This window comes from Caballeronia sp. AZ10_KS36, assembly GCF_023631105.1.
Classification (GTDB): domain Bacteria; phylum Pseudomonadota; class Gammaproteobacteria; order Burkholderiales; family Burkholderiaceae; genus Caballeronia.
Map to the genome: position 1 here is coordinate 1 of NZ_JALQDQ010000010.1, position 57,671 is coordinate 57,671.

Below are 57,671 nucleotides of genomic sequence, written 5' to 3' on the forward strand. Positions count from 1 at the left end.
CACACCCCGCCCCCACCCCCACCTACGCGGAGCCCCCCCCCCCCACGCCCCCCCCCCCCCCCCCCCGCCCCCCCCCCCCCCCCCCCCCCCCCCCCCCCCCCCCCCCCCCCGCCCCGGCGTCTTACCTTCACAGCGATGCGCAGTCCATCGACGATGACAAAAAAAATAGCGGTCAGGGCGGTCACGGTTTCGTTGCTGAGCGTGTGCGCGATAAGTCCCTTCGCCGCGCACGCCGACGAAGGGCAATGCGATTTCAAGCGCGACTGGATGTCGTCGGCGTGCGAGCGCGTGATGCGCGTCGCGCACGAGGGCACGTGGGACCTTTACGTTACCGGCTACGGCTGGCACATCGACGGTTACACGAATCGCAGCGAGCTGAATCCGTGGTCGTGGGGCGGCGGCGCGGGCAAGCACTGGACCGACGCGAACGGCGACGAGGACATCCTGTTCGCGTTCGGGTTCTCGGACTCGCATCACAACTTCCAGCCGATAGGCGGCTATGCGCGGCAGTGGTTCACGAAGCCGGTGCTGGGCGGCTTGCAGGCCGGCGGCGGCTTCTTCGCGGGCTTCACCGCGCGCTCGGACGTCGCGCACTATTTGCCGTTGCCGCTCGCGTTGCCGATCGGCTCGATCCGCTACAAGCGCGCGTCGCTCATGGGCACGTTCATTCCGCGCCTGCCCGGCCTGAACGACGGCGACGTCGCCTTCTTCTGGGGACGCTACGAGTTCTAGTACGATGGCCGCGCGGCCCGCTTCATGCGGGCGTGAAGTCGCATCGTATCGGGAATCGAAAGGTGTCCCGATCAATTCGTAAGGTAACAGCAGGGAAGCAACATTGGATACGACCCGTACGCAGGACCCGGCCGAGCGCGCGCGCGCCGGTCACGACCAGCCGGCGCCGCCGGGATTCATCAGCGCGTTCGACTTCGCGGGCGGCGACGCGTTGCGGCTCTCGTGGGACGAGGCGCGCCGGGCCGTGGCGGGCGACGGCTTCACGTGGCTGCATCTTTCGGCCAACGACGACACCGTCGAAAGCTGGCTCGAAGGCGTCACGTCGATGCCGGACGTCGCGCGTGAATTCCTCAACGGCGAGGACAAGCGGCCGCGCGTGCACATGGGCGCGAACTTCGTGTACGGCGTGGTCGCGGACCTCGAACTCGTCGCGGCAGCGCCCGATGCGGCCTCGCCGGGCGTGCGCGAGGCGAATCGCGCGACGAGCGCGCTGCGCTTTTACGTGGACCGCCACCGCATGATCACCGTGCGGGCGCGGCCGCTGCAATCGACCGACCGTCTGCGCCACGCCGTGCTCGAAGGCGCGACGTTCCGCGATACCGTCGACCTCTTCGCGGGCCTGATTCGCGCGCTGAACGAGACCTTCGTCGATCGCATCGACGACATCGGCGACCGGCTCGACGACGTGGAAGAGGGCGTGCTCGAAAACCGTCAGGCGAACTGGCGCGCGCATCTCGGCGACGTGCGGCGCAGGCTGGTGGAGGTGAAGCGCTTCATCGATCCGGAGCGCAACGCGCTGACGCAGCTCGTCACGCGCCGTCTGGAATGGGCCGAGCCGCGTTCCATGGAGGCGCTCGTGCAGGCCATTCAGGTGCTGAACGGCCTGGGCGCGGGGCTGGAAGGACTCTACGAACGCGCGAAACTCTTGCAGGACGAGATCGCGGCGCTGCTCTCCGAGGACATCAACCGCAAGCTGCTGTGGCTCGCGATCATGTCCGCGCTCTTGATGCCCGCGACGCTTCTCACCGGCATCTTCGGCATGAACGTCGCAGGCTTGCCGGGCACGCATAATCCGGCGTCGTTTTGGATGGTCATCGGCGTGATGGCGGGCTGCGCCGCCATCACGATCTTCCTGCTGCGCAAGCTGCGCGTCTGGTGAGGCGCCGAGCTGAGGCTCAGTCCGCCGGGCCGGGCGGCGCGAGCACTTCGCGGTTGCCGTTGCTGCCCATCGGCGAGACGAGCCCGGCCGATTCCATCTGCTCGACGAGACGCGCGGCGCGGTTATAGCCGATGCGCAACTGCCGTTGCACCGACGAAATCGATGCGCGCCGCGTGCGCACGACGAACGCGACGGCTTCGTCGTAGAGGGGATCGGCTTCCGCATCGGGCGCTTCGCCGAAGAGATCCTGCGAGCCGCCTTCCGGCGTCGGACCGGAGAGGATGCCTTCTTCGTACTCCGGCTCGCCGAACTGCTTCAGATACTCGACCACGCGATGCACTTCGTCGTCCGCGACGAACGCGCCGTGCACGCGCTGCGGATAGCCGGTGCCGGGCGGCAGGAACAGCATGTCGCCCGCGCCGAGCAGCGATTCGGCGCCCATCTGGTCGAGAATCGTGCGCGAATCGATTTTCGAGGACACCTGAAACGCGACGCGCGTCGGAATGTTCGCCTTGATGAGCCCGGTGATGACATCCACCGACGGCCGCTGCGTGGCGAGAATCAGGTGAATGCCGGCGGCGCGCGCCTTCTGCGCGAGACGGGCGATCAACTGCTCGATCTGCTTGCCGGCAACCATCATCAGATCCGCGAGTTCGTCGATCACGACGACGATCAGCGGCAGCGTCGAGAGCGGCTCCGGCGCGTCCGGCGTCAACGAGAACGGGTTCGTGAGCTTCTTGCCCGCGGCTTCGGTGTTGCGCACCTTCTGGTTGAAGCCTTGCAGATTGCGCACGCCGACGGCCGACATCAGCCGATAACGCTTTTCCATTTCGCCGACGCACCAGTTGAGCGCGTTCGACGCGAGCTTCATGTCCGTCACGACCGGCGCGAGCAGATGCGGAATGCCCTCGTAGACGGACAGTTCGAGCATCTTCGGGTCGATCATGATGAGGCGCACGTCCTCGGGCTTCGCCTTGAAGAGCAGCGAAAGGATCATCGCGTTGATGGCGACGGACTTGCCCGAGCCGGTGGTGCCCGCGACGAGCATATGCGGCGCTTTCGCGAGATCGGTCACGACCGGATTGCCGACGATGTCCTTGCCCATCGCGATGGTCAGGTTCGACTTCGACGTGCGATACACGTCGTCTTCGAGAATCTCGGAGAGGCGGATCATCTGCCGCCGGGCGTTCGGCAATTCCAGGCCCATGCAGGTCTTGCCGGGAATCGTCTCGACCACGCGGATCGACGTCAGCCCGAGCCCGCGCGACAGATCCTTCATCAGCCCGACGATCTGGCTGCCGCGCACGCCGAGCGCCGGTTCCACTTCGAAGCGCGTGATGACCGGGCCCGCGGACGCGCCGACGACCGTCACCGGCACCTTGAACTCCTGGAGGCGCTGCTCTATCAGTTGGCCGGTATCGGCGAGGCGTTCCTCGGACACGGGCTCGACTTCGTCGGAGGCGGGTTCGAGCAGATCCAGCGTTGGCAACTCGACGGCCGACGCCTGCGGCGCGTGGAATTCGAACTCGGTCGGCGCGAAGCCGCGCAGCGGCTGACGCGGCTCGGGAGCGGCGGCGGGGCGCGTTTCGTCGATGCTTGCGCGCGTGGATGGGGCGTCGAATGCGGGCGGCGCGGGCGGCACGGACAACGACTGCGGCTCGTGATCGAGCCACGGCGGTGCTTCGTCGAACGACGGCTGCGGCTCACCAGGCCCGGACAGCGCGCGGGGCAGCGGCGGGGGCAGGATGGGCGCCGAATCGAACGGATAGTCCGGTCGGTCCGGGACAGTGTCTGGTTCGATGGGCGATGCTTCGCGCTTTTCTAGCGGTGGCGTGTTGGCAGGCGTGGGCCGGTCGTCTCGCGAGACGTCGATGCGGGAAGAGGGCGCGATGTCCTGTGCGCGTGCGTGTCGCACGGCGGCCGAGTCCATGCCCAAACGCGTCGGCTCGTCCGCCAGCGGTTCGCTCATCATCCATGACGGCGCGTGCGGCTCGCGTTCGGCATCGGAGCGTGCTTCGAGCGAGGTCGGTGCGTCGGGGACGATTTGCGCTGGCAATGTTGCCGCCGGTTCCCTGCTCGGCGCGTCGGCGGGTGGTTCTGCGCCATGCCCGACCGCGGTCGCCGTGGACACTTTCCATGACGGCGCGTGCGGCTCGCGTTCAGCATCGGAGCCTGCTTGGTGCGTGGCCGGTGGCTCAGGGACGATGTGCGCCGGCAATGTCGCCGCCGGTCCCATGCTTGGCGCGTCGGCGGGTGGTTCTGCGCCATGCCCGACCGCGGTCGCCGTGGACACTTTCCATGAGGGCGCGTGCGGCTCACGTTCGGCATCGGAGCTTGTTTGGAGAGTGGCTGGTGCGTCGGGGACGATGTGCGCCGCCGATGTTGCCGCCGGTTCCATGCCTGGCACTCCGGCGGGTAGTTCTGCACCACGCCCGACCGCGGTCGCCGTGGACATTTTCCATGACGGCGCGTGCGGCTCACGTTCGGCATCGGAGCTTGTTTGGAGAGTGGCCGGTGCGTCAGGGATGATGTGCGCCGGCGATGTTGCCGCCGGTTCCATGCTTGGCGCGTCGGCGCGTGGTTCTGCCTCATGCCCGACCGCGGTCGCCGTGAACACTTGCGCGAGAGGCGTCGGCGACGGCGATGCCGTCAAAGTCGCCGGCTCGGTCGGCGCACGTCGCTCGCCGAGGATTTCAGTCGCTTTGAGCGCACTGTCGAACGCGTGCACGACTTCGTGCGATCCGGCCGCTCGATGGAGCGCATCGGCCGGAGCCTCGCCGACCGGTGATGCGTGCTCGTCGGTCAGGCGTCGGCTATCGGCGGCTGGCTTGGAAGCGGCGGGCGTGTCGACGACTGCGGATGGCGGAATGGTTGCGGGCGCGCCCGCCGACGGCTTCTCGGGCGTTTCCGCGATGGCGGGCGATTCTTTGCCAGCGTCCGAGATCGCCAGCGGCGCTTCGTGCGTGCCGATGGGTTCGATCGACGGCTCCTCGGGGATCGGCGACGGCGTCGCAGGCGTTGTTGCGCTCATTTCTTCATGAGCGCGCGCACCGGCGTCCAGCGTTGCCGGCGACACTTCCACCTCGCTCGCGGACGCGCGCTGCGGCGTTCGGAATGCGGTTGATCGCAATTCATCGGCTGTTGGCGCAACGGGCGCTTCCGCACTCGCTTCACCCTGAGCGGGCAAACTGAACGAGACTGCTTCTTCAATCGGTGCAGCCGTGGCGCGCGTGTCAGACGAAGAATCCGGCGAAGCACGCAGACCGACCGGCGCACGATCGCCCGATCCGCCGTCCCCCAACGCGCTCGCGGCCACCGCGCGCTCCGGCATCAGCGACGCCGCATCGGTCGACGGCGACGCCTGCGCCTCGTGATGACGAGCGAGACTCGCTCCTGCCAGCGACGTCCAGAGCGCCGCTTTCTCCTCGATGGAGCGCAGCGTCGCCTGAATGGCGTCGGGCGCGGGCGGCGGCACAGGCGGCGAAGGCGGGCGCGAGAACGCGGGCGGCGCGAAAGCCGACGAGCGCCCATCGCCTGTCATCTCCGTCGGCAGGGGGCGTCTTACCGGCCCACGCGATACCTGAGTCGGCGTCGCGGCGGACGCCGGAGCCGGGTTGCGCGCCGGCACGCCGTTCCTCGGCGCGGGAGCCGGGCCGCTCGTAAGCCCGGCGGCGCGTGCCGGCGTGGTCTGCGTGGACGTCGGCCGCTGCCGCGCCCCGGGCGACGCAAAAGATGCAGACCCTGTGGAAGAAGCTGCGGAACGCGTCGAAGCCGCCGCGCCGGTCTCATTGCGGCCAGCCGAGCCCGACGGCAAATTGGCCCGCGAAGCTGTCGAGCCGAGCGCCGCCGCTGCCGTCGACAGGGAATTGAGCCATCCGTCAGGCGCGACCGGCTCGACGAACGTGGACACCGGCGTGCCGGCGCGCTCGAAAGCAGGGCGGCGCGAATACGCCTCCGCCGTCGCCGCGATGCTTGCCGCCGATGCCTCCGCGCCCTTCACGACGCGTCCGGCCGTCGCGGGTGGACGCCACGGCGTCGGCCGCTGATAACGTCCGCTGCGTTGCCCGGTGGGCATGCCGAGCGTCGGCTCGTCGGGCGAAGGGCGAGAGGCCATGGCATCGAAACGCTCGCCGCCGATGCCTCGCAACGGCGCATCGGCAGTCGTCGTCTCACGCGTGCGGCGTTCGCGCCAACGCATGCCGGTGGGCTGCTCGCTTGCCGGCGCGCTGCGCTTCGACCTCGACTTGGCACGCTCGGGCTCGCGGGCGCGCGACTCGCGGTCGGACGGCTCGCGCGGCGTCAGCCAGCTTTGCGGAAGGCCGAAGCCGAATGCTTCGTCGGCCCAGGCGAGCACCGAACGCCAGCTGAATTCGAGGAGCCACGGCAAACTGATTGCAAGCACCGCAGCCGCGATGGCGATGGCCCCCGGCGCATGCGCGAGGCCGGCGAGCGCCCCCGCGAGCGCGCGGCCGGCGCGATTGACGTTCTGCTGTGCTTCGAGTGCGCCGGCGAGCGCGCCTTCCAGCGCCGCGCTCGACAGGAGAACGGTGAAAAAGCCGAGCCACAGGCGGATCGTGCCGGGACCGCGCAGCCCCGCGCCGCCCGGAAGCACCGATTTGACGACGCGCCAGAAGAGAGCGAGAAACCAGACGACTGATGCACCGAACCAGCCGAGAACTACCGTGTGCATGCTAAGGATCGAACCAAGGTTGGATGAGACGGATGAGAGACGGCTGCCCGGTCGCGTAGTCGGCGCAACGTGCGTATGTCGCGCACGGGCCGGGCGTATCGACCGTGCAGTTTAACGGTTGCGGGCTAAACCGGACGCGCATGGCGCAAGCGCGCAACACTCGGCGGCACTCAGCGGCACTCAGCGGCACGCACTCGTCATGCTCCGAGCGAGCACGGCGCGGCGGCGTGTCATTCAGCGCGTTGCGCGAAAGTCAGCACGGCGCCGTTGTCGAGCGTCAACTGAAGCGACTGCGGCGGATTCATCTGCACGCCGCTCTTCGCGACATGAGAGAGCGCGTCCAGATAAGCTTGCTCCGCCGCGCCGCCGACGCTCGATGGACACGCCATGCGCGTGCCGGCGAGCGGGCCGAAGCTCAGCTTGCCGTCCTTGAGCGCGTACGGGCCGGTGTAGCGATTGCAGCCCGAAAAGCCGCTCGCCCGGCGACGGCCGCTCTCCGTGGAAAGATCGAGGGTGATCGGCTGACCGCCCGCCGCGCGAGTCGGCACGGCGCGCGGCTGGCCGTTCGGCTCGGTCCAGCTCGTCAGTTCCCAATGCGTGTCGTCGAGCAATTGCGTCGCGGCGGGGTTATAAGGATCGGTGGGCGGCGCGCTCGCGTCCGAATGCTTCGGCATGGCGCAGCCGCTCACGAGGCTTGCCATCAAAACAGCGACGCCAGCGCACGGCGCAAGGATGGCCAGCGGACGCGGCATCGAGCGTGAAGATAAAGCGCGGCGAAAATGCGAAGACATCGAAAATCCCAGGACTGGCGAAAGCCGTAAGGGTACCGCACGCGTCGTATCGTTTGTCCAGCATTCAGATGCAAGAAATGGATTTGTCGCGCAGCGGACCATCGACGCGCGCGGGAATTCCCGGCGCGAACGCGAGTCCATATGCGTTGTCAATAGGCCGAACGGCATAGCAGTCGGCGGCTGCGCTGCGTGTTAACATCGCCGCCGAATCGTGACAATCGGCGTTCGAGTCATCGAAGAGACTCATTGCCGACGCACAACCGAAACGCTTCCGGAGCACGCATGCAGACCGACTCAGCCGACAAGAACGCACCGCACGATATCGCCGTGCGCATCGGCACGCCGCTTTCTCCGAGCGCCACGCGCGTCATGCTTCTCGGCGCGGGCGAGCTAGGCAAGGAAGTGATCATTGCGCTACAGCGCCTCGGCGTCGAAGTCATCGCGGTCGATCGTTACGCGAACGCGCCGGGGCATCAGGTCGCGCACCGCGCGCATGTCATCGACATGACCGATCCCGCCGCGCTGCGCGCGCTCGTGGAACACGAGAAGCCGCATCTGATCGTGCCAGAGATCGAGGCCATCGCCACGGACGCGCTCGCGGACATCGAGACGTCGGGCAGCGCGACCGTCATTCCGACCGCGCGGGCCACGCAGCTCACGATGAACCGCGAAGGCATTCGCCGGCTGGCCGCCGAAACGCTCGGCTTGCCGACTTCGCCCTATGCGTTCGCGCAATCGCTCGACGAGATGAAAGCCGCGATCGCGACCATCGGCTTTCCGTGCGTCGTGAAGCCGGTCATGTCGTCGTCGGGCAAAGGGCAGTCGGTGCTGCGCAGCGAGGCCGACGTGGAGCCGGCGTGGCAGTACGCAATGGCCGGCGGGCGCGTCAATCACGGCCGCGTGATTGTGGAAGGCTTCATCGACTTCGAATACGAGATCACGCAGCTCACCGTGCGCGCGGCGGACCCGGCGAGCGGCGAAACGCGGACTTACTTCTGCGAGCCGATCGGGCACGTTCAGGTGGCGGGCGATTACGTGGAATCCTGGCAGCCGCAGCCGATGAGCGCGGCGGCGCTGAAAAAAGCCCGCGACGTCGCCGAAAAAGTGACGACGGCGCTCGGCGGGCGCGGCCTTTTCGGCGTGGAGCTGTTCGTGCGCGGTGACGACGTGTGGTTCTCCGAGGTGAGCCCGCGTCCGCACGACACCGGGCTCGTCACGCTCGCGACGCAGCGTTTCTCCGAGTTCGAGCTGCATGCTCGCGCGATTCTCGGGCTGCCCGTGGACCCGTCGTTGAGCACGCCGGGCGCGTCGGCGGTCATTTACGGCGGTCTGGACGAAGCGGGCATCGCCTTCGAAGGCGTGCGCGAGGCGCTCGCCGTGCCGGGCGCGGACTTGCGGCTCTTCGGCAAGCCCGAGAGCTTCGTGAAGCGGCGCATGGGCGTCGCGGTGGCAACCGGCGTCGATACGGACGAGGCGCGCGAGCGCGCGAAGCTCGCGGCATCGAAGGTGCGTCCGGTTTCCACCAAGTGACGGCAGCCGTGCGACAGACAGGAGCATTCCAGTGAAACGCTTGTTTCTCGCCGCGCTCGTCGCGGCATGCGTCGGGCTGTCGGGCTGCGGCCTTGCCGCCGCTCCGTGCCGGATCGCATCGGCGGGCCTCAAGATCGTGCCGGTCGTCGGTCATGTCGCGGCCGCGCCCACCGATGCGTGCGCCGACGTGATCGATCCCTGACCGGCGTGCGGTCTTCTCAACACCGAATAACAGGACGATGAACAAGTTTCTCGCACTCTCGATCGCCTTGCCGACGGCGCTGGCCGTGCAATCGGCGCAGGCCATGCCGCTGACGGTTCCGCAGATCCAGACGGCATCGACGCAATCCACGCATTACGATTGCCGCGACGGCAAGAGCGTCACCGTGCAGTACACGACCACGCGCAACCGCCAGAGCTTCGCGGCGTTGACCGTCGACGGGCGCAAGCTCCTGTTCGTGAACGTGATCGCCGGTTCGGGCGCGAAATACGCCGCCGATCAATATGTCTGGTGGACCAAGGGCCCGCAGGCCAACCTGTACGACGAGATGGCCGCCAAGGATTCCCCGCCGTTGCTTGCGGACTGTCAGGCGCGCACGAAGTAGCCGGATGCGAGCGCGCGGCCCCGGCCGCGTGCGTCCGAACGCTTCGAGAGGCGGTGCTACAATGTGCGGCTTTCCCGCAGTAAGAGGGCGGCGGTCGCCAGCGGACCTTCCCAGCGCCCGAGCAACCGCTGCGCAGCGGGCGGTACGCGCGGCATCAGCGCCCGGTGTCGCCAAAGCGTCATCGAAGCCGTGTTCCATTCGGGTGTGCGTCGAAGGAAGGTGCGAAACAAGTCTCGCCGCCGATGCCCGATGTCCGGCAGCCTGTCCAGTCGCGCGCCAAGGCACGCAACATGCGCACGACAAGCGTGCACCCCTAACAGATTGCGTCGCGGTTCGTTCCGCGCCATCGAAACTTACGCGTGAAACGCCGAGTCGGATTCAACGATCGTTCACGCGCGCCGCATCCGCGGTTTTATAGCGAAAGCCACCATAGTCACCATGTCTGATTCCGTCGCCCCGAACACGTCCACCGAAGAAGCCACGGCCGCACCGACGTTCGACCAGTTCGGCTTGTCCCCCGAGATCCTCAAGGCGGTGCGCGAGTCCGGCTACACGACGCCTACGCCGATTCAGGCGAAAGCCATCCCCGTCGTGCTCTCGGGCCGCGACGTAATGGGCGCGGCGCAAACCGGCACCGGCAAGACGGCGAGCTTCTCTCTGCCGATCATCCAGCGCCTGCTGCCGAACGCCAACACCAGCGCATCGCCTGCGCGGCATCCGGTGCGCGCGCTCATGCTCACGCCGACGCGCGAACTTGCCGATCAGGTCGCCGCGAACGTACAGACGTATTCGAAGCACACGCCGCTGCGCAGCACGGTCGTCTTCGGCGGCGTCGACATGAATCCGCAGTCCGAGGCACTGCGCCGCGGCGTCGAGATTCTCATCGCCACGCCGGGCCGCCTGCTCGATCACGTGCAGCAAAAGACGCTCAACCTGGGCCAGGTGCAGATGCTCGTGCTGGACGAAGCCGACCGCATGCTGGACATGGGCTTCCTGCCCGACCTGCAACGCATCCTGAATCTGCTGCCGAAAGAACGCCAGACGCTGCTTTTTTCGGCCACGTTTTCGCCGGAAATCAAGAAGCTCGCGGCGACGTACCTGCGTAATCCGCAGACCATCGAAGTCGCGCGCAGCAACTCGACCGCGACCAACGTGCGCCAGATCGTCTACGAGGTCCACGAGAGCGACAAGTCGGGCGCCGTCGCCCAGATCATTCGCGAGCGCGGACTGAAGCAGGTGATCGTGTTCTGCAACAGCAAGATCGGCGCGAGCCGGCTCGCGCGCGTGCTGGAGCGCGACGGCATCGTGGCGACCGCGATTCACGGCGACCGTTCGCAGAGCGAGCGCATGCAGGCGCTCGACGCGTTCAAGCGCGGCGAGATCGAGGCGCTCGTGGCCACGGACGTCGCGGCGCGCGGTCTCGACATCGCCGAACTGCCGGCGGTCATCAACTTCGACCTGCCGTTCAACGCGGAAGATTACGTGCACCGCATCGGCCGGACGGGGCGTGCGGGCGCTTCGGGCGACGCGCTGTCGCTGTGCAGCCCGAACGAGCGCAAGCAGCTGGCCGACATCGAAAAGCTGATCAAGCGTCCGCTGGAAGTCGAGACGCTGCAGGTTGCCACGCCCATGCGGCGCGACGCAGCCCGCCGCGACGAGCGGCCGGCGCGCGGCGAGCGCACCGAGCATCGGCATGGCGCGCGGGAAGAGTCGGGTTCGCGCCGCCGCACGTCGAGCGCATACGACCGGCCGCGCGGGCGTCAGCAGCCGGTGGACGAATTCTTCCTGAAGCCGTATGAACCGTCGCCCTCGGCGATGAAGCGTCAAGAGGAAACCGTCGAACCCGAGCGCAAGAGTGTCTCGAAGCAGCCGCTGGCGGCGCTCCTGGGCGGACTCGGCATGCCGCGCAAGACGTCCTGAGCCTGCGCGCGTTCATCGGAACGGCAGCCCTTCGCGGCTGCCGTTTTTCGTTTTACGGCACGAATCGCTTCGCCCAATCGGCGATGGCCCGAGCGTAGAACGCATCCAGCGAGCACGCGCTCGCGGCATCGATTCCGAGATGCCGCGCTGCCTGTATGAGCGCGTCGAGCGGAGCGGTGGTGTCGAGCGGCGTCGCGCCGGTCTGCTTGCTGAGTTTCTCGCCGATGTCATTGTTGACGACCGGCACGTGCAGATAGGCGGGCGTCGGCATGCCGAGACACCGCTGAAGATAGATTTGCCGGGCGGTCGAATCGAGCAGATCCGCGCCGCGCACGATGTGCGTGATGCCCGCGTCGGCGTCATCGACGACGACTGCCAGTTGATACGCCCACAAGCCGTCCGCGCGCTTCAGGGCGAAATCGCCGACTTCGGTGGCGAGATCTTGCGACTGCGGCCCTTGCCAGCGATCAACAAACGTAACGCGCGCCGCGTCGCCGTCCGGCACGCGCAGCCGCCACGCGCGCGCCGGGCGGCCGTTCAGCCCGCTGCGGCACGTGCCGGGATACGCGAGCGTCGCATGACGCGCGTGCGCATGCACGAGGGAATCGGCGATCTCGCGCCGCGTGCATCCGCATGGATACACGAGGCCGTCCGCTTGCAACTGCTCGAAGGCCCGAGCGTACGCGTCGTCGCGCCGGCTCTGCCAGACGGGCGGCTCGTCGGAATGCATGCCGAAGCGGGCGAGCGTCGCGAGAATGTCGTCGGCCGCGCCGGGGACCGTGCGCGGCGAATCGACGTCCTCGATGCGCACGATCCACGTTCCGCCGTGCGCGCGGGCATCCAGAAAACTCGCGAGCGCGCTGACGAGCGATCCCGCGTGCAGCGGGCCTGTCGGTGAAGGCGCGAAGCGGCCGCGATAGATCATTACCGAGGCTTAAGCCGCCTGGCCGACTTTCGCGTCCGGGTGACACGCGGGGCACGTCTCGCCCGGCTTGTAATACGGCGATTGCTGGTCTTCGACGCTCACCACCGCGCGGCAGCCGAAGCACTGCGCGGTCGCCGTCGGCTGGAGGTTCGGATCGAGCGCGGTGCGGTAGTCGAACACGAAGCAGTCGCCGGTGTAATGCGCGCCGCCCACTTGCTCGAAGTATTTCAGAATGCCGCCTTCGAGCTGATAAACATGCTCGATGCCGACTTCCTTCATGTGAATCGCGGCTTTCTCGCAGCGAATCCCGCCCGTGCAGAACGACACCACGGTCTTGCCTTCGAGGTCCGCGCGGTTCTGCTCGATCACCTCGGGGAACTCGCTGAACTTCGTGATGCGATAGTCGAGCGCGTTCTCGAACGTGCCGACGTCCACTTCGAACGCATTGCGCGTGTCGAGCATCACGACAGGGCGGCCGGCGTCGTCGTGACCGCGGTCGAGCCAGGCCTTGAGCGTGGGCGCATCCACGGACGGCGCGCGGCCCAGTTCCGGCTTGATCGCGGGCTTTTTCATCGTGATGATTTCGCGCTTGAGCCTCACCAGCATGCGGCGAAACGGCTGCGTCTCGGAGAAGCTCTCCTTGAACTGCAGATCGGCGAAACGGCCGCCGAAGAGGGCGTCCGTCCGAATGTAGTCGATGAACTCGCGCACTTGCGCGACCGGCCCCGCGATGAACAGATTGATGCCCTCCGGCGCAAGCAGGATCGTGCCCTTGAGGCCGAGCGCATTGCAGCGTTCGGTGACGAGCGGCCGCCACGCGGCGCCGTCCTCGATGGTGACGAATTTGTAGGCGGAGAGATTCAGTATGCTCATGATCGGATACGGGTGAAACATGTCGAAACGGGACCAGGCGCGGCACGCATGCGTCGCGCGAAACCGCTATTATCCCGCAAACGGCGGGCGCGTCCGGCGCGGCGCGCGGCCCCGCTCGGCGATTCCCTGCGCGTGCCCGATTTCGAGAGCGGCGGGCGCCTTATCCGTTCGGCCAACGCGGCCCTCGCGGGCAATTTCGCGACAGCCCGCATGTACAATATCGGCATGTCAGATCCCCGCTTCGTTCATCTCCGCGTCCACTCCGAATTCTCGATTGCCGACGGCATCGTGCGGCTGGACGACGTCGTCAAATCGGCCGCCGAAGACGGTCAGGGCGCGCTCGCGCTGACCGATCTCGCCAATGCTTTCGGCCTCGTGCGCTTCTACAAGGAAGCGCGCGGCAGGGGCGTGAAGCCCATTGCGGGCTGCGATGTCTGGATCACGAATCCCGCCGACCGCGACAAGCCTTCGCGCCTGTTGCTGCTCGTGCGCGACAAGACCGGCTATCTGAATCTGTGCGAACTGCTGAGCCGCGCGTGGCTCACGAATCAGTATCGCGGCCGCGCGGAAGTGATGGTCGAATGGCTCGAAGAAGGGCTCGCTGAAGGGCTGCTGGCGCTCTCCGGCGCGCAGACCGGCGACATCGGCATGGCGTTCGCGGCGGGCAACACCGCGAGCGCGGAGCGCCACGCCGAGCGCTGGGCGAAGCTCTTTCCGAACGCGTTTTACATCGAATTGCAGCGCGCCGGCCAGCCCGGCGAGCAGGCGTACATTCTGGAGGCCGTCGCGCTCGCCGCGAAGCTGCGCCTGCCGGTGGTCGCCACGCATCCGCTGCAGTTCATGACCCCGGACGACTACACTGCGCACGAAGCGCGCGTGTGCATTTCCGAGGGCGACATTCTCGCCAATCCGCGCCGCCAGAAGCGTTTCACGACCGAGCAGTACTTCCGCACGCAGGACGAGATGTGCGCGCTTTTCGCGGACATTCCGTCGGCGCTCGCGAATACGGTCGAAATCGCCAAGCGCTGCAATCTCACGCTCGAACTCGGCAAGCCGAAGCTGCCGCTTTTCCCGACGCCCGACGGCATGTCGCTCGACGACTACCTCGTGCAGTTGTCGAAGGAAGGCCTCGAAGTGCGGCTCGCGCAGCTTTACCCGGACGAGGCCGAGCGCGACGCGCAGCGCGACACGTATTACAAGCGGCTCGACTTCGAGTGCGGGACCATCATCAAGATGGGCTTTCCGGGCTACTTCCTGATCGTCGCCGACTTCATCATGTGGGCGAAGAACAATGGCGTGCCGGTCGGCCCGGGGCGCGGCTCGGGCGCGGGTTCGCTCGTCGCGTATGCGCTCGGCATCACGGATCTCGATCCGCTGCGCTACAACCTGCTCTTCGAACGCTTCCTGAATCCGGAACGCGTGTCGATGCCCGACTTCGATATCGACTTCTGTCAGGAAGGGCGCGACCGCGTCATCCAGTACGTGAAGGGCAAGTACGGCGCGGACGCCGTCTCGCAGATCGCGACCTTCGGCACGATGGCGGCGAAGGCGGCGGTGCGCGACATCGGCCGCGTGCTCGATCTCGGGTACATGTTCACGGACGGCATCGCGAAGCTCATTCCGTTCAAGCCGGGCAAGCACGTGACTATCGCGGATGCGATGAAGGAAGAGCCGGCGCTTCAGGAGCGTTTCGACTCCGAAGACGAAGTACATCAGTTGCTGGAGCTCGCGCAGCGCGTCGAGGGCTTGACGCGTAACGTCGGCATGCACGCGGGCGGCGTGCTGATCGCGCCCGGCAAGCTCACCGATTTCTGCCCGCTCTACACGCAGGGCGAGGACGGCGGCGTCGTCAGCCAGTACGACAAGGACGACGTGGAAGCCGTCGGCCTCGTGAAGTTCGACTTCCTGGGCCTGACCACGCTCACGATTCTCGACTGGGCCGAACGGTATATCCGCCGGCTCGATCCGAGCAAGCGCGACTGGAGTCTCGCGCAAGTGCCGCTGGACGATCCGGCTTCGTTCACCATCCTCAAGAAGGCGAACACCGTCGCCGTGTTCCAGCTGGAAAGCCGCGGCATGCAGGGCATGCTGAAGGACGCGCAGCCGGACCGCTTCGAGGACATCATCGCGCTGGTGGCGCTGTATCGCCCTGGCCCGATGGACCTGATTCCGAGCTTCTGCGCGCGCAAGCATGGGCGCGAGATCGTCGAGTATCCGGACCCGCGCGTCGAACCTGTTCTGAAAGAGACCTACGGCATCATGGTCTATCAGGAGCAGGTGATGCAGATGGCGCAGATCATCGGCGGCTACTCGCTCGGCGGCGCGGACTTGCTGCGTCGCGCGATGGGCAAGAAAAAGCCCGAGGAAATGGCCAAGCACCGCGAGATTTTCGCGGAAGGCGCGGCCAGGAACGGCCTCACGCGCGAGAAGTCCGACGAGATCTTCGACTTGATGGAGAAGTTCGCGGGCTACGGCTTCAACAAGTCGCACGCGGCGGCGTATGCGCTGCTCGCGTACTACACGGCGTGGCTCAAGGCGCATCATCCGGCGGAATTCATGGCGGCCAACATGTCGCTCGCCATGGACGACACCGACAAGGTGAAGATCCTCTTCGAGGATTGCATCGCCAACGGCATGACGGTGCTGCCGCCGGACATCAATCAGTCGGCGTATCGCTTCGAACCGGTCGCGGAGGCGGACGGCAAGCGTTCGAAGACCATCCGCTACGGTCTGGGCGCGGTGAAGGGCAGCGGGCAGAACGCGATCGAAGAGATCTTGCGGGCGCGCGAGGACGGCGCATTCACCGACCTCTTCGACTTCTGCGAGCGCATCGACCGGCGCGTCGTCAACCGGCGCACGGTCGAGGCGCTGATTCGTGCCGGCGCGTTCGACGCGCTGCACGCCAATCGCGCGCAACTGCTCGCTTCGGTCCCGCTCGCGATGGAGGCCGCCGAACAGGCCGCCGCGAACGCGATGCAAGCGGGCCTCTTCGACATGGGCGACACGCCGCTGCAGAAGCACGAACTCGTCGACGAGCCCGCGTGGTCGGACAAGAAGCGTCTGCAGGAAGAAAAGACGGCGCTCGGCTTCTATCTGTCGGGGCATCTTTTCGACGCCTACAAGGGCGAAGTGCGCCGCTTCGTGCGCCAGAAGATCGGCGAGCTGAAGGAAGGCCGCGACAAGCTCGTCGCGGGCGTGATTTCGTCGATGCGTACGCAGATGACCCAGCGCGGCAAGATGCTGATCGTCAATCTCGACGACGGCACCGGTCAGTGCGAAGTGACCGTGTTCAACGAGCAGTTCGAAGCGAACAAGGCGCTTTTCAAGGAAGACGAACTGCTGGTGGTGCAGGGGCAGGCGCGCAACGACGCGTTCACGGGCGGCATCCGCTTCACCGTCGATACGGCGATGGATCTCGAACGCGCGCGTAGCCGCTACGCGCAAGCCGTGAAGGTGGAGATGAACGGCAATGCCGACGCGTTGCGGCTGCGTCGTGTGCTGGAAGCGCATGCGGCAGGCGAACAGGCCGCGCCGTCGCCGATGCCGGTCAGAGACAATGGCCGACAGCGTCAGAGCGCCGCGCCGATTCCCAATGGACTCAACGTGAGCATCGTCTATCGCAGCGAGCACGCCGAAGGCGAAGTGCGTTTAGGCGACGCGTGGCGCGTCAAGCCGACCGACGATCTCATCAGCGCGCTGCGCGGGGAGTTCGCGGGGAGTGAGATCGAGATTGTTTATTGATGCGGTCGCCGGCCCAGATAGGCGAGCTTGAGGAATCTGTAGTACACCGTCTGGGCGTTGAAGACGGCGATCATGAAGCCCGAGCGCCCGTCGAGAAAACCACGCCGGAGCACGTAGGTTCTGAAGAAGGCCCATAGACCGCGCGTTACAGCCATGCCAAGACTCGCGCGCTTGCCCGCGGCATGGCGTTGTCGCGCGCCGGCCGTCGAGTAGGCGTCGAGCTTGCGCAGGACCGTCTCGAAGTCTTCATAGGAGTAGTGCAGCAGTTTGCCTTCGAGTCGTGCCACCGCCGCGCCCGGCGCCACGACGAGCCGTTCATGCACGAGATCGTCGGAGAAGCGCGCCGTGCCGCGCCTGAAAAGCCGGGGAATCCAGTCGGGGTACCAGCCGCTGTGCCGGATCCAGTCGCCGCAAAAGCTGGAGAGCCGGTCTATCGCGTAGACATCCGCGTCCGGCTTTGCGATGGCGCGGCGGATGGCGGCGGCAAGTTCGGGCGTTACGACTTCGTCGGCGTCGATCGACAGCACCCAGTCGGTCGAGAGCGCGTCGAGCGCGCGATTCTTCTGCGGCCCGAAGCCGGGCCAGTCGGGCGCGCTTACCACGCGTGCGCCATGCTGTCGCGCGATGTCGGCGGTCCCGTCGGCGCTGCCGCCGTCGATCACGACGATATCGTCGGCGAAGGATACGGATTCGAGGCATTGCGCGAGCCGCGCCGCTGCATTGTGCGTGATGATGGCGATGCCGAGGCTGCCGTGCGTCATGTCGTCGGGCCGTGTTGTTCGTGGCGCGTATTGTAGAACCATCGACCGGCCAGGCGCGTGCCTTCCTGAGTCCGGCACGCCCGGCGGTTTACAATGGCGGATTGTTGTGGCGTCCGGCGTTACCCGCTGGCGCGGCCTTCTTCCTGGCTGGCGGGTGCGGCGGCCGGGGCTTCGCAACGCAGAGGACGATTTGAGCGAGAACTCGAGCGAAAAGCAGACACTGAGAAAGACCATCGGCGAAGGCAGCACGACGACGCCCGCAGCCGTCATGAAGCGGCTCTGGCCGTATCTGCGGCCGCTCATGGGTATCGTGCTCCTCGGACTCGTGGCGATGGGCTTCGTCGCGGCCAGCGAAGCCGGCATTCCCATGCTGCTCAAGCCGCTGCTCGACCACGGCTTCGGCACTCGGGGCAGCGAAAGTGCCAAATGGATCGTGCCCGTCGCGGTGATCGGCCTCGCGCTCGTGCGAGGCGTCGCGCAATACGCGTCGGGGTATCTGCTCTCGTACGTGTCGAACAAGATCCTGTTGCAACTGCGGCTGCAGATGTTCGAGCGCATGATTCACACGAGCGCAGGCTTCTTTCAGCGCGAGACGGCGAGCACGGTCATCAACGCGATCGTGTTCGAGGTCAACCAGATCCTGCAGGTGCTGTCGAGCGTCGTCGTCACGCTGGTGCGCGATTCGCTTACGGTCGTCTTCCTGCTCGGGTACCTGTTCATTCTCAACTGGCGGCTGACGCTGATCGTCGCGCTCATCCTGCCGGGCATCGGCTGGCTCGTGTCGAAGATCAACCGGCGCTTGCGGCGTCTGAACCGCGAGCACCAGATGCTCACGAACGACCTTTCCTACATCGTCGAGGAGACGGTGGGCGGCTACAAGGTCGTCAAGGTCCACAACGGCGAGCCGTACGAAATCGGGCGCTTCACCGAGATGAGCAGCCGCCTGCGCGGTTACGCCATGCGCATGCAGGTGTCGGGCGGTCTCGCTCAGCCGCTCACGCAGTTTCTCGCTTCGATCGCGCTCGCCATCGTCATCACGATCGCCGTGCTGCAATCCGCGAGCGACCAGACGACGGTCGGCGGCTTCGTGGCGTTCGTCACGTCCATGCTGCTCGTGATTTCGCCGCTCAAGCATCTGATCGACGTGAACCAGCCGCTGCAGCGAGGCATGACGGCGGCCGAACTCATCTTCGGCCTCATCGACGAGCCGCCGGAGCCGGCGGGCGGCGGGCGGCGGCTAGAGCGCGCGCAGGGCAGCATCGAGTTTCGCAACGTCTCGTTCAATTACGGCACGCAGGAGCGGGCCACGCTGGATCACGTCTCGTTCAAGGTCGCGCCGGGAGAGATGGTCGCGCTCGCCGGTCCGTCGGGCAGCGGCAAGACCACGCTCGTCAATCTGTTGCCGCGCTTTTTCGATCCTGCCGAGGGCGAAGTGCTCGTCGACGGCGTGCCGCTCACCGACTACGCACTGGCGGATCTGCGCTCGCAAATGGCGATGGTGAGTCAGGACGTCGTGCTCTTCAACGACAGCATTGCCGCCAACGTCGCATACGGCACGGTGCCGGACCGCGACCGCGTGCTCGCCGCGCTGGCGGCCGCGAATCTGGCCGATGTCGTCGCTTCAATGCCGGACGGCATCGACACCTTGATCGGCGGCAACGGCATGCGTTTGTCGGGCGGTCAGCGTCAGCGCCTCGCCATCGCGCGCGCCATCTACAAGAACGCGCCGATCCTGATTCTCGACGAAGCCACGTCGGCCCTTGATTCGGAGTCCGAGCGGCACGTTCAGTCCGCGCTCGAAACGCTGATGAAAGGGCGCACGACGCTCGTCATCGCGCACCGGCTCTCGACTATCGAGCGCGCGGACCGCATTCTCGTGCTGGAGGCGGGCAAGATCGCGGAGCAGGGCAGCCACGCGGAACTGCTGCGCCACAACGGGCTCTACGCGCATCTTCATCGCATCCAGTATCAGCAGCAGGCGGCCTGACGTATCGTCGGCCGCTTCCAAAACTCGCCTTTGCCGAACGACCGGTTCCACCACATGCAAGCGATCGCAGAATGAAGCGGGTTCTGATAGTGAAAGTCAGCTCATTGGGCGACGTGATTCAGGCGCAGGCCGTCGTCGGCGACCTGCATCGCGCGTTTCCGGGCGTACAGGTGGATTGGGCGGTGGACGAAAACTTCGCCGATATCCCGCGCTGGAATCCCGGCGTCGCGCGCGTGCTGTGCGCGCCGCTGCGCCGCTTCAAGAAGGCGCGCAACCTCGCGGATCTGCGAGCCATCTGGTCGTCGATTCACGATTTGCGGCGCGAACGCTATGACGCGATCTTCGATCTGCACGGCGTCTACAAGAGCGCGATCATCTCTTTTCTCGCACGTTCGCGGCGCCGCTTCGGCTACGCGAACATCAACCTCGGGGAACGGGGCGCGGCCTTCGCGTACACACATCGCTTTGCGCCGCGTCACGATGCGAACGCCTGGCAGGGCATGCGTCAGACGCTCGCCGACACCCTCGGCTATTCCATCGACGCCGCTCCGCCCAGCGTGTTCGCCATTCCGAAACCGGCGAAGCCGCTCGCCGTGAGCGCCGATGTGCCGTTCGCGCTGTTGTTCCACGCGACGTCGAAGCCGGAGAAGAAGTGGCCGGTCGAGAACTGGATCGCGGTGGCGAAGGTTATCGTCGAGCAAGGCATGACGCCGCTTCTGCCGTGGGGCTCGGATGCCGAGCGCCTCGACGCCGAGGCCATCGCCGAGCGCGTGCCGAGTGCGCGTGTGTTGCCGAAGCTGAGCATCGAAGAGGTCGCGCAGCATATCGCGCGCGCGGCGCTCGTCGTCGGCACCGACACGGGCCTCGTGCACCTCGCAAGCGAACTCCGGCGACCGACCGTGATGATTTTCAGCGCGACCTCGCGGCCGCACTTCGGTGTGAATGTGCCGGGCGTGTCGGTCTCGGTCGGCGACAGCGGCAATCCGCCGTCGGTCCAGGAGGTGCTTTCAGCTATTGATTCAGTGAGACCAGGCCGTTGAAGATTCTGTTTGTCAATTTTCACTGTGGCCGCGGTGGCGGCCACGACACGTATATCGTCGCAATCGCACGCGGGCTGTCTGCCCGTCATCAGGTCTTCGTCGCCGCGCCGGGATCGAGTCGTCTCTATGAAAAGGCGTGCGCGGTGAAAGGCGTCACGGCCGTGCCGATGGACTTTCCCGCGAAACTCAAGGACGTCGCGCGCATGTGGGGAGCGTGGCGCGCGCTGCGGGCGCTGCTCCAGCGCGAGCAGTTCGATGTCATCCACGTGAACGGCTCGCCGGATCACCGCCTGCTCTTGCTCGTCATGTTGCGGTGGAAGGGGCCGCGGCCGCGTATCGTTTTCACGAAGCACAACTCCATCGCCATCAAGCGCGACTTCCTGACCCGGCTGCGCGCCACCCGCGCGACGGACGAAGTGATCGCCGTGTCCGACTCCACCGCGGAACTCGTGCGGCAATCGGTGTACGCGCATTGTCCGCTGACCGTCGTGAAGAACGGCATCGACATGGCGAAGTACGCGCCGCGCGATGCCGCAAGCGCCGCCGCGAAGCGGCTGACGATGCTCGGCCCCGACCGCGCGAGGCGGCTCGTGCTCGGTACGGTCACCGGCTTCGATTCGTATAAGGGAACCATGGACATGATCGCAGCCGTCGCGGGCCTTCCGGGCGAGGTGCGCGAACGGGCGATCGTGGTCGTGGTCGGCACGGAGCCGAGCGAGGAGCAACGGCGGACCATCGAGGCCCTCGGGGTACAAGACAGCGTGCACGTCGTCGGATTCGTGGAGAATGTGCCGGACTACATCGCGACGTTCGACATCGGTTTCGTCCTTTCGTATGCCGTGGAGACGGTGTCGTTCGCCTGCCGCGAGATGATGGCGATGGGCAAGCCCGTGATGGTCACGCGTTACGCGGGCCTGCCCGAGAATATCGACGACGGCATCGACGGCTGGATCGTCGAGCCGCGCGACGTGAGTGGCATTGGAGCGGTACTGCGAAAGATCGTCGCCGATCGCGCGCGCCTGCCGCAGATGGGCGCTCGTGCGCACGAGAAAGCCGTACGCGAGTTTTCGAGCGATCGCTTCGTCGCGGCGACCGAGGCGGTGTATCGGCGTGCCGCAGCGGCGCTCGCCGACTGACGCGCTCCGTCACCGTTCTTTTCAGTGTCCAACAGGGTCCCCAGCTCAATGCCGAAACCGGTCATTCACATCATCAACGGATTCATGAATGAATACGGCGGCAGCGAGCAGGAAGCCCTGCATCTCGCGCGTCTGTTGAGGGACCGCAGCGAACTGTCGCTGTGGTCGCCTTCGTCACGGTGCTCGCCGGACCTCGCCCGTCGCCATGGAATCAGGCGCATCCACATGGGTATCGGCGGGGCGAACCGTCCTCACGGCGGTACGTTCGTCTTCGTCGGCACGCACTGGCGCAACAGGCTGTGGCCGTATCTGAGCCGGGCGCCGCAACGCCTGATCTATGTCTTCAACACGTTTCACCCGAAGATACTGGCGCTTACCGCGACGCATCCGCCGATGCTCCGCTGGCCGAAGACCGAGTACGTTTTCATTTCCGAATTCCAGCGGAAGCTGCTCGGCGTGGAAGGCGAGGTGCAGCCTTCTCCTATCGACATCGCTCAGTTCACGCCGATGCCGCGTCCGCGTTCCGGTGGACGGCTCGTGATCGGACGCCTGAGCCGCGACACGCTCGACAAGCACGATCTCGACGACGTACCGCTCTATCGCGCGTGGGCCGACGCTGGCGCGGACATACGGCTCCAAGGCGCGACCACTCTGCGCGCGGCGGCGTCAGACGCGCTCACGGGAACACCGCACGTCGAGATCCTGCCGGAAGGGGCGATCGGGGCAGTCGACTTTCTGCGCAGCATCGATGTCTTTTATTATCGAACGGGCGCGCATGTCGAAACGTTCGGGCGCGTGGTGCTGGAAGCCATGGCATGCGGCCTGCCCGTGGTGTGCCACCGGCGCGGCGGCTACGCGGACTGGATTCGGCATGGCGAGAACGGCTTCCTGTTCGATACCACCGAGCAGGCGCGCGGTTTCGTCGACGGCTTGCTCGCGGATTCGTCGCTGCGCGCATCGATTGGGGAACGCGCGCGGCGCACGGTGGAATCGCTGTATTCGGATGAGGCGTTGCGACGCCGTGCGGACTTCTACTTGCGGCCGGCGCAGTGAAGAAAAGAATCGAGGCGGACGCGACGACGCCCGAAAAACGGGGTAGCGGAACAACATAATGCAAGTCAACACAATCTCGAGGCTGGGCCGCACGGGCACCGAGTCCTACCAGCTGGTTCTGGCGAGGTGGTTCGCCATCGTCACGCTTTGGCTCGTGCCCATCTCGACCGCGGGAGTCAATCTCGCCTCGGGCGCGTTCGCCTTGCTCGCGTTGACGTCCCCGGAAGTCTGGCGGCGCGCGCCCGCGTTGCGCATGCGCTCGCCAGCCGGCTTCGCCGCTCTCGTGCTTTTCGCCGCGCTGACGGTGAGCCTCGCGTATAGCTCGCCCGGCGTACACGAAGCGTTCGACTTCCTGATGAAGTACCGCAAGCTCCTGTTCATTCCGCTGCTCGTTCTCGTTTTCGGCGATGACAACTCGTCCGCCTGGGCGAGGGCGGCCGTGTGGGGCCTCTTAGCGACGCTCGTCCTGACGATGGTGCTCACGTACACGAACTACTTCGGCTGGACGGCGGTCGGCCCGATGCACGGCACCGACGCGATGACCCGACCTTGGGTGTTCAAGGACCACATCTCGGGCGGCCTCATGATGGCGTTTCTCGTATGCCTGTCGTTTTCGCTTGCCAAAGCGACGAAGAACGCGGGCGGCAAGGCGCTGTATCTGGTTGCGCTGGCCGCGATGGTGAACGTCCTCTTCGTGCTTCAGGGGCGCACGGGGCAGGTCGTGGCGATCGCGTATATCGCCATTTTTCTGGTGGTGCACGCGACGCGGTTTCGTCGCTACGACAAACGCACGCGCTGGATCGTGGCGCTCGGCGCATTGACGGTGTGCGCGTGCGTCGCCGCGTTCGTGTTGTATTCGAAAGACTCGCGCCTTGCCGATACGGCGCAGGAAGTCACGCAGTTCGAAACGCAGAACAAGAATACGTCGATGGGCGTGCGGCTCGAATTCTATCGGCGCAGCATCGAACTGATGGCGCACCGGCCCATTGCCGGCTACGGTGTGGGAAGCGTACGCAGTCAGTTCGAGCGGCTCGCCAGCACGCAGACCGGCGCGCGGGCGGCCATGGCGGGCAATCCACACAATGAGTTCTTTTTGATGGGCGTGCAGCTCGGGCTGATCGGCGTCGCGCTCTTCGTGTGGTTCCTGATCGCGGTTGCCAGGGAATGTCAGCGCCTGGTCGAGCCTTCGCGCGATGTGGCAAACGGCTATCTCTTCGCCTTCGTCTTCGGCTGTCTCGCCAATTCCTTGTTGCTCAATTTCACCGAGGGAAACCTGTTCATTTTTCTCATCGGCATACTGATCAGCGCCGCGCCCCGTTGCGAACGCGTCGGGGCAGAAGGGCGGTGTTTTACATCAACACAATGTCATACTGCTCCTGACTCAAATTCGACTCCACCTGCAACGAAACCGGCTTCCCGATGAAATCCATCAGCATCGCGAGATGCTGTGACTCTTCCTCTAGAAACAGGTCGATGACCTGCTGCGACGCCACCACGCGAAACTCGCGCGGGTTGAACTGCCGCGATTCGCGCATGATTTCGCGTAGCACGTCGTAGCAGACGGTCCGCGGCGTCTTGACCTGCCCTTTGCCCTGACACGTCGGGCACGGCTCGCACAACACATGCGCGAGCGATTCACGCGTGCGCTTGCGCGTCATCTCGACAAGTCCCAGTTGCGAAAAGCCATTCACCGTCACGCGCGTGCGATCCCGCGACAGCGCTTTCTTGAGTTCGCCCAACACCTGATCGCGATGCTCGACATTCTCCATGTCGATGAAGTCGATGATGATGATCCCGCCGAGGTTCCTCAAACGCAGCTGCCGCGCGATGGTATGCGCCGCTTCGAGGTTCGTCTTGAAGATGGTGTCGTCGAAATTGCGCGCGCCCACATAACCGCCCGTGTTCACGTCGATGGTCGTCATCGCCTCGGTCTGGTCGATCATCAGGTAGCCGCCTGACTTCAGATCCACTCGCCGCGACAGCGCCCGCTGAATCTCCGCCTCGATGTTGTACAGGTCGAAAAGCGGCCGCTCGCCGGTGTAGTGATGCACGCGCGACGCCACCGCGGGCGTGAACTCCGCCGCGAAGTCCGCGAGCATCTGATACGTCTCGCGCGAATCGACCTGAATGCGCGTGGTCTCGTCGTTCACGAAATCGCGCAACACGCGCTGCGCGAGGTTCAAGTCCTGATAGAGCAGCGTGGTCGGCGGCACGCGCTGCGCCTGTGTCACGATGGTCGCCCACGTCTTGCGCAGATAGGCGACATCGGCGGCCAGCTCCTCGCTCGACGAATCTTCCGCGATGGTGCGCACGATGTAGCCGCCTTTCTCGTCGGCGGGCAGCACCGCCGTCAGGCGCGCGCGCACGGCCTCGCGTTCCGCCTCGCTTTCGATCTTCTGCGAGATGCCTATATGCGGCTCCTGCGGCAGATACACGAGAGTGCGTCCCGCGATGCTCACCTGCGTCGACAGCCGCGCGCCCTTCGTGCCGATGGGGTCCTTCACGACCTGCACCATCAGCGCCTGGCCTTCGAACACGATCTTCTCGATCGGAACATGCGCGGCGGACCCATGCGCCTCGCCCGCGATGCGCGGATGCCAGATATCGGCCACATGAAGAAACGCGGCGCGCTCCAGACCGATGTCGATGAACGCGGACTGCATGCCCGGCAACACACGCACGACCTTGCCGAGATACACATTGCCGACGCGCCCGCGCGAAAGCGTGCGCTCGACGTGAAGCTCCTGAACGGCGCCTTGCTGAACCAGTGCGACGCGGGTTTCCTGCGGTGTGACGTTGATCAGGATTTCTTCGTTCATGGCCTGTTTAGAATTCGACGCGCGCCACGCGCAAGAGTGCTGCGGTTTCGAAAAGGGGCAGACCCATGATACCCGAATAGGACCCCTCGATTCGCTCGATGAACGCCGCCGCGCGGCCCTGAATGCCATACGCGCCCGCCTTGCCGAGCGGCTCGCCCGTCGCGGCATAGCGTTGCAGCGCAGCACGCTCGACAGCGGCGAAGCGCACCGTCGAACGCGACAGCGCGACTTCCAGCAGCGTGCCTTCGGCATCCACGACCGCAAGCGCGGTCAGCACTTCGTGCTCGCGGCCGGCGAGGCGTTCGAGCATCGCGACGGCATCGGCTTCATGCAAAGGCTTGCCGAGAATCAGACCGTCGATGGTGACGGTTGTATCGGCGACAAGAATCGGCGCGAGTGCATGTCCGCCGGCAATCAAACGCGCGCGGGCCGCCTTCGCCTTCAGCGCGCAGACGCGCACGACGTACGCGTCCGCGGCCTCGCCCGGAAGCTCGGCTTCGAGGGCTTCGGCGTCTTCATCGGGGCGCGGCAGCAGCAGTTCGTATTGGACGCCCAGTTGCCGAAGCAGCTCCTGACGGCGCGGGCTTTGCGAGGCGAGATAAACGAAGGGGTAAGCGGAGGAGTGAGCGGGCATCGGCGAAAAGGTCTCGAAGAAGTGCGCGCGTGGTCGGACCGCACAGCAAGCCTGAACGAAGACCTGAGCGCAAAGCCCAGCGGCCCGGACTCACGCGCGATGGTAGGGATGATTCTGCGTGATGCTCCACGCGCGGTAAAGCTGTTCGGCCAGCAGCACGCGAACCATGCCGTGAGGCAGCGTAAGGCTGGAGACGCGCAACATCAGTTCGGCGCGCGCCTTCACTTCGGGCGCGAGGCCGTCGGCGCCGCCAATCACGAACGCGACATCGCGCCCGTCCTGCTGCCAGCCGGGCAGGGCGTTCGCGAGTTGCATCGTGGTCCAGTCGCGGCCGCGTTCGTCGAGCGCGACGACGCGCGCGTTCTTCGGCAACACGGCTTGAATTCGCTGCCGCTCGGCAGTCATCACGCTCTCGGCATTGCGTCCGGACGAGCGTTGCTCGGGCTTGATTTCCTTGAGTTCAATGCGCAGCTCGGGCGGCATGCGCTTCGCGTACTCGTCGAACCCGCTTTCGATCCAGTCGGGCATCTTGTGTCCGACGGCCAGGATGTAGAGCTTCATGAAGGCGCGAGCCTTCAGGCCTGCTTGCGCGCGGTCTTGCGCGCCGGGCGTTTCACCGCGGGCTTGTTGTCATCCGTGTCTTCGTCTTCCTCGTCGTCATCGGTGACGCTCGCGCCGCCGAACATGTTCGGCTTTTGCAGCTTCACGCGCACGGGCTTGTCGCCCCAGACCTCCTCGAGGTTGTAGTACTGGCGCAGCGCCGGTTGCAGGATATGAACGACCGCGTCGCCGCAATCGACCAGCACCCATTCGCCGATCTCTTCGCCTTCCGTGCTGATGATGTCGCCACCCGCTTCCTTGACCTTTTCGCGCACGCTGTTGGCAAGCGCCTTGGTCTGCCGGTTCGACGTCCCGCTCGCCACGACCACGCGGTCGAACAGCGACGTCAGGTGGCTCGTGTTGAACACCTTGATGTCTTGCGCCTTGACGTCTTCGAGACCGTCGATGATCGCGCGTTGCAGCTTTTGAAGTTCCATGGTTGCTGTGTCTTTACCGTGTCCGGTACAGGTGATGTTGAACAATATAGTCCCATACGGCGGAAGGGACCTGAGCGCGCAGTTCGCGCGTGCCGTCTTGCGTGCGAGCGTGCTCGCGGATCGCCGTGGCGGAGACGTCGAGGCAAAGTGATTCGTCGATCAGCACATGACCGCGCGGACTCGCGCAGAGCACGTCCGCCGACGCGCGGCGGGCGGCCACTTCCTGCGCCACTTCGTCGGGCAGCACACGCAGATCGAAGCCCGGCCGCGCCTCGACGCAAATGTGCGCGTAGTCGAAAAGCCGCTTCCAGTCGTGCCATGAATCGAGCTTCACGAGCTGATCGGCGCCGATCAGAAGCGAAAGCGACGCCCCCGCGCCTTCGCGCTCGCGCCACTGAGCGAGCGTGTCGACGGTGTAAGTGGGGCCGTCGCGCTCGATTTCATCGGTCGCGACGGTAATTCTCGCGCCGCCGAGATCGAGCGATTGCGCCGCCGCGCGTGTCATCGCAAGCCGATGATGCGGCGCCGAGACGCCCGCCTTCTGCCACGGCTGGCCGGCCGGCAGCAGCACGAGTTCGGTCAGCTGCAATAGCGCGGCGAAGCGCCGGGCGAGCGCGAGATGTCCGTTGTGAATCGGATCGAACGTGCCGCCGAGCAGGCCGACGCGCTTCTCGCACGGCGCGTCCGGAGTGGCGGCGGAGATCACAGCCATTCGCGGCGCACCAGAAAGTCCCGGTACAGCCGCGCTTCCGGCGTGCCGGGCTCCGGTTGCCAGTCGTAGCGCCAGTTCGCGACCGGCGGCATCGACATGAGAATGGACTCGGTGCGGCCGCCGCTTTGCAGACCGAAATGCGTGCCGCGATCGAAGACGAGATTGAATTCGACGTAGCGCCCGCGCCGGTACGCCTGAAATTCGCGCTCGCGCTCGGTGTACGGCGTGTCGCGCCGCCGCTCGATGACCGGCAGATACGCCGCAAGGAACGCATCGCCGACGCTTCGCATCATCGCGAAGGAACGCTCGAAGCCCGGCTCGGAGAAATCATCGAAAAAGATCCCGCCGATGCCGCGCTGTTCGTTCCGATGCTTGAGGTAGAAGTACTCGTCGCACCACGTCTTGAAGCGCGGGTACAGGTCCGCGCCGAACGGTTGCAGCGCTTCCCGGCATACGCGATGAAAATGCACCGCGTCTTCCTCGTAACCGTAGATGGGCGTGAGGTCCATGCCGCCGCCGAACCAGAAGATCGGCGCTTCGCCGGGCGCGACCGCCGTCAGCATGCGCACGTTCATGTGCACGGTCGGGCAGTGCGGATTGCGCGGATGCATGACGAGCGAGACGCCGAGCGCCTCGAAGCCGCGGCCTGCCAGTTGCGGACGCGCCGCGCTGGCCGAAGGCGGCAGGGCGTCGCCCGCGACGTCCGAGAAACCGATGCCGGCCCGCTCAAAAAACCCGCCGCCTTCGAGAATGCGCGTCACGCCGCCGCCGCGCAGATGCGCGCCCGGCTGGCGAGTCCAGGCGTCGGTGGCGAAGGGCGTGCCGTCGAACGCGCCGAGCGTGTCGGCGATGCGCGTTTGCAGGCCCGTCAGATAGTCGCGCACCGCCGCGATATCGTGCGATGCGTCTCTTTGTGCCTCGCGGTCCGCGCTGCGTTTCGGTTCACTCATCGATGGATGCACTGCGCCAGCCGGCTGGCGCGAAAGTCGTGGTTCTCTTCAAAACGCGCTGCCGGACACGAGGTCCGGCAGCGCGGGTTCGGCGAAGCGGAAAACTCCGCGTCACCCGTGGCGGTCGGCCTGCTTGCGGCTCACCGCCCGGTAACCGATGTCCCGGCGATACTGCATGCCGTCGAACGAGATCTGATTGACTGTATCGTAGACCACGGATTGCGCGCCGCGCACCGAATCCGCCAGCCCGACGACGCACAGCACGCGTCCGCCCGAGGTCGTCAGCTTGCCGTCAGCCAGCGTCGTGCCCGCGTGGAACGTCACGGCATTCTCCGTTTCGGCCGGAATGCCGTTGATGCGGTCGCCCTTGCGCGGCGCGTCCGGGTAGTTGTGCGCGGCCAGCACGACGCCGAGCGCCGTGCGCCGATCCCACTCCAGTTCCGCGCCGTCGAGCTTGCCGTCGATGGCCATTTCCACGACCTTCGAGAAATCGCCCTTGAGGCGCGCCATGATCGGCTGCGTTTCCGGGTCGCCCATTCGGCAGTTGAATTCGAGCGTCTTCGGATTGCCGTTCGCGTCGATCATCAGGCCCGCATACAGAAAGCCGGTATAGCGGATGCCTTCGTTCTCCATGCCGCGCACCGTCGGCAGGATGATTTCGCGCATCACGCGGGCGTGCAGTTGCGGCGTGACGATCGGCGCGGGCGAATACGCGCCCATGCCGCCGGTGTTCGGGCCCTTGTCGCCGTCGAGCAGGCGCTTGTGGTCCTGGCTGGAAGCGAGCGGCAGCACGTGCTTGCCGTCCACCATCACGATGAAGCTCGCTTCCTCGCCGGTCAGGAATTCTTCGATGACCACGCGCGCGCCCGCATCGCCGAACTGGTTGTCGGCGAGCATGGAATCGACGGCGGCGTGCGCTTCTTCGGCGCTCATCGCGACGACCACGCCCTTGCCGGCGGCGAGTCCGTCCGCTTTCACGACGATCGGCGCGCCTTTCGCGTCGATGTAGGCGTGCGCGGCGGCGGCGTCCGTGAAGGTCTCGTACTCGGCCGTCGGAATGTTGTGGCGCTTCATGAACGCCTTCGCGAAGTCCTTCGAGCTTTCGAGCTGCGCGGCTTCCTTCGTCGGCCCGAAGATCTTCAGCCCGCGCGAGCGGAACAGGTTCACGATGCCCGCCGCGAGCGGCGTTTCCGGACCCACGACGGTCAGCGAAACGTGCTCCTTCTCGACGAAATCGGCGAGCGCGGCCGGGTCCGTGATATCGACGTTGCGCAGGCGCTCGTCCTGCGCGGTGCCGCCGTTGCCGGGCGCCACATAGACGATCTGCACGCGCGGCGACTGCGCGAGCTTCCATGCCAGTGCATGTTCCCGACCGCCCGAACCGACGACGAGTAACTTCATTTGAATCCCCGAAAAGCTTGAATGAAAACTGTGGCCGCGCACGCGTACGCGCCTGGTTGCGGCGCGGTCAGAGCGGTCGAAAGGCGGCTCGCGCGGACATCGGCTGCGTCACGCGCCTTTCAATCGTCGAAGCCAAGCGAAAGCCGTTCCAGTCGCGGCGCGGCGAAACCACCGAGCGCGGCGGCTGCCTGCTCCTCGTTACTCGTCGTTGATTGCGGCGTTCGTATAGACTTCCTGCACGTCGTCGAGATTTTCCAGCGCGTCGAGCAGCTTTTGCATTTTCACTGCGTCGTCGCCGCTGAATTCGACTTCCGTCTGCGGCTTCATGGTGACTTCGGCGAGTTCGGCTTTGAAGCCCGCGGCTTCGAGCGCGTCCTTCACCTTCTGGAAGTCGTTCGGCGGGCAGAGCACTTCGATACTGCCGTCTTCGTTCGTCACGACGTCGTCGGCGCCTGCTTCGAGGGCCGCGTCCATCAGCTTGTCTTCGGGCGTGCCCGGCGCGAACAGGAACTGGCCGACGTGGTCGAACATGAACGACACCGAGCCGTCCGTGCCCATGTTGCCGCCGAACTTCGAGAATGCGTGGCGCACTTCCGCGACCGTGCGCGTGCGGTTGTCCGTCATCGTGTCGACGATGATCGCCGCGCCGCCGATGCCGTAGCCTTCGTAGCGGATTTCTTCGTAGTTCGCGCCATCGACGCCGCCGACGCCGCGCTGGATCGCGCGATTGACGTTGTCCTTCGGCATGTTCGCGTCGTAGGCCTTGTCGACGGCGAGCCGCAGGCGCGGATTCGAGTCGATGTCGCCGCCGCCCATGCGGGCCGCGACCTGGATTTCCTTGATGAGGCGCGTCCAGATCTTGCCTTTCTTCGCGTCGGCCGCTGCTTTCTTATGCTTGATGTTGGCCCATTTCGAATGACCCGCCATTACCTTTCTCCGTCGCGCGCCGCGTGAATTCGTGCGCCTAGTGTGCTGTGATGCGTGATTATCGACCGGCCTGCGCGCTGCCTCGCTGAGTGCTTCCAAGCGGCTGCCGGGTCCGCCCGGAGACGCGGCGCAATGCTCGAACGCGCGTCGATTCCGGATCGGAAACAGACCAAAATTTTAGCATGGCGCAACGCCCGGACAGCGGCGTGCGCGCCGGCCGGCCGTCAAAACGAAACCGCCGCGCGAGGGCGCGGCGGTCGGGCGGCGGTCGGGCCGTAAAACCGGACGAGCGGTCAGTTCTTCGTGCCGAAGAGGCGGTCGCCGGCATCGCCGAGACCGGGGACGATATACGCATGCTCGTTCAGATGCGAATCCAGCGACGCCACGTAGAGCTTCACGTTCGGATGCGCGTCCTGGAACACCTTTACGCCCTCGGGCGCGGCGACGAGTGCCACGAAGATGATGTTCTCGTCTTGCACGTTGCGCCGCTTCATCACGTCGACGGCGTGCACGGCGGAGTAGCCGGTCGCGACCATCGGATCGCAGAGAATGAACACGCGCTCTTCGAGATCGGGCGGCAGGCGCACGAGATACTCCACCGGCCGATGATCGTCCGCGCGATACACGCCGATATGCCCGACCCGCGCCGACGGAACGAGGTCGAGCAGGCCGTCCGACATGCCGATGCCCGCGCGCAGCACCGGCACGATCGCGAGCTTCTTGCCGGCGATCACCGGCGCGTCGATTTCCACGAGCGGCGTTTCCACGCGCTTAGTCGTCAACGGCAGGTTGCGCGTGATCTCATAGCCCATCAGCAGCGTGATTTCCCGCAGCAACTCGCGGAACGTGCGCGTCGACGTGTCCTTGTCCCGCATGTGCGTGAGCTTGTGCTGGATCAGCGGGTGATTGAGGATGAAGAGATTGGGAAAGCGGCTGTCTTGTTTCATGGGTCTCGCGCAATGCGCGTCCTGCTCGGGTGATGGTCCTGCCGTGGGCGGTCGCGCGCGGCGCGCTTTTCGGAGAGCGCCGGGCCGACAGTGGCGACAGTTTACCGAAAAGGCCGCCATGACCTAAGAATAATCGCCCGCGATGCGGCCATGCATGCGCCGACGTTGCCGCCCCGATTCTTCTAGAATGCGCGAGAGGGTTTCGACGCGTGCAACGATGCCACGCTGCCACGCTGCCACGCTTGGAACCGATTCGAACACTAAACGACGATCATGGAGGACGGACGATGGATATGGGAATCGCAGGGCGCACCGCGCTCGTGTGCGCGGCAAGCAAAGGACTCGGGCGCGGCTGCGCGGAGGCGCTGGCCGCCGAGGGCGTGAATCTCGTCATCACGGCGCGCACGGCCGAGACGCTCGAAGCGACGGCGGCGAGCATCCGCGCGCAGTATGGCGTGAACGTGCAGGCCGTCGCGTGCGACATCACGACGCCCGAAGGCCACGACGCCGCGCTCGCGGCCTGTCCGCAGCCGGACATTCTGGTGAACAACGCGGGCGGCCCGCCGCCGGGCGACTTCCGCAACTTCACGCATGACATGTGGATCAAGGCGCTGGAAGCGAACATGCTGACGCCGATCGAGCTCATCAAGCGGACCATCGACGGCATGATCGATCGCGGCTTCGGGCGCATCGTCAATATCACGAGTTCGTCGGTAAAGGCGCCTATCGACGTGCTCGGGCTGTCGAACGGCGCGCGTTCGGGACTCACGGGCTTCGTCGCGGGCGTGGCGCGCAAGGTCGCGGCCACCGGCGTCACCATCAACAATCTGCTGCCAGGCACGTTCGACACGGACCGCGTCGCCGTCACCTTCGAGGCGCAGGCCAAGGCGCAGAACATCTCCATCGAAGAGGCGCGTGCGCGTCGCGCGCAGAGTCTTCCGGCCGGGCGCTTCGGCAATCCGGACGAGTTCGGGCGGACCTGCGCGTTCCTCTGCAGCGTCCATGCCGGCTATATCATCGGCCAGAACATATTGATCGACGGCGGCGCTTATCCTGGCACCTACTGACCGGCGACACGACAAGAGGGGAGAAGGCAGCACATGAGCACACGCGTCGCGCTGATTGCGCACGACATGAAAAAGGACGACATCGTCGCGCTCGCGGGCGAGTACGTCGACACATTGGCGCAATGCCAGTTGGTCGCGACCGGCACCACGGGCGCGCGCATCGCGGCGGCGCACGGGCTCGACGTCGAGCGCAAGCTGTCCGGCCCGCATGGCGGCGACCTGCAGATCGGCGGCGAACTGGCGGAAGGGCGCGTCGACGTGGTGATCTTTCTGCGCGATCCGATGACGCCGCAGCCGCACGAGCCCGACATCAACGCGCTGGTGCGCGCCTGCGACGTGCATAACGTGCCGTGCGCGACCAACGTGTCCACCGCGCGCATGATTCTCGACGAGTTGCGCGCCCGGCTCACGCGGGCGCGCTGAAGCATCCACGAAACGAAGGAGACGTTCGAGCGATGACCAAGGCAATCCGATTCGACAAACCCGGCGGCCCCGAAGTCATGAAATGGGTCGATGTGAACGTGGGCGAGCCGGGCAAGGGCGAAATCCGCGTGAAGCATCATGCGGTGGGGCTCAACTTCATCGACGTGTATTTCCGCACCGGCCTCTACCCGATGCCGCTGCCCGGCGGCCTCGGCATGGAAGGCGCGGGCGAAGTCACGGCGGTAGGCGAGGGCGTGACGCAATTCAAGCCGGGCGATCGCGTGGCGTATGCGTCGCGTCCGCCGGGCGCGTATGCGGAAGAACGCGTGATGGCGGCGGATTACGTCGTCAAGCTGCCGGATGCGATCGGCTACGAAGATGCCGCGTCCATCATGCTGCAAGGGCTGACGGCGCAATATCTTCTGCGCCGGACGTATCGCGTGAAGGCGGGCGACACCGTGCTCATTCACGCGGCGGCGGGCGGCGTCGGCATGCTCGCGTGCCAGTGGGCGAAGGCGCTCGGCGCGACGGTCATCGGCACGGTCGGATCGGACGAGAAGGCGGCGCTGGCGAAAGAGCACGGCTGCGATCATCCGATCGTCTACACGCGCGAGAATTTCACCCAACGGGTCCGCGAGATCACGAACGGCGCGGGCGTGCCCGTGGTCTACGATTCCATCGGCAAGGACACCTATGTGGGCTCGCTCGATTGCCTCGCGCCGCTCGGCCTCTTCGTGAGCTTCGGCAATTCGTCGGGGCCGCTGCCGCCCATCGATTCGTCGGAACTCGCCGGGCGCGGCTCGCTCTTCTTCACGCGTCCGACGCTCTTCAGCTATATCGCGAAGCGCAGCGATCTCGATACGATGGCCGCCGACCTGTTCGATATGGTGTCGTCGGGCAAGGTCAAGACGAACGTGCGGCAGCGCTATCCGCTCGCGGACGCGGCGCGCGCCCACGAAGAACTCGAAGCGCGCAAGACGACCGGGTCCACCATACTTTTGCCTTGAGCGCGAGGATGCCGCGCGGCCGGCTCGACTCCATTACCCATAACAAACGATGAGCGAGCCGTCCTTTACCGTCGTCCTGATCGAAGACGAAAAGCAGATCCGGCGCTTCGTGCGCGTGTCGCTCGAAGCGCAGCAGATGACCGTGTTCGAGGCCGAGACCGGCCAGCAAGGGCTGATCGCGGCGGCCACGCGCAAGCCCGATCTCGTGATCGTGGATCTCGGCCTGCCCGATACCGATGGCATCGACGTGATCCGCGAGTTGCGTAGCTGGACCGAGGTGCCGGTGATCGTGCTCTCGGCGCGCACGCAGGAAGAAGAGAAAGTCGCCGCGCTCGATGCAGGCGCGGACGATTATCTGACCAAGCCCTTCGGCGTCTCGGAACTGATGGCGCGTATCCGCGCGCACTTGCGGCGGCGCAATCAGACTGCGGCGAGCGAAACGCCCGTGGTCAGCTTCGGCGATGTCACGGTCGATCTAGCGCTACGGCGCGTCACGCGAAACGGCGAAAGCGTGCATCTGACGCCGATCGAATATCGCCTGCTCGCGACGCTCGTGCGCGACGCGGGTCGCGTGCTGACGCACAGGCATTTGCTGCGCGAAGTGTGGGGGCCGTCGCATGTCGAGAGTCCGCATTACCTGCGCATCTACATGGCGCATCTGCGGCAGAAGCTCGAACGCGACGCCGCGCAGCCGGAGCATATCGTCACGGAAACGGGCGTCGGCTACCGGCTCGCCGGCGCGAACTGAAAGCGCTTACGCCGTAGCGGCAGCGGGCGCATCGAGCGCATCGTCGATAGGCACGTCGCCGCCGACGAAGCCGATTATGCGATTTGTCACGCCGAGCAGCAGGCATCGCATCGCCACTTCCGCGACGTCTTCGCGCGACACCGCCGGCATCTGTTCGACGCGTTCGTCGGCGAGCGCGATCGTCCCGCGCCCCGGCGCATCCGAAAGCGGCCCCGGCCGCAGGATCGCGTACGGCACGCCGCGGCGGGCGACGTAATCGTCGGCTTCGCGCTTCATGCGTGAGTAGTGGCGCAGCGCGAGCGGACTGCGCTGCGGCTGATACGCGGACAACGCGCTCACCACAACCAGTTGCCGCACGCGGCGGCGCTTCGCGTAATCGGCGGTGCGCATGACGGCGTCGCGGTCGATGTCGCGTTCCTCGCTCACGCCTTCCGATTCCGCCGAACCCGCCGCATAGACGACGTGCGTGATGTCGTCCAGCGCATGCGAGAAGTCGTGTGTCAGATCGCCGAGCACGATCTGCGCGCCGAGCGCGGCGAACTCGCTCTTGTGCGCGGACTTGCGCAACAGCGCGCGAAAAGGAATGCCTTCTTCATGCAAACGCCGCGCGACATGGCGGCCCGTGCGGCCGTGCGCGCCGATCAGCAGGACTCTCATCGCCTTCATTCGAGACGCTCCTTGCGTGGACGGTCAGAACACCGTAGGCCATTTTCGCGGCCCTTGCCAGCGTAACGTCATTCGACCGCGCTTGCAGGACTCGCGCCGTCCTTGCGACGCGCCCGCCGCGCTTCCCCGCGCACGCGGATGCGGTCCATGTACAGATACACGACAGGCGTGGTGTAAAGCGTCAGCATCTGACTCACGATCAGGCCGCCGACAATCGCGATGCCGAGCGGCGCGCGCATCTCCGAGCCTTCGCCGGTGCCGAACGCGAGCGGCAGCGCGCCGAGCAGGGCGGCGGCGGTCGTCATCATGATCGGGCGAAAGCGCAGCAGGCACGCTTCCTCGATCGCATCGCGCGAGGTCTTCGCGCCGTGGCGCGTCGCTTCGATCGCGAAGTCCACCATCATGATCGCGTTCTTCTTCACGATGCCGATCAGCAGAATGACCGCGATCAGCGCGATGATGCTGAACTCCGTGTGAAAGAGCAGCAGCGCGAGCAGCGCGCCGATGCCCGCGGACGGCAGCGTCGAAAGAATGGTGATCGGGTGGATGTAGCTCTCGTACAGAATGCCGAGCACGATATACACCGCCGCAAGCGCCGCGAGAATGAGAAGCGGCTGGTCGTTGAGCGATCGCTGGAATGCCTGCGCCGTGCCCTGGAAGCTGCCGTGAATGGTCGGCGGCACGCCCAGCTCGGCCATCGTTTCGTAGATCGCGGCGGTGGCGGCCGAGAGCGACTTACCCGGCGGCAAGTTGAACGAAATAGTCGAGGCGACGAACTGGCTTTGATGATTCACCGAAAGCGGCGTGTTGCCCGGCCCGAACTTCGCGATGGCTGATAGCGGTACCATCGTTTCCTTCGACGTGGACACCGCCGCGCCCGACGACGATCCCGACTTGCCGCTCGCCGCAATGGCGTTGGTCGCGGAATTGCGCACGGATTCCAGCGCGAGCGCGGCGGTGGTGTCGGCCGTGCTGGTCGACGATCCGCCCGCGCCGGTCGAACCCGTCGCGGATGTGGATGCCGTGCTCGTCGCGCTGGAAGTCGTCGTGGAATTGGTCGATGCCGCGCCGCTCGCCGTGCCGCCCGACGTGCTGATGTAGATCTGCTTCAGCATTTCCGGGTCTTGCCAGTACTTAGGCGCGACTTCCATGACGACGTGATATTGCGACAGCGGGTTGTAGATGGTCGAGACCTGCCGCTGGCCGAACGCGTCGTAGAGCGTGTTGTCGATCTGCGCGGGCTTGATGTTCAGGCGCGCGGCGGTCGCGCGGTCGAACGTGACCATCGCTTCGAGACCGCCTTGTTGCTGATCCGAGTTCACGTCGGTCAGCTCGGGGCGGTGTTGCAGCGCCTCGGTGATCTTCGGCGCCCACGTGTACAGGTCGGAGGTCGTGTCCGAGAGCAACGTGAACTGATACTGCGCGTTCGACTGCCGGCCGCCCACGCGAATGTCCTGCACCGCCTGAAGGAACGTGCGCGCGCCCGCGACATTAGCGAGCGGACGGCGCAAGCGGTTGATGACCTGATCCGCCGAAATCTTGCGCTCGCTCTTCGGCTTGAGCGAGATAAACATGAAGCCCGAATTGGTCGAGCGTCCGCCCGTGAAACCCGCGACGCTATCCACGGCGGGATCGGCCTCGACAATGCGCATCATCTCCGAGAACTTGACCTTCATCGCCTGAAACGACGTGCTCTGGTCCGCCTGAATGCCGCCGATGATGCGCCCCGTGTCCTGCTGCGGGAAGAAGCCCTTCGGCACGATCACGTACAGATAGAAGTTGAGGCCGATGGTCGCGAGCAGAATCAGCAGGATAGTGCGCGGATGCCCGAGCGCCCAGCCGAGCGTGCGCGCGTAACCGCGCTGCATGCGCTCGAATTGCCGTTCCAGCCAGCGCGCGACGCGTCCTTCCTCGCGCTTTTCGTGGGCTTCTTCGAGCAGGCGCGAGCACATCATCGGCGTGACGGTGAGCGACACGACGAGCGACACGGCGATGGCGAGCGAGAGCGTCAGCGCGAATTCGCGGAACAGCCGCCCGACGATGCCGCCCATCAGCAGGATCGGCAGGAACACGGCCACGAGCGAAACGCTGATGGACAGCACGGTGAAGCCGACTTCCCGCGCGCCGATGATCGCGGCCTGCATGCGCGGCACGCCTTTTTCGACATGCCGCGCGATGTTTTCGAGCACGACGATGGCGTCGTCGACCACGAAGCCCGTCGCGATGGTCAGCGCCATCAGCGAGAGATTGTCGAGCGAGAAGCCGAGCAGGTACATCGCCGCGAACGTGCCGATGATCGAGATCGGCACCGCGACGCTCGGTATCAGCGTCGCGCGCCAGTTGCGCAGGAACAGGAACACGACCATCACGACGAGCGCGACCGCGATCACGAGCGTGAGCTCGGTGTCGTGCAGCGACGAGCGGATGGTGGTCGAGCGGTCGGCGGTCGGCGTGATTTCCACGTCGGCGGGCAGCGCGGCCTGCAATTGCGGCACCATCGCCTTCACGCGATCGATGGTCTCGATGATGTTCGCGCCCGGCTGCCGGTACAGGATGACGAGCACCGCGTGCTTGTTGTTGATGAGGCCGAGATTGCGCAGGTCCTCGACTGAATCGACCACTTCGCCGACATCCGAGAGCTTCACCGCGGAGCCGTTGCGATACGCGATCACGAGGTCCTTGTATTGCGCGGCCTTGCTCGCCTGATCGTTGGTGTAGAGCTGGACGTGCGTGCCCTGAAACTCGATCGCGCCTTTCGGGCTGTTCGCGTTCGCCGATGCGAGCGCCGCCCGCACGTCCTCCAGCCCGATGCCGTAGTGAAAGAGCGCGCCCGGCTCCAGTTCGACGCGCACCGCCGGATTCGCCGAGCCGCTCACGTCGACTTCGCCGACGCCCGGCACCGTCGAAAGCGTCTGTTGCAGCACGGTCGCGGCGGAATCGTAGAGCGAGCCCGCCGTGCGCGTGGGCGACGACAGCGCGAGCACGAGAATCGGCGCGTCGGCGGGATTGACCTTGTGATACGTCGGATTGCTGCGCAGCGAAGTCGGCAGATCGGCGCGCGTGGCGTTGATCGCGGCTTGCACGTCGCGCGCGGCGCCGTCGATATCGCGATTCAGGCCGAATTGCAGCGTGATGCGCGTACTGCCGACCGAACTCATCGACGTCATCTCGCTCACGTCCGCGATGCTGCCGAGATGCCGTTCGAGCGGACTGGCTACACTCGTCGCCACGGTCTCCGGGCTCGCGCCCGGCAGCGACGCCTGCACGGAGATGGTCGGGAAGTCGACCTGCGGCAGCGGCGCGACCGGCAGCTTCACGAACGCGAACATGCCGGCGAGCGCGATGCCGACGGCGAGCAGCGTCGTCGCCACAGGCCGGTCGATGAAAAGGCGCGACAGGTTCATGCGTTACTCCACGTCGCTGGCCGGACGCGGCGCGCTCATGCCGTCGCCGCCGAAGCGCGCGCGCAGCTTGCGGCCGAGCGAATCGAAGCCGAGGTAGATCACGGGCGTCGTGAAGAGCGTGAGCAGTTGCGACACGATCAACCCGCCGACGATCGCGATGCCGAGCGGATGGCGCAGCTCCGAGCCCGCGCCCCAGCCGAGCATCAGCGGCAGCGCCCCGAGCAGCGCGGCCATGGTGGTCATGAGAATCGGCCGGAAGCGCAACAGGCACGCCTGAAAGATGGCCTCGCGCGGCGGCTTGCCTTGCTCGCGTTCGGCTTCGAGCGCGAAGTCGATCATCATGATCGCGTTCTTCTTCACGATGCCGATCAGAAGCACGATGCCGATGATCCCGATGATGTCCAGATCGTGCCCGGTAATCATCAGCGAGAGCAGCGCGCCGACGCCGGCCGAGGGCAGCGTCGAGAGAATGGTGATCGGATGGATGAAGCTCTCGTACAACACGCCGAGCACGATATACATCGTGACGATGGCCGCGAGAATCAGGAAGAGTTCGTTGGACAGCGACGCCTGGAACGCGAGCGCCGCGCCCTGATAGCGGATCTGGAACGATGCCGGCAAGCCGATCTCGTTCTTCGCCTCTTCGATCGCCTTCACCGCCGCGCCGAGCGAGGCGCCCTTCGCGAGGTTGAACGAGACGGTCGTCGCCGGGAACTGCCCGAGGTGCGTGACGAGCAAGGGCGCGGCGCGTTCGTGGAACTTGGCGATGGCCGAGAGCGGCACCTGTCCGTTGGTCGCGGTGGAAGAGGGCAGATAGATGCCGTTGAGCGTCTCGCTGTAGTGCGCGTCGGTCGGCTCGCTTTCCAGAATCACGCGGTACTGGTTCGACTGCGTGAAGATGGTCGAAATGATGCGCTGGCCGAACGCGTCGTAGAGCGCGTTGTCCACCGTCGCGGGCGTGATGCCGAAGCGCGCCGCCGTTTCGCGGTCGATTTCCACGTACACCGACTGGCCGTTCTGCTGAAGATCGGTCGCGACATCCGTGAGAATCGACGTATGTTGCAGCCGGTCGACGAGCTTCGGCACCCATTGCGCGAACTCGGCCGGATTCGGGTCCGTCAGCATGAACTGATACTGCGTCGGGCTGACCGTGGAGTCGATCGTCAAGTCCTGCACCGGCTGCATATAGAGCTTGATGCTCGGAATGTCCGCCACTTCGTCCTGAATCGAGCGGATGATTTCGCTCGACGTGTTGCTGCGGTCGTCGCGCGGCTTCAGGTTGATGAGCATGCGGCCGCTGTTGAGCGTGATGTTCGTGCCGTCCACGCCGATGAACGAGGTGAGACTCTCGACGTCCGGGTTCTGCAGAATCTTCGCCGCGAGCGCCTGCTGCTGCTGCGCGACCGCCTGATACGACGCCGCCTGCGGTGCCTGCGTGATCGCCTGAATCACGCCCGTGTCCTGCGTCGGAAAAAAGCCCTTCGGAATGAACACATAGAGCACGCCGGTGAGCACGAGCGTGAGCAGCGCGACCACGAGCGTCGCGCGCTGCCGGTCGAGCACCCATTCGAGCGCCACCGCATAGCGGCCGATGACGTAGTCGATGAACCGATGCGCCCGCGCCTCGAACCGCTTGCTGTCCTTCGGCGGCGTATGGCGCAGCAGCTTCGCGCACATCATCGGCACGAGCGTGAGCGACACGATCGCCGAAATGACGATGGTCACCGCGAGCGTGATCGCGAATTCATGGAAGAGCCGCCCGACGACGTCGCCCATGAAGAGCAGCGGAATCAGCACCGCGATGAGCGACACCGTGAGCGAAATGATCGTGAAGCCGATCTGCCGCGAGCCTTTCAGCGCCGCATCGAGCGGCGCTTCGCCTTCCTCCACGTAACGCGCGATGTTCTCGATCATCACGATGGCGTCGTCCACGACGAAGCCTGTCGCGATGGTGAGCGCCATCAGCGAAAGGTTGTCGAGCGAGAAGCCGCACAGGTACATGACCGCGAGCGTGCCGACGAGCGAGAGCGGCACCGACAGGCTCGGAATGATGGTCGCGTAGACGTTCGCGAGGAAGAGATAAATGACGAGCACCACCAGCACGACGGACAACGCCAGCTCGAACTGCACGTCGCGCACCGAGGCGCGAATGGTCGTGGTGCGGTCCGTGACCACGCGCACGTCGAGCGCGGCCGGCAGCGACTGCTGCAACTGCGGCAGCAGCTTCTTGATGCCGTCCACCACCTGAATCACGTTCGCGCCGGGCTGACGCTGCACGTTCAGGATGATGGCGGGCGTGGAATCGACCCACGCGCCGAGCTTCGTGTTCTCCGGTCCCTGCACGATGGTCGCGACGTCCGTCAGCATCACCGGCCGCCCGTTGCGGTACGCGACGACCGCGCTCTTGTACGCGTTGGCGTCGGTGAGCTGATCGTTCGCGTTGATGGTGTAGGCGCGCGTCGGGCCGTCGAAATTGCCCTTCGGCGTGTTGACGTTGAGGTTCGAGATCGTGGTGCGCAGATCGTCGATATTGAGCCCGTACGAGGCAAGCGCCCGCGTATTGGCCTGAATGCGCACGGCCGGCCGGTTGCCGCCGCTCACCGACACGAGGCCCACGCCCGCGACCTGCGAAATCTTCTGCCCGAGCCGCGTGTCCGCGAGATCCTGCACCTGCGTAAGCGGCAGCGTCTTGGAACTGATCGCAAGCGTCATGATCGGCGCGTCGGCGGGGTTCACTTTCGCGTAGATCGGCGGGGCGGGGAGGTCGGACGGCAGCAGATTGCCCGCTGCATTGATGGCGGCCTGCACTTCCTGTTCCGCGATATCGAGCGGCAAGTCGAGGCTGAACTGCAACGTGATGACCGATGCCCCCGCCGAACTCTGCGACGACATCTGGTTCAGGCTCGCCATCTGCCCGAACTGCTTTTCAAGCGGCGCGGTGACGCTGGAGGTCATCACGTCCGGCGACGCGCCGGGATAGAAGGTCTGAACCTGAATCGTCGGATAGTCGACGGCGGGCAGCGCGGACAGCGGCAGAAAGCGCAGCGCGACGAGGCCGACGAGCATGATCGCCGCCATCAGCAGCGCCGTGCCGACCGGTCGCAGAATAAATATGCGGGAGGGATTCATGCGCGAGGCTTAAGGTTCACTGCTGCTGTTGCTGACGGCGATGATGCCCGCCGTGCTGCGCGCCCGATGCGCCTGAAGCCGCCCCCGCGCCCGACGCCCCCGACGCAGCGTTCGCGCGTTCGGCGGGAATCGTGATCTTCGCGCCTTCCTTCAGGCGGTCCGAGCCGTCGATTACCACGCGCTCGCCCGCTTGCAGGCCGGACTTGATGCTCGTGCGCTCGCCATCGACCGGGCCGGTCTTCACGTTGCGCACGGTCACCGTGTTGTCCGGCTTCACGACATAGACGAACGAACCGGACGAGCCGTTGAGCACCGCCGAGGTCGGCACGATGATCGCGTCCTTGATGACGTCGACGAGCAGCTTCGTGTTCACGAACTGATTCGGGAAGAGCCGGTTTTCCTTGTTGTCGAAGGTGGCGCGCAGCTTCACGGTGCCCGTGGCCGTGTCGATCTGGTTGTCGACGGTTTCGAGATAGCCGGATTCGAGCGCCGTGGTGTTCGCGCGGTCATAGGCCGTTGCCGACATCTTCACGCCCGCGCGCAGCGGCTTCATGATCGCGGCGAGATTGTCCTCCGAGGTCGTGAAGATCACGCTGATCGGCTGCAATTGCGTGATGACGACCACGCCGTTCGTGTCGCCCGTCGTCACGTAGTTGCCCGGATCGACCTGACGCAAGCCCACGCGCCCGGAAACTGGCGCCGTAATGCGCGCATAGGCGAGGTCGAGCTTGTACGTATCGACGTTGGCCTGGTCGGACGTCACCGCGCCTTCGTACTGCTTGACGAGCGAGGCTTGCGTGTCCACCTGCTGCTTGGCGATGGAATCCTGCGAGAGCAGCGTCTGATACCGCTGCAAGTCGAGCCGCGCGGTTTGCAGCAGCGCCTGATCGCGGGCGAGCGTGCCTTGCGCGTTGCGCAGCGAGATCTCGTAGGGGCGCGGGTCGATTTGCGCGAGCAGATCGCCCTTCTTGACCATCTGGCCTTCGCGGAACGCCACTTCCATTAGCGTGCCGTTGAGCTGTGTCTTGACGGTGACGTTCGCGAGCGGCGTGACCGTGCCGAGCGCATTGATGACGACCGGCATCTCGCCTTGCGACACGGTGGCCACATGCACCGGCTGCGGCTGGTTCATCGCGTTCGCGCCGCCGCGCCGTCCGCCCTGACTCGCCTGCTGCGGCGAGCCCGCCGTGCCGCCGCGATTCCACGGATGCCACCACGCAACGGCTCCCGCGACGATCAGTACGGCCACGACAAGCGGCACGAGACGGCGGCGGCGCGGCGCGGCGGTAGTGACGGGCGGGGCAGTCGGAGTGGGATCGGCGGGGCGCGCGGGCGTCGTGCGCGGCTCGGCGGGAGGGTTCTTTCGGTCGTCCATCGTGTGGTGGCTGGGTCTTTCCAAGTCTGTCGTACGGGGGCGCGGATGGGCGGCATCTCGCGATGCGGTCGGGGAAAAGCCGGGGAAAGGCGGCGGGCGCGGCCCGCGCGTTCTAGGCTGGACAGAGCCTGAGCCAGAGGTCCCGGCGCGGCCCCGGTGCGCGCGAAGCATGATGCTACGTCGCGCGCCCATGCCCGTCCACCGGGCTTTCTTTCGGATGATTACGAGCGTTACACGCGATGAGGAAGGCCCCCGACGCGTGCGGCAAAGCGCGTAAGTTTAATTGCTTCTGGCAGACGGCGCGGCGCCCGCTGTGCCGCCGATCTCGCGCGCGATCTGGGCGACGCAATCGAGCAGGGCGGGCACGACGGACGTGACCAGCGTCTCGTGCGGACACTGATGCGCCGCGCCGCCGCAGTTGACCGAATAGCGTTCCTGCGACGGCCCGACGAAGCCCGCGGCCACCGCATTCAGGCCCTGATGCCATTCACCGAGCGAAATCGCAAAACCACGGCGGCGGGCGTCCTCGAGGCCGCGCTGCAAGGCGCCGGAGATGGTCGGCCAGTCGTCGCCGGATGCAGTCTGGAGGCTCCCGATCAGCGCCTGCTGGTCGGCGTCCGACAGAACCGAGAGATACGCGCGCCCGACGGCCGTGCGGCTCAGATCCATTCGGCCGCCTACTTCGAGCCGCGAGACGAGCACGGCGGAACGCGGCCGGATGGCGTCGATCACGACCATTTCGAGCCGGTCGCGCACGGCCAGATGCACGCTGAGTCCTGTGCGTTCGGCGAGCGCGATCAGAAACGGCCGCGCTCGCGCGCGGATGTCGAAGTTGCGCAGGAAGCCGTTGCTGAGTTCCAGCACCGACGCCGTCAGGACGAAGCGCTCGCTGTCGGGCAGACGCAGCAGCAGTCCCGCGCCGACGAGCGTGGCCGTGATCCGCGACACAGTGGGTTTAGGAATGCCGGTCCATTCGGTCAGTTCGCGATTGCTGACCGGGGCGTCCGCAGCGGCAATGCGGCGCAACACATCGAGACCGCGCGCGAGGGCGGTGACTTCGTCGCTATCCCTGTCTTTCGTTTTTGTGCGGCTCGACGACCGGTCGCTCATCGTGGGCATCTTTTTTTGTGAAACATCGTTTCGAATGCTGAGTGGAACATTCCATTCAGGCGACGCCTGAAGCTTGCAAGCGATGCAAGGCCCGATGATAAGCTGCCCGTGCTAAAACGACGTGCTCGGAACCGATTCCGGGACACACCGTTGGGCAGATGCCCGGACGCTGAAATTTTGCTTGACTTGAGCAGTGATCCCGGAAAAAATGGAATCCGATTTCGAAACGACTGGGCGACGTGCGCCACCGCTTCCCGCTCCAGGCTTCGAATACAGTCTCTCAGGTTCTAGCACGGCCCTCGGAATGGCTAGAACTTTTAAGGCGCTACGGAAACGTGGCGCCTTTTTTTTCGTCGGTTGCTTTTCGTTGATTGCCTGGAGCCGGTTCGGCCCGAATATACGCCGAAAACGTATGCAGTGTTTATTGAATTCGCGCGACGAGCGAGCGCGGCGTCAGAATGCGCCGCGCGGAGGGATTAATGCAGTTCGTTGAAGACGCGGCGTTGCCGGAGCAACAACTTGCCGCGCACGATCCAGTACAGGCTCGCTGCCAGCAGCGCCGAGGCGACGCCCATCACGAGAAGCGGCGAGACGCGTTCGGGCGCGGGCTGGCTCGTTGCGACGACGAGCGCGGCGAAAAAGGCGCCGCCCGCCTGATAGTACGAGCGTTTCGCGAGAATGCGGCGCATGCGATGCGTGGTGAAACGGGAGACGGGGGCGCGGGTGAAGGGTTCGAAGAGCATCAACCCGGCGACGAGGGCGATGGCGAGGTTCATGTAAATCATGGCGGGGTTTCGGTGGGAGCGGGCGAGACTGCGGCGAATATAGACCCGACCGGACGATGCCAAAACCAGAAGTGTCCTAAATGTAGAGGAAACATTCTATTGAGCGCGTCGGCCGCCCCGCCGAGGTCGCCGCAGTTCGCTTGCAATGCAAGGTTTCGCGAGTTGCGGAGTTCGAGGCGTATGATGAGCCCGCGTTTCGGGATGCGCCCGAATCTCGGCATGAAGCAGGAGGCAGCACCATGAAGACTTACTCGATGACTCCAATCGCGCGCATTGCATTCGCGCTCGCCGTGCTCGGCGTGCTCGCCGCATGCGAGAAGCACGACGCCGCCGCCGGCCAGGCCGCGAACGCCTACAACAATCTTGCAAGTCAGACGACGCAAAAACTGGATCAGGCGGCGAGCTACGTCGGCCAGAAGTTCGACGCGGCGAAGCAGTCGGCACAACAGAGTTTCGATCACGCCGGCTCTGCGCCGGACTTGTCGGCGAGCAGCGTGGCCGCGTCGGCGCGGGCGAATCTGCAGAACGCGGCGAGCGCCACGAACGCCGCCATCGCCGATGCCGCGAGCGCCACCGGCGCGGGATTGCAGACGGCGGGCCGCAAGCTGCAGGAGTGGTCGGCGAAGGACGGCGGTGCATCGGGCACGCAGGCGTCCGGTTCCGACTCGGCGAGCGATGCCGCCGGCACACGCACGGACATGGACAAGTAAGCGCGCGTTCGAGCAGGTCCGCTTAACATTCGGTTACCTCGACAGTGCGCGGCGCGCGCGGGTCAGCCGCTAAACTGGCGGTCTTTCGGAAATCGAGACCGTTATGAAACTACGCAAGCTCGCGGATCGCGGCGCGCTGGCGTTCGTCGCGATATCCCGGATCTCCGCTTTTGCGCTGCGGCGCGGCGTACAGCAGGCGGGCATCCCCGGAATCCGTGCGATATCGTTCCTGACGACGCTCATCTTCACCGCGCTTTTCCTGCTGACGATCCCCGCCGCAGAAGCCGCCCCGGCGCTCGACCTGCCGTCGCTGCAGGAACTGATCGCGCCGCCCGCGCCGGCAGCGCCAGCGGACGCGGCGTCGGGTGCATCCGCGTCCGTTCCCTCCGATGCTGAGATGGTGCGCTCGCTCGACACCGTCATTTCGACGCTCGACAGCGACCGCCAGCGCAGCGCGCTCGTGTCGCAACTGAAGAAGCTGCGCGACGCCAAGCGCGCGGCCGAAGCCGCCGCGATCGCGCCGCCGACCGCAGCCGCCGGACAGCCGGCATCGACGGACGCTGCCGCCCCGCCGCAGACCACGCCGCCGACCGCCACGCCTAGCGCCGCCTCATCAGTTGTGGCGGCCATCGCGCAGAACGCCGGTTTGCTCGGCGCGATTGCGTCGGCGCTGACGAGCATCGAAGCGGACGTGAAGCGCGGCAAGACGCCGTTCGCGTATTGGAGCGGGCGTTTCAACGCGGCGGGCAACGAACTTTTCACCATCGTCACGAGCCAGAGCCGCGAGCCGTTCGGCCGCACGCTCTTCAATTACGTCGCGACGCTCGCGGGCTGGGGCGCATGCGCGTTCCTGCTCGTGAGCCTGCAGCGCCGCATGCACAGGCGCTATGGCATCGAAGCCGGGCTGCATTCGAATCCCACCACGCGCGAACTGCTTCTCTTCACGATGCGGCGCGTCGCGCCCTACGTCTTCGCGTTCGTCGCGGCGCTGACGTTCGTGCACCTGATGCCGCAGTCACTCGGCCGCACGCTCGCGATGGTCACCGCCTACGCGATCGTCGCGGGCGCGGTGTTCTCGGCGATCTGTCTCATCATGTTCTCGCTCTTCGGGTCGGCGCACCGGCGTGTCGCGGTGAACGTGCTGATCGTTCACGCGCGGCGGCTGCTGTTCGCCATCGGCACATTCGGCGCGCTCGGCGATGCCGCCGCCAACTACGACGTCGCCCAGCAGCTGGGCACCAATCTGTCGGCGCTCATTTCGACGTTCGCGAACATGCTCGCGGCCGGGCTCACTGCGTACTTCGCGCTGGCGTTCCAGCGGCCCGTCGCGCACTTGATCCGCAGCCGCACCTACGAGCAGCGCAACACGCGCAAGGCCGCGACCGAAACGTTCGAGGTGGTCGCGTCGCTGTGGCAAGTGCCGCTCTTGCTGCTCGCGTGCGCGTCGGTGGTGGCGACGCTCGCGGGCATCGGCACGTCCGAAAACGTGCTGCAAATGGCGATCGCCACGGCCGGCTCGCTCGTCGTCGCGTTCTTCCTCTCGGCCATCGTCATCCGCATCTCACGGCCCCGATCGCGCAGGCCGCGCCGCCAGTCGGCGTATGTGCGGCGGCTCGTGAAGTTCGTCGGCACGATGATCGTCGTCGGCATATGGCTCGCGTTCCTCGAAGTGTCGTCGCGCTTCTGGGGCTTCTCGCTCGCGCAGATGGCCGAGCGCAGCGTGGCGGCGCGCGGCATCACGCACGCGGTCGGCATGATCGTGCTGACGTTCTTCGTCGTGTGGCTCGTGTGGATTCTGATCGACACGGGCATTCAGGAGGCGCTCAAGCCCGATTCGGCGCGGCGCAGCGGACGCGGGCCGAGCATGCGGGCGCGCACCATGCTGCCGCTGTTGCGCAACGTCGTGTTCGTCGTGCTCTTCCTGGTCGCGGCGATCGTGACGGCGGCCAATCTCGGGCTGAACGTGACGCCGCTGCTCGCCGGCGCGGGCGTGATCGGTCTTGCGGTCGGCTTCGGCGCGCAATCGCTGGTGGCGGATCTCATCACGGGGCTTTTCATCATCATCGAAGACACCATTTCGGTCGGCGACTCGATCGAAGTGGAAGGCGGTCACGCGGGCATCGTCGAGAGCCTGACCATACGCACCGTGCGGCTGCGCGACGGGCAAGGCGCGATCCACGCCATTCCGTTCTCGCAGATCAAGACGGTGAAGAACCTGTCGCGCGACTTCGCGTACGCGGTGTTCGAGGTGCGTGTGCCGTTCTCGGCGGACGTGGACGAAGTGACGGAGATGATCCGCGAGGTCGGCGCCGAGTTGATGGACGATCTGCGCTACCGGCGCGAGATGCTGGGGCCGGTCGAAGTCTGGGGACTGGACCGGTTCGATCCGAACTGGATGGTCGTGAAAGGGCAGATCAAGACGCGGCCGCTTCTGCAATGGAGCGTCGCGCGCGCGTTCAACCTGCGCATCAAGCGGAAAATGGACGCTGCGGGCATGGAGATTCCCGTGCCGCAGATGCAGGTTCAGATGACGCAAAACGGCATGCACGGCGCGGGCGATGCGGCGCACGCCGCGAAGGCCAAGCGCATCTGGCTGGACGACGAGCCACCGCTCGCCGACGCGGAGTCCGGCCCGGCGGCGACCGTCAAGGCAGTCGACGTATCGCACGAGCCGCGGCCCGCACCGCCCGCCACGGATCTCTCGGTGCCGATCCCGCCGCAAATCACGACCGCGCCCGAGCCCGGCAAAGGTTGAGTCGACCGGGTCGATCAGGCGGCGAGAAGATCGTTGACGTGCGTGGCGATATGCTCGCCGGCCACGCCGTAAATGTGGATCGATACGGCGCGCGTCGTCGCATCGGCATTGCAGAGCTGATGAACCGCGCCGCGGCCCGCGTCCGCGTACGACACGGCGCCCGCTTCGCGCGGATGACGGCGCGTCTCGATGGCGCGATGCGCGTTCGCGTCCCAGCGATACTGCGTCTCGGCGAGCGCGCCGTCGATGACCGCATAACCGCACCATGTCCGATGCGCATGCACGGGGCTCGACTGCCCCGGCTCCCAGACGAGCGCGGCGATCGCGTAACGGCCGAGCGGATCGGCGGCGAGCAGATGACGCCGGTAGCCCTGTGGACTGCCGGCGCGCTGATCGGCACGCAGAAGCGCCGGGTCGGCGATCGCCCGGGAAAGCGCGGCATGCACGCGCACGCCGAACGACATGTCGGCATCGAGCGAGGCATCGAGCGCGGCGTCGATTTCGTGACAGAGGCGGCTGACGGCAGCATTCCGGTCAGCCGGGAAATGCGCGCTGTATTGAGTGGCCAGTTCGAGTTTCATGATGACGCGTGCCGGTGATGTCGATCACGAATTTATACCGGCTTGCATCCGGAAACGGTTTCCATATAATTCCGCTCGGAGAAGCAAAAATAGAAAATTTTCCTATCGGGGGTGCAGTATGGGAATGGACCTCATCGACCGCAAGCTGCTGGAACTGCTGCAAACCGACGTGACCATGCCTATCGCGGAACTGGCGTCGCGGGTGAATCTGTCGCAGACGCCGTGTTGGAAGCGGGTGCAGCGTCTGAAGGAGACCGGCGTGATTCGCGCACAGGTGGCGCTGTGCGATCCGAAGAAGCTCGGCGTCGGCACGACGGTGTTCGTCGCCGTGCGCACGAACCAGCACACGCAGAGCTGGGCCGACGAATTCACGCGCGCCGTGCGCGATATCCCGGAAGTGGTCGAGGTGTATCGAATGAGCGGCGAGACGGATTACTTGCTGCGCGTGGTGGTATCCGACATCGACGATTACGACCGCGTCTATAAACAGCTTATTCGCGCGGTGCCGCTCTACGATGTCAGTTCGAGCTTTGCGATGGAACAGATCAAGTACTCGACGGCGCTGCCGGTGCGGCCCGCCGCCGACGCCTGACTGCGTCGCATCAAAGCGCCAAGAAAAAGCCGCCCGGGGAGGGCGGCGCAACACGTCCGGTCACTAGGTATTCCGGCCTTGCCCCTTCAAGCCCTCGCCGGAATCGGACGCGCATGGAATCGCGTTGAGTATGGCGAATCAGGCGCACTCGCTTCAAGGCGAGCGATGCAGCAGTGAATTTCACGCGCGCTGTTCGGCGGGCGAAATGTCCACAACCGGTTCGCAATCCAACTGAAAAGCTGTCCGGGTACGATGCTGGCTTTATCTCGAAATCCGCAACGAGCCACTCCGCCCGCCATGACCGACGACCCTCGCCAGAATCGCCCCGACCTCCCGCGCAAGAAGAATCCGACTCTGGGCATTACGGTGTTCATCGTGGTCGTCGTGTTGCTCGTGATCTTCACGCTGCTCTTCAATGCGATCCGCGACAAGCGCGAGTTCGACGAACACAATGCCCCGCCCGCCGCCGCGAGCGACGCGCGTCGGGCACTGCCGGCCACCGGCGCCTCGCAGTGAGGCGTTCGCTTCACGCGGGCAGGTGAATCTGCGTCGCGTCCTTGCGGATGAGCGCCGACGCCGTGAGCATCTGCTTGCATTGATGCGCGAGCAGTTTCAGATCCTGAATGGCATCGGCGGGCAGACTCTGCGCGCGTTCCGCCGCGGCGACCATGGAATCCAGATCGCGGCGCAGCGTCTTGATCGCATCGGGCGACGCAGCGCCGTCTTCCTGGGAGACGACCGCTTGCGCTTCCGACAAGTTGTCCCGCACGACGGCGAACGCGCGCTGCACCGGTTCGAATGACTGGCCGTCCGCGCCGTTGAGCGACTGCAAGAGCGGCGCGGCCGCCGTGATCTGCGACGCGAGCACGTGACTCTGCACGAGCAGATCGTTGAGTTCGGCGACATACCTTTGCTGTGCCTTCGGCTCCAGCATCATGCGCTGGAAAGCCTGCGCGAGGTTGGCGAAGGCGACGTGCACGTTCTTGCGCGCGAGCCGATAGCCGTAGTCGCGATCGAGCGCGGACGCGACGACCGTGGCGGCGGCCGATGCGCCCTTGCTCGCGGTCGCAGCCGTGCTCTCGCCGATGCCCGCCGACGAGAGCCGCTCGGCCGTTGCGCTCGCGGCCTTGATCGCGCTCGCCGCGACGGCTTCGGCTTCTGCCGTCGCGGTGGCTTCCAAAGGCTCGCTGGCCGCTTCGGCGGAGACGGAGACCGGCTGCATCGACGAGGCAAACGCGGCGCGCGCCTGACCGTCGGCAAAGACGGCGCTCGGCGCGCTGGTTGCCGCGGCCGTTGCCGTTGCCGCCGCGCGTGCCGCGCCCGCTGCCGCCTTCGCCTTCCAGCCCCAGCTGGCTTCGAGGTAATTGCGCGTCGCGGCCAGCAGATCCTTCACGAGCTTGCCCATCAGCCGATATTCCCAGTACGGGAAAAGGTGGCTCGCCGCGATGGCAATCGCGCAGCCGACGACGGTATCGATGGCCCGCTCGCCGATCAGCCGCAAGCTGCCCGGCGCGAGCAGATGGAACATCAGCAGCACGTAGCTGGACGTGAACACGACGCTGCCCGCGTAGTTGAAAAGCAGCAGGCTGTAGCTCATCACCATCGACGCGAACATGGCGACCAGCAGAATATGCGGGTCCTTCACGAGCAGAATGAGCGCGATGGTGACCGCGCAGCCGATCGCCGTGCCGATGATCCGCTGCGTGTTGCGCTGCTTGGTGAGCGAATAGCCGGGCTTCAGGATGATGACCGTGGTCATCACGATCCAGTACGCATTGGTGAGCGGCAAGAGCCTGCCGAGCCAGAAGCCGACGCCCACCGCGATGGTCACGCGCAGCGCATGGCGAAAGCTCGGCGACGCCATCGTCAGGTTCGAAAAGATCTGCCTGAACGGCACGCGCCGGCTGGAGATGAATCGCGAGAGCGCGTGGTCGATCTGCAATTCGGTTTCGGTCAGGCTCGCGTCGTCGCGCGTGCGGCGGCGCATCTTGTCGATGAGACGCGTCGCGCTCCAGAGACGCCGGAACACCGCTGCCGCCGCGGCATACGCCTCCGGATTCTTCTCCGGCAGCGCGTGCTTGCGCATGAGTTCGAGTTCGTATTCGATCGCGCGCAGTTCGGCCTTCGTGCTGATCTGCTTCGGCGCCGGACGGTTCTGCAGCACCGCGAGTCCGATCTCCTGCAAGTCTTCGCCCGCCTTGCGCATCAGGTCGCGATAGAACACGAGCACGTCCGAGCCCGCGAACGTCTGGCGCACGAGCGGATAGTCCGTGTGCGCGCCGACGAAAAACTCGTGCAGGTCCACGATGTTGATGAACAGATTGAAAAGCCGCGCGCGCCGCGCATCCAGCTTGCCGCTTTTCACCTTCGGCAGATTGCGCAGCACGATGTCTCGCGCGCCTTCCTGCTGCTCGACCGCCGCGATCTGCTTTTCGATCAGCTTCCTGTAGCACTCGTCGAGATCGGCGTCGTTGTCATAAAACTCGGCGCGCGCCTGAAGGTACTCCGCGCAACTGAAGATGCTCTGCGCGAGCGCCTGCCGCTCGATCCGATAGACGAGCAGATGCGACACGAGCGTGGCCCAGTACGTGTACCAGAGCCCGCCCAGCAGAATCCACGACGCGTTGATGAGCGCCTGCATCGGCGTGAAATGCTCTTCCAGCGTCACGATCATCATGAAGAGCGTGGCGAAGCTGATCTGCGGCCAGCGGTTGCCGTAGACCACGATCAGCGAGAGCACGAACGTGAGCGGCACCACGGTCAGCCAGAGCGTGAGCGGATGCGCCGTCGCAATGCCGGTGGCAAGCGCCGAGAGGAAGCCGATGAACGTGCACGCCAGCATCTCGTTGTGCTTGTGCTTGAGCGGGCCGGGCATGTCGACGACGCATGCGCCGAGCGCGCCCGTCGCGATCGTGAAGCCGAGCTCGCGGTTGTGAAACACCGTGAGCATGAGCACCGCGGGCAGCGAGATGCCGAGCGCAGAGCGCAAGCCGCCAAAGAAGTACTGGCTGTAAATGAACTTCCTGATTTCGAACGAGTAACGCATCGACTTCCTGTGTGGACGCTCGCGGGCGGGCAAGGGCGATGTCGAGTCTAACCCAATCACCGAGCCTTCGGACCTCGGCCGAATGGCCGAGTTCTCGGCACGCGCGACCCTTTGTTATGCTGGCGCTTGATTTGACAAAGCTTTGCCTTTCGCGGCTTTCAGAGCGCATCCCGACCGCCTTCCATGCTCGAACTCTTCTACTCGAATCGCCACGAAACGCTCGCTGCCGCGCTCTTCGAAGACCTCGACGCCTTCGCCATGCGCGAGAGCGATCCCTTCGCGAGCGAGGCCGTGATCGTGCCGAGCGCAGCCGTGCGCCGCCGGCTGGAACTCGACATGGCCGAGCGTTTCGGCATCTGCGCGAACGTGCAGTTCTGCTATCTCGCGCAGTGGCTGTGGGCGCAGATCGGCCGCGTGCTGCCGGTGCCCGCGCATTCGCCGTTCGCGCCGGACCGGCTCGCGTGGCGCTGCTATCGCCTGTTCGACGAACCCGCGTTCCGCGAGGCGCCGCGCCTGTCGACGTATCTGAACGCCGCCGATGATTCCATGCGCTACGAACTCGCGCGCCGCATCGCGACGGTGTTCGATCACTATCTGACTTATCGCCCGGAATGGCTCACGCACTGGCAGGCGGGCGGCTCGCTTCTCGCGGGCGGCGGCGCGCAGATCGACGCGCGCGGGCCGCGTCTTGCCGGCGCGAGCGACATCCAGCGCCAGGACGAACACTGGCAGGCGGCGCTGTGGCGCGCGTTGCTGGAAGATCTCGCAGCGCCGGATCGCGAGCACGACCCGACGCCGCCCGCTTACCGCTTTCTCGCCGAAGCGCCGCGCTTCGATCTCGATACCGCGATGCGCGCCGAGTGGCCGCGGCGCATCAGCGTCTTCGCGCTGCCGACCATGCCGCCGCTGCATATCGCGCTCTTGCGCGAGTTGTCGCGCTGGATCGACGTGCGCATCTACGCGCTCAATCCGTGCCGCGAATTCTGGTTCGACATCGTGAGCGAGGCGCGCGTCGAGCAATTGCAGCTGAAGGGCGAGGCGGACTTTCAGGAAGTCGGTCATCCGCTGCTCGCGGAGTGGGGCCGGCAGACGCAAGCGCAATTGCATATGCTCAACGAGCTGACGGAGAGCGCCGCGTCCAGCGAGCGCGAACTGTTCGAAGCGAACCCCGCGCCGACATGGCTCGCGCGCGTGCAGAACGGCATCCTCACGCTCGATGAGGACAACGCCTCGCCGCTGCCGGAAGAGATCGTCGATACGGGCGTGGAAGTGCACGTCTGTCATAGCCTCTCGCGGCAACTGGAAGTGCTGCACGACCGCCTGCTCGACTGGTTCGACTCGATAGAAGGTCTGGAACCGTCCGACGTGCTCGTCGCGTTTCCGGATCTCGCGGTGGCGGGCCCGCTGATCGACGGCATTTTCGGCACCGCGCCCGCCGGGGCCAGCAACGAGCGGCGGCGCATTCCGTATCGCATCACGGGCTTGCCGCCGTCGCAGGCGAACCCCGTCGCGCGCGCGATGCTCGACTGGCTCGCGCTTGCCGAGCGCGGCGTCGGCGCGCCGGAGTTGATCGAATGGCTGCGCGTCGATGCGATCGCCGCGCGCTACGGCATCGACGCCGCATCGCTCGAAACGGCGCAGGAGTGGCTCGCGCAGGCGGGCGCGCGACGCGGATTGCGGCCCGACGAGGTCACGACCGAGCACGTGCCTGCCGCGCGCCACACGTTCGCCGACGCGCTCACGCGGCTCTACCTCGGCTACGCGCTTCCAGGCGGCGGCGCGCCGGTCGCGGACTGGCTGCCGGTGGAAGGCCCGCAAGGCTCGGAGGCGGAACTGCTCGGGCGTCTCACGCGCTTCATCGACGACATCGACGCCTTCGCGAAAGAGATCGAAACGCCGCGCACTGCGCGCGCGTGGGGCGATTTGCTGCTCGATGCGCTCGAGCGTTTCTTCGATGCAGGCGTCGCGTTCAACGACACCATCGGCGACGTGCGCCACGCCATCGACGCGCTGATCGCCGCCATCGACGAAGGCGCGCGCGACACGCACGTGCCGGCCGCCGTGATCCGCACCGCGCTCACCGATACGCTCGACGATCCGGCGCGCGGCGGCGTGCCGTGGGGCGGCGTCACGTTCTCGTCGCTCACGAGCTTGCGCGGCTTGCCGTATCGCGTCGTGTGCCTGCTCGGCATGGACGACGGCATGCTGCCGAGCCTCACGCGCGCCGACGAGTTCGATCTGATGGCGCGCTTCGGCAAGCTCGGCGACCGCCAGCGGCGCGACGACGAGCGCAATCTCTTTCTCGACCTGATGCTGGCCGCACGCGACCGGCTGATGATCGCGTACACCGGGCGCAGCATTCGCGACAACGCCGTGCTGCCGCCCGCCGCGCTGATCGACGAACTGCTCGATTATCTGGCGCAGGCGGTCGCGGGCAAGCATGCGGCGCCGGAAGCCCTGCGCGAGGCGCGCGCCTTGTTCGTCCACGAGCATCCGCTTCAGCCGTTCGCGCCCGAGTACTTCGAGCCGGGCGGCCGCCTTTTCACGTATGAGCCGGAGCGGGCGGAACTGGCGCGCGCGCTCGCGGCAGGGCGCACGCAGGGCAGCCCGCCGTTCTTCGATGCGCCGCTGCCGCCGGAAGAGAACGAAGACATCGTCGCATTCGACGACTTCGTGCGCTTCTGGCGGCATCCGGCGCGGGCGCTGCTGCGCGATCGCTTGGGCATTGCGCTCGTCGATGCCGATGCGGAACTCGACATCACCGAGCCGTTCGAACTGGGCTTCGCGGGCCGCGATGCGCTCGCGGCCCGCGTGCTGCCGTCGCTGCTCGATGCGACGGACGATGCCGCCGCGCGCGCCCGTGAACGCGCCCGCCACGTCGCACGCACGAGCCCCGAAATGCCGGGCGGCGCGACGGGCGCGGTCTGGCAGGCGCGCGAGATGCACGCGCTTGCGCATCTGGCGGACCGCATTCGCGTGTCGGTCGCGGAAGGCGTGACGCGGCTGCCGTTCGTGCTCGACATCGCGCCGCGCTGGCCCGACACCGCCGGCGTGCCACTCTTCGCGAAGTACGACGACGCGCTCATCGACGAGCGGCCGTTCACGCTCGCCGGCACGCTCAATCGACTGACGCCGCAAGGGCAGGTGATCTACCGCTACGATCAGCCGCGCGCCCGCGATTATCTGTCGGCGTGGCTCGCGCATCTGGCCTATTGCGCGGCGCTGCCAGACGGCCCGCGCCGCACCATCTGGCATGGGCGCGGCGCGCAGTCGGCGGATTTCGAACTCGCGCCCGTCGCCGATCCGCTCGCGCATCTCGGCACGCTCGCGGCGCTGTATCGCGCGGGACGGCGCATGCCGCTGCGTTTCTTTCCGAAGAGCGCGTGGCTCAAGCTGACCGAAGGCGATGTCAAAGCGCAAGCCGCATGGGAGTCGGAGCGCACGCGCGCCGAAGCCGACGATCCGGCGTATCGCATCGCGTTTCGCGGCGAACCATTAATGCTCGACGAACGCTTCGCCGCGCTCGCGCGCATCGTCTTCGAACCGCTTCGAGAGCATCTGCGGAGCGGCGCATGACCACCATGACTGACGTTGTGAATCACGAAACCGTGCAGGAACTCGACGTTTTCGCGTGCCCGCTCGATGGCGTCAACCAGATCGAGGCGTCCGCCGGAACGGGCAAGACGTGGAACATCTGCGCGCTGTACGTGCGCATGCTGCTGGAGAAGCAGTTGAGCGTCGAGCGCATTCTCGTCGTCACCTTCACGAAGGCCGCGACCGCGGAGCTGCACGAGCGCATCCGCACGCGGCTCGCGGGTGTCGCGCATGCGATCGAAAACGGCGACGCGGCGGGCGATCCGTTCATCGAGCGGCTCTTCGAAACCACGCTCGAACAGATGGACC

General features: G+C 65.9%; 44 protein-coding genes (1 of these 44 running past the window's edge). 22 read left to right on the forward strand and 22 right to left on the reverse strand.

The features are described from left to right. Nucleotides 1-153 precede the first annotated feature (153 nt). Nucleotides 154-732 carry an antimicrobial peptide resistance and lipid A acylation PagP gene (locus tag NCR35_RS06015; RefSeq protein WP_250533618.1) on the forward strand — a complete coding sequence of 193 codons (579 nt, stop codon included), beginning with the start codon at nt 154-156 and terminating at the stop codon, nt 730-732. A gap of 103 nt (nt 733-835) precedes the next feature. Beyond that, entirely contained in the window at nt 836-1,891 is a 1,056-nt protein-coding gene (locus tag NCR35_RS06020; protein WP_250533620.1) for a transporter, read from the forward strand. Nucleotides 1,892-1,907: 16 nt separating this feature from the next. Here NCR35_RS06020 and NCR35_RS06025 read toward each other — a convergent pair whose 3' ends face one another. Both NCR35_RS06025 and NCR35_RS06030 read right to left on the reverse strand, forming a co-directional pair. Beyond that, complete coding sequence (locus tag NCR35_RS06025) at nt 1,908-6,581, reverse strand: DNA translocase FtsK (protein WP_250533621.1); 4,674 nt, start codon at nt 6,579-6,581, stop codon at nt 1,908-1,910. A gap of 230 nt (nt 6,582-6,811) precedes the next feature. Continuing rightward, complete coding sequence (locus tag NCR35_RS06030; RefSeq protein WP_502801651.1) at nt 6,812-7,372, reverse strand: META domain-containing protein; 561 nt, start codon at nt 7,370-7,372, stop codon at nt 6,812-6,814. Between the two features lie 282 nt (nt 7,373-7,654). On the opposite strand from NCR35_RS06030, the gene purT reads away from it, so the two are divergent. The 4 genes from purT (at nt 7,655) to NCR35_RS06050 (ending at nt 11,427) form a co-directional block, all read left to right on the forward strand. After that, nucleotides 7,655-8,902, forward strand: coding sequence for a formate-dependent phosphoribosylglycinamide formyltransferase (gene purT / locus NCR35_RS06035; RefSeq protein WP_250533623.1), 1,248 nt, complete (start codon nt 7,655-7,657; stop codon nt 8,900-8,902). A gap of 31 nt (nt 8,903-8,933) precedes the next feature. After that, nucleotides 8,934-9,104 carry a DUF6726 family protein gene (locus NCR35_RS06040; RefSeq protein WP_250533624.1) on the forward strand — a complete coding sequence of 57 codons (171 nt, stop codon included), beginning with the start codon at nt 8,934-8,936 and terminating at the stop codon, nt 9,102-9,104. Between the two features lie 37 nt (nt 9,105-9,141). After that, nucleotides 9,142-9,507: an MliC family protein gene (locus tag NCR35_RS06045; RefSeq protein WP_250533625.1), complete on the forward strand. Its 366-nt coding sequence runs from the start codon at nt 9,142-9,144 to the stop codon at nt 9,505-9,507. Between the two features lie 438 nt (nt 9,508-9,945). After that, on the forward strand, nt 9,946-11,427 hold the full coding sequence (locus tag NCR35_RS06050) for a DEAD/DEAH box helicase (protein ID WP_250533626.1): 1,482 nt from the start codon (nt 9,946-9,948) through the stop codon (nt 11,425-11,427). 52 nt (nt 11,428-11,479) lie between these two features. Here the strand turns inward: NCR35_RS06050 and gluQRS are convergent, their stop codons facing one another. Together gluQRS and NCR35_RS06060 are read right to left on the reverse strand one after the other, a co-directional pair. After that, complete coding sequence (gene gluQRS / locus NCR35_RS06055; RefSeq protein WP_250533627.1) at nt 11,480-12,352, reverse strand: tRNA glutamyl-Q(34) synthetase GluQRS; 873 nt, start codon at nt 12,350-12,352, stop codon at nt 11,480-11,482. Nucleotides 12,353-12,361: 9 nt separating this feature from the next. After that, complete coding sequence (locus NCR35_RS06060; RefSeq protein ID WP_250533628.1) at nt 12,362-13,225, reverse strand: sulfurtransferase; 864 nt, start codon at nt 13,223-13,225, stop codon at nt 12,362-12,364. Between the two features lie 225 nt (nt 13,226-13,450). Between NCR35_RS06060 and dnaE the strand changes: the two genes are divergently transcribed. After that, nucleotides 13,451-16,966 carry a DNA polymerase III subunit alpha gene (dnaE, locus tag NCR35_RS06065; protein WP_250533629.1) on the forward strand — a complete coding sequence of 1,172 codons (3,516 nt, stop codon included), beginning with the start codon at nt 13,451-13,453 and terminating at the stop codon, nt 16,964-16,966. Here dnaE and NCR35_RS06070 read toward each other — a convergent pair. After that, nucleotides 16,960-17,727 carry a glycosyltransferase family 2 protein gene (locus tag NCR35_RS06070; protein ID WP_250533630.1) on the reverse strand — a complete coding sequence of 256 codons (768 nt, stop codon included), beginning with the start codon at nt 17,725-17,727 and terminating at the stop codon, nt 16,960-16,962. The genes dnaE and NCR35_RS06070 overlap by 7 nt on opposite strands. A 268-nt stretch (nt 17,728-17,995) precedes the next feature. On the opposite strand from NCR35_RS06070, the gene msbA reads away from it, so the two are divergent. The 5 genes from msbA (at nt 17,996) to NCR35_RS06095 (ending at nt 24,366) form a co-directional block, all read left to right on the forward strand. Next, the gene (gene msbA, locus NCR35_RS06075) at nt 17,996-19,714 is read left to right on the forward strand and encodes a lipid A export permease/ATP-binding protein MsbA (protein ID WP_250533664.1); all 1,719 of its coding nucleotides are present in this window, start codon (nt 17,996-17,998) and stop codon (nt 19,712-19,714) included. 71 nt (nt 19,715-19,785) lie between these two features. Next, nucleotides 19,786-20,754 carry a lipopolysaccharide heptosyltransferase I gene (gene waaC, locus NCR35_RS06080; RefSeq protein WP_250533632.1) on the forward strand — a complete coding sequence of 323 codons (969 nt, stop codon included), beginning with the start codon at nt 19,786-19,788 and terminating at the stop codon, nt 20,752-20,754. Beyond that, complete coding sequence (locus tag NCR35_RS06085) at nt 20,751-21,890, forward strand: glycosyltransferase family 4 protein (RefSeq protein ID WP_250533633.1); 1,140 nt, start codon at nt 20,751-20,753, stop codon at nt 21,888-21,890. Before waaC ends, NCR35_RS06085 begins: the two co-directional genes overlap by 4 nt. A gap of 48 nt (nt 21,891-21,938) precedes the next feature. Further along, nucleotides 21,939-22,943: a glycosyltransferase family 4 protein gene (locus tag NCR35_RS06090; protein WP_250533634.1), complete on the forward strand. Its 1,005-nt coding sequence runs from the start codon at nt 21,939-21,941 to the stop codon at nt 22,941-22,943. A 58-nt stretch (nt 22,944-23,001) separates the two neighbouring features. Continuing rightward, nucleotides 23,002-24,366: an O-antigen ligase family protein gene (locus NCR35_RS06095; protein WP_250533635.1), complete on the forward strand. Its 1,365-nt coding sequence runs from the start codon at nt 23,002-23,004 to the stop codon at nt 24,364-24,366. On the opposite strand, the gene rng is transcribed toward NCR35_RS06095, so the two are convergent. From rng to upp, 9 genes are all read right to left on the reverse strand, one after another. After that, on the reverse strand, nt 24,293-25,762 hold the full coding sequence (gene rng, locus NCR35_RS06100; RefSeq protein WP_206467875.1) for a ribonuclease G: 1,470 nt from the start codon (nt 25,760-25,762) through the stop codon (nt 24,293-24,295). The two genes, NCR35_RS06095 and rng, sit on opposite strands and share 74 nt — an antisense overlap. A 7-nt stretch (nt 25,763-25,769) precedes the next feature. Then, nucleotides 25,770-26,396, reverse strand: a complete 627-nt coding sequence (locus NCR35_RS06105; protein ID WP_250533636.1) for a Maf family protein — start codon at nt 26,394-26,396, stop codon at nt 25,770-25,772. A gap of 90 nt (nt 26,397-26,486) precedes the next feature. Next, a complete protein-coding gene (gene rlmH, locus NCR35_RS06110; RefSeq protein ID WP_250533637.1) occupies nt 26,487-26,957 on the reverse strand; it encodes a 23S rRNA (pseudouridine(1915)-N(3))-methyltransferase RlmH in 471 nt (156 codons plus the stop codon). A 14-nt stretch (nt 26,958-26,971) separates the two neighbouring features. Next, nucleotides 26,972-27,433 (reverse strand): ribosome silencing factor, encoded by a 462-nt coding sequence (gene rsfS, locus NCR35_RS06115; RefSeq protein WP_250533638.1) that lies wholly within the window; start codon nt 27,431-27,433, stop codon nt 26,972-26,974. 13 nt (nt 27,434-27,446) lie between these two features. Then, a complete protein-coding gene (locus NCR35_RS06120) occupies nt 27,447-28,145 on the reverse strand; it encodes a nicotinate-nucleotide adenylyltransferase (protein WP_250533639.1) in 699 nt (232 codons plus the stop codon). Next, the gene (gene hemF / locus NCR35_RS06125; RefSeq protein ID WP_250533640.1) at nt 28,136-29,095 is read right to left on the reverse strand and encodes an oxygen-dependent coproporphyrinogen oxidase; all 960 of its coding nucleotides are present in this window, start codon (nt 29,093-29,095) and stop codon (nt 28,136-28,138) included. The genes NCR35_RS06120 and hemF overlap by 10 nt, the downstream gene beginning before the upstream one ends. Nucleotides 29,096-29,206: 111 nt before the next feature. Further along, nucleotides 29,207-30,496 (reverse strand): phosphoribosylamine--glycine ligase, encoded by a 1,290-nt coding sequence (gene purD / locus NCR35_RS06130; RefSeq protein ID WP_250533642.1) that lies wholly within the window; start codon nt 30,494-30,496, stop codon nt 29,207-29,209. Nucleotides 30,497-30,694: 198 nt separating this feature from the next. Next, entirely contained in the window at nt 30,695-31,423 is a 729-nt protein-coding gene (locus NCR35_RS06135; protein ID WP_206467882.1) for a YebC/PmpR family DNA-binding transcriptional regulator, read from the reverse strand. A gap of 293 nt (nt 31,424-31,716) precedes the next feature. Then, nucleotides 31,717-32,370 carry a uracil phosphoribosyltransferase gene (gene upp / locus NCR35_RS06140; RefSeq protein WP_175939928.1) on the reverse strand — a complete coding sequence of 218 codons (654 nt, stop codon included), beginning with the start codon at nt 32,368-32,370 and terminating at the stop codon, nt 31,717-31,719. 287 nt (nt 32,371-32,657) lie between these two features. On the opposite strand from upp, the gene NCR35_RS06145 reads away from it, so the two are divergent. The 4 genes from NCR35_RS06145 to kdpE are packed head-to-tail and all read left to right on the forward strand — an operon-like array spanning nt 32,658 to nt 35,615. Further along, nucleotides 32,658-33,437 carry an SDR family oxidoreductase gene (locus tag NCR35_RS06145; RefSeq protein WP_250533644.1) on the forward strand — a complete coding sequence of 260 codons (780 nt, stop codon included), beginning with the start codon at nt 32,658-32,660 and terminating at the stop codon, nt 33,435-33,437. Between the two features lie 33 nt (nt 33,438-33,470). Next, nucleotides 33,471-33,860 (forward strand): methylglyoxal synthase, encoded by a 390-nt coding sequence (locus tag NCR35_RS06150; protein WP_244848305.1) that lies wholly within the window; start codon nt 33,471-33,473, stop codon nt 33,858-33,860. A gap of 32 nt (nt 33,861-33,892) precedes the next feature. Further along, nucleotides 33,893-34,867, forward strand: a complete 975-nt coding sequence (locus tag NCR35_RS06155; protein ID WP_250533647.1) for a quinone oxidoreductase family protein — start codon at nt 33,893-33,895, stop codon at nt 34,865-34,867. Nucleotides 34,868-34,916: 49 nt separating this feature from the next. After that, nucleotides 34,917-35,615 carry a two-component system response regulator KdpE gene (kdpE, locus tag NCR35_RS06160; RefSeq protein ID WP_244848307.1) on the forward strand — a complete coding sequence of 233 codons (699 nt, stop codon included), beginning with the start codon at nt 34,917-34,919 and terminating at the stop codon, nt 35,613-35,615. 6 nt (nt 35,616-35,621) lie between these two features. On the opposite strand, the gene NCR35_RS06165 is transcribed toward kdpE, so the two are convergent. From NCR35_RS06165 to NCR35_RS06190, 6 genes are all read right to left on the reverse strand, one after another. Further along, entirely contained in the window at nt 35,622-36,281 is a 660-nt protein-coding gene (locus NCR35_RS06165) for an SDR family oxidoreductase (RefSeq protein WP_250533648.1), read from the reverse strand. A 68-nt stretch (nt 36,282-36,349) separates the two neighbouring features. Next, nucleotides 36,350-39,685 (reverse strand): efflux RND transporter permease subunit, encoded by a 3,336-nt coding sequence (locus NCR35_RS06170; RefSeq protein ID WP_250533649.1) that lies wholly within the window; start codon nt 39,683-39,685, stop codon nt 36,350-36,352. Between the two features lie 3 nt (nt 39,686-39,688). Beyond that, nucleotides 39,689-42,814: an MdtB/MuxB family multidrug efflux RND transporter permease subunit gene (locus tag NCR35_RS06175; protein ID WP_250533650.1), complete on the reverse strand. Its 3,126-nt coding sequence runs from the start codon at nt 42,812-42,814 to the stop codon at nt 39,689-39,691. Between the two features lie 16 nt (nt 42,815-42,830). After that, entirely contained in the window at nt 42,831-44,189 is a 1,359-nt protein-coding gene (locus tag NCR35_RS06180) for an MdtA/MuxA family multidrug efflux RND transporter periplasmic adaptor subunit (protein ID WP_250533651.1), read from the reverse strand. 279 nt (nt 44,190-44,468) lie between these two features. Then, entirely contained in the window at nt 44,469-45,308 is an 840-nt protein-coding gene (locus NCR35_RS06185; protein ID WP_250533652.1) for an IclR family transcriptional regulator, read from the reverse strand. 467 nt (nt 45,309-45,775) lie between these two features. After that, nucleotides 45,776-46,084, reverse strand: coding sequence for a hypothetical protein (locus NCR35_RS06190; protein WP_250533654.1), 309 nt, complete (start codon nt 46,082-46,084; stop codon nt 45,776-45,778). A 239-nt stretch (nt 46,085-46,323) separates the two neighbouring features. On the opposite strand from NCR35_RS06190, the gene NCR35_RS06195 reads away from it, so the two are divergent. Continuing rightward, nucleotides 46,324-46,794 carry a BCAL1086 family glycoprotein gene (locus tag NCR35_RS06195; RefSeq protein WP_250533655.1) on the forward strand — a complete coding sequence of 157 codons (471 nt, stop codon included), beginning with the start codon at nt 46,324-46,326 and terminating at the stop codon, nt 46,792-46,794. 103 nt (nt 46,795-46,897) lie between these two features. Beyond that, on the forward strand, nt 46,898-49,549 hold the full coding sequence (locus tag NCR35_RS06200; protein WP_250533656.1) for a mechanosensitive ion channel family protein: 2,652 nt from the start codon (nt 46,898-46,900) through the stop codon (nt 49,547-49,549). 14 nt (nt 49,550-49,563) lie between these two features. Here the strand turns inward: NCR35_RS06200 and NCR35_RS06205 are convergent, their stop codons facing one another. Further along, the gene (locus NCR35_RS06205; protein ID WP_250533658.1) at nt 49,564-50,130 is read right to left on the reverse strand and encodes a cysteine dioxygenase family protein; all 567 of its coding nucleotides are present in this window, start codon (nt 50,128-50,130) and stop codon (nt 49,564-49,566) included. A gap of 118 nt (nt 50,131-50,248) precedes the next feature. On the opposite strand from NCR35_RS06205, the gene NCR35_RS06210 reads away from it, so the two are divergent. Both NCR35_RS06210 and NCR35_RS06215 read left to right on the forward strand, forming a co-directional pair. Beyond that, complete coding sequence (locus NCR35_RS06210) at nt 50,249-50,722, forward strand: Lrp/AsnC family transcriptional regulator (RefSeq protein WP_502801652.1); 474 nt, start codon at nt 50,249-50,251, stop codon at nt 50,720-50,722. Between the two features lie 297 nt (nt 50,723-51,019). Continuing rightward, the gene (locus NCR35_RS06215) at nt 51,020-51,238 is read left to right on the forward strand and encodes a hypothetical protein (RefSeq protein ID WP_244848317.1); all 219 of its coding nucleotides are present in this window, start codon (nt 51,020-51,022) and stop codon (nt 51,236-51,238) included. Nucleotides 51,239-51,248: 10 nt separating this feature from the next. On the opposite strand, the gene NCR35_RS06220 is transcribed toward NCR35_RS06215, so the two are convergent. Then, nucleotides 51,249-53,768, reverse strand: coding sequence for an FUSC family membrane protein (locus NCR35_RS06220; protein ID WP_250533661.1), 2,520 nt, complete (start codon nt 53,766-53,768; stop codon nt 51,249-51,251). A 183-nt stretch (nt 53,769-53,951) separates the two neighbouring features. On the opposite strand from NCR35_RS06220, the gene recC reads away from it, so the two are divergent. Both recC and recB read left to right on the forward strand, forming a co-directional pair. Then, nucleotides 53,952-57,344, forward strand: a complete 3,393-nt coding sequence (recC, locus tag NCR35_RS06225; RefSeq protein ID WP_250533662.1) for an exodeoxyribonuclease V subunit gamma — start codon at nt 53,952-53,954, stop codon at nt 57,342-57,344. 5 nt (nt 57,345-57,349) lie between these two features. Next, on the forward strand, nt 57,350-57,671 hold the beginning of the coding sequence (recB, locus tag NCR35_RS06230) for an exodeoxyribonuclease V subunit beta (RefSeq protein WP_502801653.1). 3,401 nt of this gene lie beyond the right edge of the window; the window shows 322 of its 3,723 coding nt (coding positions 1-322); it begins with the start codon at nt 57,350-57,352; its stop codon lies beyond the right edge, outside the window.

Bases quoted from the DNA above. Each gene is read 5' to 3' on its own strand.
- NCR35_RS06015 (WP_250533618.1), top strand. From the start codon at position 154: ATGACAAAAAAAATAGCGGTCAGGGCGGTCACGGTTTCGTTGCTGAGC.
- msbA (WP_250533664.1), top strand. From the start codon at position 17,996: ATGAAGCGGCTCTGGCCGTATCTGCGGCCGCTCATGGGTATCGTGCTC.
- NCR35_RS06050 (WP_250533626.1), top strand. From the start codon at position 9,946: ATGTCTGATTCCGTCGCCCCGAACACGTCCACCGAAGAAGCCACGGCC.
- waaC (WP_250533632.1), top strand. From the start codon at position 19,786: ATGAAGCGGGTTCTGATAGTGAAAGTCAGCTCATTGGGCGACGTGATT.
- NCR35_RS06170 (WP_250533649.1), bottom strand. From the start codon at position 39,685: ATGAACCTGTCGCGCCTTTTCATCGACCGGCCTGTGGCGACGACGCTG.
- NCR35_RS06210 (WP_502801652.1), top strand. From the start codon at position 50,249: ATGGGAATGGACCTCATCGACCGCAAGCTGCTGGAACTGCTGCAAACC.
- kdpE (WP_244848307.1), top strand. From the start codon at position 34,917: ATGAGCGAGCCGTCCTTTACCGTCGTCCTGATCGAAGACGAAAAGCAG.
- gluQRS (WP_250533627.1), bottom strand. From the start codon at position 12,352: ATGATCTATCGCGGCCGCTTCGCGCCTTCACCGACAGGCCCGCTGCAC.
- purD (WP_250533642.1), bottom strand. From the start codon at position 30,496: ATGAAGTTACTCGTCGTCGGTTCGGGCGGTCGGGAACATGCACTGGCA.
- NCR35_RS06095 (WP_250533635.1), top strand. From the start codon at position 23,002: ATGCAAGTCAACACAATCTCGAGGCTGGGCCGCACGGGCACCGAGTCC.
- NCR35_RS06165 (WP_250533648.1), bottom strand. From the start codon at position 36,281: ATGAAGGCGATGAGAGTCCTGCTGATCGGCGCGCACGGCCGCACGGGC.
- NCR35_RS06030 (WP_502801651.1), bottom strand. From the start codon at position 7,372: ATGTCTTCGCATTTTCGCCGCGCTTTATCTTCACGCTCGATGCCGCGT.
- rsfS (WP_250533638.1), bottom strand. From the start codon at position 27,433: ATGGAACTTCAAAAGCTGCAACGCGCGATCATCGACGGTCTCGAAGAC.
- NCR35_RS06175 (WP_250533650.1), bottom strand. From the start codon at position 42,814: ATGAATCCCTCCCGCATATTTATTCTGCGACCGGTCGGCACGGCGCTG.
- NCR35_RS06090 (WP_250533634.1), top strand. From the start codon at position 21,939: ATGCCGAAACCGGTCATTCACATCATCAACGGATTCATGAATGAATAC.
- hemF (WP_250533640.1), bottom strand. From the start codon at position 29,095: ATGAGTGAACCGAAACGCAGCGCGGACCGCGAGGCACAAAGAGACGCA.
- upp (WP_175939928.1), bottom strand. From the start codon at position 32,370: ATGAAACAAGACAGCCGCTTTCCCAATCTCTTCATCCTCAATCACCCG.
- dnaE (WP_250533629.1), top strand. From the start codon at position 13,451: ATGTCAGATCCCCGCTTCGTTCATCTCCGCGTCCACTCCGAATTCTCG.
- NCR35_RS06120 (WP_250533639.1), bottom strand. From the start codon at position 28,145: ATGGCTGTGATCTCCGCCGCCACTCCGGACGCGCCGTGCGAGAAGCGC.
- NCR35_RS06195 (WP_250533655.1), top strand. From the start codon at position 46,324: ATGAAGACTTACTCGATGACTCCAATCGCGCGCATTGCATTCGCGCTC.
- NCR35_RS06200 (WP_250533656.1), top strand. From the start codon at position 46,898: ATGAAACTACGCAAGCTCGCGGATCGCGGCGCGCTGGCGTTCGTCGCG.
- NCR35_RS06180 (WP_250533651.1), bottom strand. From the start codon at position 44,189: ATGGACGACCGAAAGAACCCTCCCGCCGAGCCGCGCACGACGCCCGCG.
- NCR35_RS06145 (WP_250533644.1), top strand. From the start codon at position 32,658: ATGGATATGGGAATCGCAGGGCGCACCGCGCTCGTGTGCGCGGCAAGC.
- NCR35_RS06105 (WP_250533636.1), bottom strand. From the start codon at position 26,396: ATGCCCGCTCACTCCTCCGCTTACCCCTTCGTTTATCTCGCCTCGCAA.
- NCR35_RS06155 (WP_250533647.1), top strand. From the start codon at position 33,893: ATGACCAAGGCAATCCGATTCGACAAACCCGGCGGCCCCGAAGTCATG.
- NCR35_RS06220 (WP_250533661.1), bottom strand. From the start codon at position 53,768: ATGCGTTACTCGTTCGAAATCAGGAAGTTCATTTACAGCCAGTACTTC.
- NCR35_RS06025 (WP_250533621.1), bottom strand. From the start codon at position 6,581: ATGCACACGGTAGTTCTCGGCTGGTTCGGTGCATCAGTCGTCTGGTTT.
- purT (WP_250533623.1), top strand. From the start codon at position 7,655: ATGCAGACCGACTCAGCCGACAAGAACGCACCGCACGATATCGCCGTG.
- NCR35_RS06070 (WP_250533630.1), bottom strand. From the start codon at position 17,727: ATGACGCACGGCAGCCTCGGCATCGCCATCATCACGCACAATGCAGCG.
- rlmH (WP_250533637.1), bottom strand. From the start codon at position 26,957: ATGAAGCTCTACATCCTGGCCGTCGGACACAAGATGCCCGACTGGATC.
- NCR35_RS06215 (WP_244848317.1), top strand. From the start codon at position 51,020: ATGACCGACGACCCTCGCCAGAATCGCCCCGACCTCCCGCGCAAGAAG.
- NCR35_RS06135 (WP_206467882.1), bottom strand. From the start codon at position 31,423: ATGGCGGGTCATTCGAAATGGGCCAACATCAAGCATAAGAAAGCAGCG.
- recC (WP_250533662.1), top strand. From the start codon at position 53,952: ATGCTCGAACTCTTCTACTCGAATCGCCACGAAACGCTCGCTGCCGCG.
- NCR35_RS06190 (WP_250533654.1), bottom strand. From the start codon at position 46,084: ATGATTTACATGAACCTCGCCATCGCCCTCGTCGCCGGGTTGATGCTC.
- NCR35_RS06045 (WP_250533625.1), top strand. From the start codon at position 9,142: ATGAACAAGTTTCTCGCACTCTCGATCGCCTTGCCGACGGCGCTGGCC.
- NCR35_RS06185 (WP_250533652.1), bottom strand. From the start codon at position 45,308: ATGCCCACGATGAGCGACCGGTCGTCGAGCCGCACAAAAACGAAAGAC.
- NCR35_RS06150 (WP_244848305.1), top strand. From the start codon at position 33,471: ATGAGCACACGCGTCGCGCTGATTGCGCACGACATGAAAAAGGACGAC.
- NCR35_RS06060 (WP_250533628.1), bottom strand. From the start codon at position 13,225: ATGAGCATACTGAATCTCTCCGCCTACAAATTCGTCACCATCGAGGAC.
- NCR35_RS06205 (WP_250533658.1), bottom strand. From the start codon at position 50,130: ATGAAACTCGAACTGGCCACTCAATACAGCGCGCATTTCCCGGCTGAC.
- rng (WP_206467875.1), bottom strand. From the start codon at position 25,762: ATGAACGAAGAAATCCTGATCAACGTCACACCGCAGGAAACCCGCGTC.